55 protein-coding genes, 1 tRNA gene, 1 rRNA gene, 4 pseudogenes and 1 riboswitch (1 of these 62 running past the window's edge) are annotated in these 57,671 nt (G+C 42.4%); of the genes and pseudogenes, 42 read left to right on the top strand and 19 right to left on the bottom strand.

The features are described 5' to 3' along the window. Positions 1-291: the start of a protein-glutamine gamma-glutamyltransferase gene (locus BTA30_RS15085; protein ID WP_076762133.1), read on the bottom strand. The gene continues 447 nt to the left of window position 1, outside the view; the window shows 291 of its 738 coding nt (coding positions 1-291); it begins with the start codon at positions 289-291; its stop codon lies off the left edge, out of view. A gap of 136 nt (positions 292-427) precedes the next feature. Between BTA30_RS15085 and BTA30_RS24480 the strand changes: the two are divergent. The 7 genes and pseudogenes from BTA30_RS24480 to BTA30_RS15065 form a co-directional block, all read left to right on the top strand. Continuing rightward, a pseudogene (locus BTA30_RS24480) lies at positions 428-1,468 on the top strand (cache domain-containing protein); the annotation flags it as partial. Continuing rightward, positions 1,463-2,413 carry a methyl-accepting chemotaxis protein gene (locus BTA30_RS24475; protein ID WP_411813160.1) on the top strand — a complete coding sequence of 317 codons (951 nt, stop codon included), beginning with the start codon at positions 1,463-1,465 and terminating at the stop codon, positions 2,411-2,413. The pseudogene BTA30_RS24480 and the gene BTA30_RS24475, both read left to right, overlap by 6 nt. Before the next feature lie 237 nt (positions 2,414-2,650). Further along, positions 2,651-3,748 (top strand): annotated as a pseudogene (locus tag BTA30_RS24470) (cache domain-containing protein); the annotation flags it as partial. Further along, complete coding sequence (locus BTA30_RS24465; protein ID WP_412677570.1) at positions 3,743-4,693, top strand: methyl-accepting chemotaxis protein; 951 nt, start codon at positions 3,743-3,745, stop codon at positions 4,691-4,693. The pseudogene BTA30_RS24470 and the gene BTA30_RS24465, both read left to right, overlap by 6 nt. A gap of 130 nt (positions 4,694-4,823) precedes the next feature. Then, a pseudogene (locus BTA30_RS24460) lies at positions 4,824-5,861 on the top strand (cache domain-containing protein); the annotation flags it as partial. After that, positions 5,856-6,806 (top strand): methyl-accepting chemotaxis protein, encoded by a 951-nt coding sequence (locus BTA30_RS24455; RefSeq protein WP_411813162.1) that lies wholly within the window; start codon positions 5,856-5,858, stop codon positions 6,804-6,806. The pseudogene BTA30_RS24460 and the gene BTA30_RS24455, both read left to right, overlap by 6 nt. Positions 6,807-6,965: 159 nt before the next feature. After that, positions 6,966-7,490, top strand: coding sequence for a type 1 glutamine amidotransferase domain-containing protein (locus BTA30_RS15065; protein WP_076762180.1), 525 nt, complete (start codon positions 6,966-6,968; stop codon positions 7,488-7,490). Between the two features lie 42 nt (positions 7,491-7,532). On the opposite strand, the gene BTA30_RS15060 is transcribed toward BTA30_RS15065, so the two are convergent. Then, positions 7,533-8,519 carry a Gfo/Idh/MocA family protein gene (locus tag BTA30_RS15060; protein ID WP_076762129.1) on the bottom strand — a complete coding sequence of 329 codons (987 nt, stop codon included), beginning with the start codon at positions 8,517-8,519 and terminating at the stop codon, positions 7,533-7,535. 206 nt (positions 8,520-8,725) lie between these two features. Here BTA30_RS15060 and BTA30_RS15055 point away from each other — a divergent pair, with 206 nt between their 5' ends. The 3 genes from BTA30_RS15055 to BTA30_RS15045 all read left to right on the top strand — a co-directional run bounded on the left by BTA30_RS15055 (position 8,726) and on the right by BTA30_RS15045 (position 11,739). Beyond that, entirely contained in the window at positions 8,726-9,877 is a 1,152-nt protein-coding gene (locus BTA30_RS15055) for an AI-2E family transporter (protein ID WP_076762128.1), read from the top strand. 99 nt (positions 9,878-9,976) lie between these two features. Further along, on the top strand, positions 9,977-10,807 hold the full coding sequence (locus BTA30_RS15050) for an undecaprenyl-diphosphate phosphatase (protein ID WP_076762127.1): 831 nt from the start codon (positions 9,977-9,979) through the stop codon (positions 10,805-10,807). A 116-nt stretch (positions 10,808-10,923) separates the two neighbouring features. Further along, the gene (locus BTA30_RS15045) at positions 10,924-11,739 is read left to right on the top strand and encodes a metallophosphoesterase (RefSeq protein ID WP_076762126.1); all 816 of its coding nucleotides are present in this window, start codon (positions 10,924-10,926) and stop codon (positions 11,737-11,739) included. A gap of 44 nt (positions 11,740-11,783) precedes the next feature. Here BTA30_RS15045 and BTA30_RS15040 read toward each other — a convergent pair whose 3' ends face one another. Further along, positions 11,784-12,332 carry a YkoP family protein gene (locus BTA30_RS15040; protein ID WP_076762125.1) on the bottom strand — a complete coding sequence of 183 codons (549 nt, stop codon included), beginning with the start codon at positions 12,330-12,332 and terminating at the stop codon, positions 11,784-11,786. A 100-nt stretch (positions 12,333-12,432) separates the two neighbouring features. Here BTA30_RS15040 and BTA30_RS15035 point away from each other — a divergent pair, with 100 nt between their 5' ends. Beyond that, entirely contained in the window at positions 12,433-13,566 is a 1,134-nt protein-coding gene (locus tag BTA30_RS15035) for an MGDG synthase family glycosyltransferase (protein WP_076762124.1), read from the top strand. 16 nt (positions 13,567-13,582) lie between these two features. Then, positions 13,583-15,064: an alkaline phosphatase family protein gene (locus tag BTA30_RS15030; RefSeq protein ID WP_076762123.1), complete on the top strand. Its 1,482-nt coding sequence runs from the start codon at positions 13,583-13,585 to the stop codon at positions 15,062-15,064. Positions 15,065-15,090: 26 nt separating this feature from the next. On the opposite strand, the gene BTA30_RS23435 is transcribed toward BTA30_RS15030, so the two are convergent. Together BTA30_RS23435 and BTA30_RS15025 are read right to left on the bottom strand one after the other, a co-directional pair. Next, positions 15,091-15,264, bottom strand: coding sequence for a hypothetical protein (locus tag BTA30_RS23435; protein ID WP_164470251.1), 174 nt, complete (start codon positions 15,262-15,264; stop codon positions 15,091-15,093). Between the two features lie 23 nt (positions 15,265-15,287). Beyond that, on the bottom strand, positions 15,288-15,497 hold the full coding sequence (locus BTA30_RS15025) for a zinc ribbon domain-containing protein (RefSeq protein WP_076762122.1): 210 nt from the start codon (positions 15,495-15,497) through the stop codon (positions 15,288-15,290). Positions 15,498-15,890: 393 nt separating this feature from the next. Between BTA30_RS15025 and BTA30_RS15020 the strand changes: the two genes are divergently transcribed. The 8 genes from BTA30_RS15020 (at position 15,891) to BTA30_RS14985 (ending at position 20,935) form a co-directional block, all read left to right on the top strand. After that, on the top strand, positions 15,891-16,253 hold the full coding sequence (locus BTA30_RS15020) for a hypothetical protein (protein WP_076762121.1): 363 nt from the start codon (positions 15,891-15,893) through the stop codon (positions 16,251-16,253). Between the two features lie 19 nt (positions 16,254-16,272). Beyond that, a complete protein-coding gene (locus BTA30_RS15015; protein ID WP_076762120.1) occupies positions 16,273-16,623 on the top strand; it encodes a WXG100 family type VII secretion target in 351 nt (116 codons plus the stop codon). 17 nt (positions 16,624-16,640) lie between these two features. Further along, positions 16,641-17,348, top strand: coding sequence for a DUF5081 family protein (locus BTA30_RS15010; RefSeq protein ID WP_076762119.1), 708 nt, complete (start codon positions 16,641-16,643; stop codon positions 17,346-17,348). After that, positions 17,345-17,665 carry a hypothetical protein gene (locus BTA30_RS15005; protein ID WP_076762118.1) on the top strand — a complete coding sequence of 107 codons (321 nt, stop codon included), beginning with the start codon at positions 17,345-17,347 and terminating at the stop codon, positions 17,663-17,665. Before BTA30_RS15010 ends, BTA30_RS15005 begins: the two co-directional genes overlap by 4 nt. Before the next feature lie 18 nt (positions 17,666-17,683). Next, complete coding sequence (locus BTA30_RS15000; RefSeq protein WP_158027638.1) at positions 17,684-19,276, top strand: hypothetical protein; 1,593 nt, start codon at positions 17,684-17,686, stop codon at positions 19,274-19,276. Positions 19,277-19,280: 4 nt separating this feature from the next. After that, entirely contained in the window at positions 19,281-19,922 is a 642-nt protein-coding gene (locus tag BTA30_RS14995) for a hypothetical protein (protein ID WP_076762117.1), read from the top strand. 303 nt (positions 19,923-20,225) lie between these two features. Beyond that, positions 20,226-20,666 carry a hypothetical protein gene (locus tag BTA30_RS23925; protein WP_239693685.1) on the top strand — a complete coding sequence of 147 codons (441 nt, stop codon included), beginning with the start codon at positions 20,226-20,228 and terminating at the stop codon, positions 20,664-20,666. Between the two features lie 196 nt (positions 20,667-20,862). Next, positions 20,863-20,935 (top strand) — tRNA-Ala (locus BTA30_RS14985). Positions 20,936-21,100: 165 nt separating this feature from the next. Here the strand turns inward: BTA30_RS14985 and BTA30_RS14980 are convergent. Continuing rightward, complete coding sequence (locus tag BTA30_RS14980; RefSeq protein ID WP_076762116.1) at positions 21,101-21,787, bottom strand: YukJ family protein; 687 nt, start codon at positions 21,785-21,787, stop codon at positions 21,101-21,103. A 535-nt stretch (positions 21,788-22,322) separates the two neighbouring features. Here BTA30_RS14980 and BTA30_RS14975 point away from each other — a divergent pair. Then, positions 22,323-22,508, top strand: a complete 186-nt coding sequence (locus BTA30_RS14975; protein WP_076762115.1) for a hypothetical protein — start codon at positions 22,323-22,325, stop codon at positions 22,506-22,508. Between the two features lie 254 nt (positions 22,509-22,762). Here BTA30_RS14975 and BTA30_RS14970 read toward each other — a convergent pair whose 3' ends face one another. Then, positions 22,763-23,635, bottom strand: coding sequence for a LysR family transcriptional regulator (locus BTA30_RS14970; protein WP_076762114.1), 873 nt, complete (start codon positions 23,633-23,635; stop codon positions 22,763-22,765). Between the two features lie 910 nt (positions 23,636-24,545). Here BTA30_RS14970 and BTA30_RS14960 point away from each other — a divergent pair. From BTA30_RS14960 to BTA30_RS14905, 12 genes are all read left to right on the top strand, one after another. After that, complete coding sequence (locus tag BTA30_RS14960) at positions 24,546-26,012, top strand: alanine/glycine:cation symporter family protein (RefSeq protein ID WP_076762113.1); 1,467 nt, start codon at positions 24,546-24,548, stop codon at positions 26,010-26,012. A gap of 509 nt (positions 26,013-26,521) precedes the next feature. Further along, positions 26,522-27,979, top strand: a complete 1,458-nt coding sequence (locus tag BTA30_RS14955) for a CoA-acylating methylmalonate-semialdehyde dehydrogenase (protein WP_076762112.1) — start codon at positions 26,522-26,524, stop codon at positions 27,977-27,979. 63 nt (positions 27,980-28,042) lie between these two features. Then, complete coding sequence (locus BTA30_RS14950) at positions 28,043-29,389, top strand: aspartate aminotransferase family protein (protein ID WP_076762111.1); 1,347 nt, start codon at positions 28,043-28,045, stop codon at positions 29,387-29,389. A gap of 17 nt (positions 29,390-29,406) precedes the next feature. After that, positions 29,407-30,924, top strand: coding sequence for an aldehyde dehydrogenase family protein (locus BTA30_RS14945; protein WP_076762110.1), 1,518 nt, complete (start codon positions 29,407-29,409; stop codon positions 30,922-30,924). A gap of 39 nt (positions 30,925-30,963) precedes the next feature. Next, a complete protein-coding gene (locus tag BTA30_RS14940; RefSeq protein WP_192855987.1) occupies positions 30,964-32,157 on the top strand; it encodes an NAD(P)/FAD-dependent oxidoreductase in 1,194 nt (397 codons plus the stop codon). A 26-nt stretch (positions 32,158-32,183) separates the two neighbouring features. Further along, complete coding sequence (gene dapA / locus BTA30_RS14935) at positions 32,184-33,083, top strand: 4-hydroxy-tetrahydrodipicolinate synthase (RefSeq protein WP_076762108.1); 900 nt, start codon at positions 32,184-32,186, stop codon at positions 33,081-33,083. A 74-nt stretch (positions 33,084-33,157) separates the two neighbouring features. Then, positions 33,158-33,946: an aspartate/glutamate racemase family protein gene (locus tag BTA30_RS14930; protein ID WP_076762107.1), complete on the top strand. Its 789-nt coding sequence runs from the start codon at positions 33,158-33,160 to the stop codon at positions 33,944-33,946. Positions 33,947-33,963: 17 nt separating this feature from the next. Continuing rightward, entirely contained in the window at positions 33,964-34,248 is a 285-nt protein-coding gene (locus BTA30_RS14925) for a (2Fe-2S)-binding protein (protein ID WP_076762106.1), read from the top strand. Further along, positions 34,232-34,549, top strand: coding sequence for a (2Fe-2S)-binding protein (locus BTA30_RS14920; RefSeq protein WP_076762105.1), 318 nt, complete (start codon positions 34,232-34,234; stop codon positions 34,547-34,549). The genes BTA30_RS14925 and BTA30_RS14920 overlap by 17 nt, the downstream gene beginning before the upstream one ends. Before the next feature lies 1 nt (position 34,550). Continuing rightward, a complete protein-coding gene (locus tag BTA30_RS14915) occupies positions 34,551-35,750 on the top strand; it encodes an NAD(P)/FAD-dependent oxidoreductase (protein WP_076762104.1) in 1,200 nt (399 codons plus the stop codon). A gap of 47 nt (positions 35,751-35,797) precedes the next feature. After that, positions 35,798-36,397, top strand: coding sequence for a short chain dehydrogenase (locus tag BTA30_RS14910; RefSeq protein ID WP_076762103.1), 600 nt, complete (start codon positions 35,798-35,800; stop codon positions 36,395-36,397). A gap of 392 nt (positions 36,398-36,789) precedes the next feature. After that, on the top strand, positions 36,790-38,286 hold the full coding sequence (locus tag BTA30_RS14905) for an alanine/glycine:cation symporter family protein (protein ID WP_404802449.1): 1,497 nt from the start codon (positions 36,790-36,792) through the stop codon (positions 38,284-38,286). 493 nt (positions 38,287-38,779) lie between these two features. Here BTA30_RS14905 and BTA30_RS14900 read toward each other — a convergent pair whose 3' ends face one another. After that, the gene (locus tag BTA30_RS14900; RefSeq protein ID WP_076762102.1) at positions 38,780-39,439 is read right to left on the bottom strand and encodes a DUF1796 family putative cysteine peptidase; all 660 of its coding nucleotides are present in this window, start codon (positions 39,437-39,439) and stop codon (positions 38,780-38,782) included. A 355-nt stretch (positions 39,440-39,794) separates the two neighbouring features. Between BTA30_RS14900 and BTA30_RS14895 the strand changes: the two genes are divergently transcribed. After that, positions 39,795-40,712 carry a class I SAM-dependent methyltransferase gene (locus tag BTA30_RS14895; RefSeq protein WP_076762101.1) on the top strand — a complete coding sequence of 306 codons (918 nt, stop codon included), beginning with the start codon at positions 39,795-39,797 and terminating at the stop codon, positions 40,710-40,712. Positions 40,713-40,798: 86 nt separating this feature from the next. Here the strand turns inward: BTA30_RS14895 and BTA30_RS14890 are convergent, their stop codons facing one another. Both BTA30_RS14890 and cudC read right to left on the bottom strand, forming a co-directional pair. Continuing rightward, entirely contained in the window at positions 40,799-42,427 is a 1,629-nt protein-coding gene (locus BTA30_RS14890) for a high affinity choline transporter 1 (RefSeq protein ID WP_076762100.1), read from the bottom strand. Positions 42,428-42,545: 118 nt separating this feature from the next. Beyond that, the gene (gene cudC / locus BTA30_RS14885; protein WP_076762099.1) at positions 42,546-43,100 is read right to left on the bottom strand and encodes a choline uptake/conversion transcriptional regulator CudC; all 555 of its coding nucleotides are present in this window, start codon (positions 43,098-43,100) and stop codon (positions 42,546-42,548) included. Between the two features lie 320 nt (positions 43,101-43,420). On the opposite strand from cudC, the gene betB reads away from it, so the two are divergent. From betB to BTA30_RS14870, 3 genes are all read left to right on the top strand, one after another. Then, positions 43,421-44,893 carry a betaine-aldehyde dehydrogenase gene (gene betB / locus BTA30_RS14880; protein WP_076762098.1) on the top strand — a complete coding sequence of 491 codons (1,473 nt, stop codon included), beginning with the start codon at positions 43,421-43,423 and terminating at the stop codon, positions 44,891-44,893. A 16-nt stretch (positions 44,894-44,909) separates the two neighbouring features. Further along, positions 44,910-46,118, top strand: a complete 1,209-nt coding sequence (gbsB, locus tag BTA30_RS14875) for a choline dehydrogenase (protein ID WP_076762097.1) — start codon at positions 44,910-44,912, stop codon at positions 46,116-46,118. A 111-nt stretch (positions 46,119-46,229) separates the two neighbouring features. Next, complete coding sequence (locus tag BTA30_RS14870; protein WP_076762096.1) at positions 46,230-46,811, top strand: MOSC domain-containing protein; 582 nt, start codon at positions 46,230-46,232, stop codon at positions 46,809-46,811. A 39-nt stretch (positions 46,812-46,850) separates the two neighbouring features. Here BTA30_RS14870 and BTA30_RS14865 read toward each other — a convergent pair whose 3' ends face one another. After that, positions 46,851-47,333 (bottom strand): DinB family protein, encoded by a 483-nt coding sequence (locus BTA30_RS14865; protein WP_076762095.1) that lies wholly within the window; start codon positions 47,331-47,333, stop codon positions 46,851-46,853. 85 nt (positions 47,334-47,418) lie between these two features. Here BTA30_RS14865 and BTA30_RS24450 point away from each other — a divergent pair. Beyond that, positions 47,419-48,242: pseudogene (locus BTA30_RS24450) on the top strand (DMT family transporter); the annotation flags it as partial. Positions 48,243-48,315: 73 nt separating this feature from the next. Here the strand turns inward: BTA30_RS24450 and BTA30_RS14855 are convergent. From BTA30_RS14855 to BTA30_RS14835, 6 genes are all read right to left on the bottom strand, one after another. After that, positions 48,316-49,629, bottom strand: coding sequence for a TrkH family potassium uptake protein (locus BTA30_RS14855; protein ID WP_076762094.1), 1,314 nt, complete (start codon positions 49,627-49,629; stop codon positions 48,316-48,318). Positions 49,630-49,631: 2 nt separating this feature from the next. Further along, on the bottom strand, positions 49,632-50,288 hold the full coding sequence (locus tag BTA30_RS14850; protein ID WP_076762093.1) for a potassium channel family protein: 657 nt from the start codon (positions 50,286-50,288) through the stop codon (positions 49,632-49,634). A gap of 168 nt (positions 50,289-50,456) precedes the next feature. Next, complete coding sequence (pcp, locus tag BTA30_RS14845) at positions 50,457-51,104, bottom strand: pyroglutamyl-peptidase I (RefSeq protein ID WP_076762092.1); 648 nt, start codon at positions 51,102-51,104, stop codon at positions 50,457-50,459. A gap of 92 nt (positions 51,105-51,196) precedes the next feature. After that, positions 51,197-51,325: a hypothetical protein gene (locus BTA30_RS24145; protein ID WP_275667343.1), complete on the bottom strand. Its 129-nt coding sequence runs from the start codon at positions 51,323-51,325 to the stop codon at positions 51,197-51,199. A gap of 1 nt (position 51,326) precedes the next feature. Further along, on the bottom strand, positions 51,327-52,439 hold the full coding sequence (locus BTA30_RS14840) for a response regulator aspartate phosphatase (protein ID WP_076762091.1): 1,113 nt from the start codon (positions 52,437-52,439) through the stop codon (positions 51,327-51,329). 145 nt (positions 52,440-52,584) lie between these two features. Then, positions 52,585-52,779, bottom strand: coding sequence for a hypothetical protein (locus BTA30_RS14835; protein WP_239693682.1), 195 nt, complete (start codon positions 52,777-52,779; stop codon positions 52,585-52,587). A gap of 173 nt (positions 52,780-52,952) precedes the next feature. Between BTA30_RS14835 and BTA30_RS14830 the strand changes: the two genes are divergently transcribed. Together BTA30_RS14830 and BTA30_RS14825 are read left to right on the top strand one after the other, a co-directional pair. Next, positions 52,953-53,948 (top strand): processed acidic surface protein, encoded by a 996-nt coding sequence (locus BTA30_RS14830; protein ID WP_076762089.1) that lies wholly within the window; start codon positions 52,953-52,955, stop codon positions 53,946-53,948. 105 nt (positions 53,949-54,053) lie between these two features. Next, complete coding sequence (locus tag BTA30_RS14825) at positions 54,054-54,611, top strand: class D sortase, LPxTATN-specific (protein ID WP_076762177.1); 558 nt, start codon at positions 54,054-54,056, stop codon at positions 54,609-54,611. Between the two features lie 40 nt (positions 54,612-54,651). On the opposite strand, the gene thiT is transcribed toward BTA30_RS14825, so the two are convergent. Next, complete coding sequence (thiT, locus tag BTA30_RS14820; RefSeq protein ID WP_076762088.1) at positions 54,652-55,236, bottom strand: energy-coupled thiamine transporter ThiT; 585 nt, start codon at positions 55,234-55,236, stop codon at positions 54,652-54,654. Positions 55,237-55,347: 111 nt separating this feature from the next. Further along, positions 55,348-55,448, bottom strand: a riboswitch (TPP riboswitch). A gap of 161 nt (positions 55,449-55,609) precedes the next feature. Between thiT and BTA30_RS14815 the strand changes: the two genes are divergently transcribed. Continuing rightward, entirely contained in the window at positions 55,610-56,713 is a 1,104-nt protein-coding gene (locus BTA30_RS14815; RefSeq protein WP_076762087.1) for a GntR family transcriptional regulator, read from the top strand. A gap of 126 nt (positions 56,714-56,839) precedes the next feature. On the opposite strand, the gene BTA30_RS14810 is transcribed toward BTA30_RS14815, so the two are convergent. Next, the gene (locus tag BTA30_RS14810; RefSeq protein ID WP_076762086.1) at positions 56,840-57,115 is read right to left on the bottom strand and encodes a hypothetical protein; all 276 of its coding nucleotides are present in this window, start codon (positions 57,113-57,115) and stop codon (positions 56,840-56,842) included. Positions 57,116-57,555: 440 nt separating this feature from the next. Here BTA30_RS14810 and BTA30_RS14805 point away from each other — a divergent pair. Then, positions 57,556-57,671, top strand: a 16S ribosomal RNA gene (locus BTA30_RS14805); the annotation flags it as partial.

Raw genomic sequence — 57,671 nt, 5'->3', positions numbered from 1 at the left:
GGATGCCCTGTATCGCAATTCCAAGGCCCCCTCAGGAGTCACCCTCCAAAACTCTTCATTGCCGTATGTTTTTGAAAAAGTGGCAAACTTCGCTCCGCTGTTGATCAGTTCCCTGGCCGATTCGATGGTATGTTCTCTGAATCTCAATTCAAATAACAGTTCCGACACCGATGCGTAGCTGTACCTGGAAGGCAAGGCGAGCATCTGGCCTGCAATGCCCTTCTGTGTCTGGCTGACATTCAGCTTTTCCACATCCTCAGGACGAAGCCCATAGCCTGCAATACTTATCATAGGAAAACACCCTTTTCCTTTTTTTATTAAGATATGCCAGAGGCTTGGGCAGGAAAACGGTTTAATTTTTCGCTTTTTTTAATTTAAAAAAGATGATCAGTCTCCGATAAAAGTAGAGAAAGGGGAGACATCATCTATGAAAAAACTATTAGATTGGACGAGGCGTCCATCTATTTCAAAAAGATTAATTTTCTCATTTATATTGATTTTAACAATCCCGATTTTAGTGCTTTCGGTGACCTCATATTCCACGGCGAGCAGCACCCTTGAAGAAGAGATCATGAGAAGCGCCAAAGACAATGTCGATGAATTGAATGAAATGATTAATCAAAATATCGACGGCAAGGAGACGTCTATTGCTTATTTCAGCGAATGGGTGAATCAAAAAGCATACAAAGAGAAAGGCCAAGCTTCTATTAAACAACGGTTTGAGCAATTTGCGAAGCAAAATCCGGATGTGGAGCTCGTTTTCACCGGTTCGGAAGAAAGTGTTTACGCCCAATATCCAAATGCATCACTGCCGAGCGGATATGATCCGGTCGAACGGGACTGGTATAAACAGGCCGTTGAGAAAAAAGGCGAAACGGTCGTTACTGAGCCTTACAAGTCGGCATCAACAGGCCATATGGTTATCACCATTGCCAAACAAACGAAAGACGGATCGGGGGTTGTCGCCCTTGACATGAATATAGATAAGCTGATCGAAGCGGCCAACAGTATCAGCATCGGCAAAACCGGATTTGCTTTCATCTTGAGCAAGGATAAAAACTATATCGCCGATCCAAAGAACAAAGCCGGAACTGAGGTGGAGTCCGGTTTGGCCGAAAAAATGTACAGCAAAGACGCAGGCGAATTCGATTTTACTGACAAAGGCAAGGAAAAGAAAACAGTCTATACGACAAACAAATTAACCGGCTGGAAAATCGGCGGAGCGATGTTTAAAGATGAAATAAAAGATGCTGCACAGCCGGTTTTCAATATGGCGCTCATGACGCTGGCCGGGGCGATTGCGGTAGGCGGCATTCTTGTCTACTTCATTGTTCGCGCCATCAGCAAACCTTTAAGTCAGCTCGTTTCATCAGCGAAAAGCATCAGTGAAGGGGATCTGACCCAAAAAATCGATGTCCGCTCAAAGGATGAATTCGGCCAGCTTGGCACAAGCTTCAATGAGATGGCCGACTCACTGCGCTCGTTGATCAGCACCATCCAAGAATCGGTTGATAATGTTGCGTCTTCCTCAGAACAGCTGACGGCAAGCGCTGATCAGACAAGCAAGGCGACCGAGCATATTACATTAGCCATTGAGCGGTTCTCAAGCGGTGCAGAACATCAGAGCGAGAAAGTCGAAACAAGCTCACAGCGTCTCAGCCAAATGAATGACCAGCTGAACGAAATGGCCGGCATATCAGAAACGATAACAGCGTCATCGACTCAATCGACGCAAATTGCCGAGACGGGCGGAGAGCTCGTGAAGCAAACCGTCGGTCAGATGAATTCGATTGATCAATCAGTCAAACAGGCTGAACAGGTTGTCAAAGGGCTTGAATCAAAATCAAAAGATATTACAGCGATCCTGCGCGTGATTAACGGAATCGCCGATCAAACGAATTTGCTTGCACTGAACGCCGCTATCGAAGCAGCGCGGGCGGGCGAGTCTGGCAGAGGATTCTCAGTCGTCGCTGAAGAAGTAAGAAAGCTAGCCGCACAATCAGCGGGATCAGCCAAAGAAATCGAGACGCTGATTCAGGATATCGTCAAAGAAATCGAACATTCTCTCAACATGTTCAAATCCGTTAACCACGAAGTTCAGTCAGGACTTGTGATTACAGAAGAAACGGAATCAAGCTTTAAACAAATTTATGATATGACAAACGAAATCGCAGGAAAGCTCCAGCAGATGAATGGTACAGTTGAACATGTAACAAATGGTTCACAAGAAATATCGGGAGCGGTCGAAGAGATTGCGGACGTTTCAAGAGAAAGCTCCGCAGGAATTCAGGATATTGCCGCTTCAGCGGAAGAGCAGCTGGCTTCCATGGAAGAGATCAGCTCATCAGCTTCAACGCTTGAGCAAATGGCTGAAGAACTTCGCGATTTAACGAAAAAATTTAAGATTGAATAAAGAAGGGGCTGTCGAGAAAATCTCGGCAGCTTTTTGTATTTGTATATAGAATAAATCAAAAATTAAATGCCCGTATCTTGTGTTTTGGAGCTTGCGAAATAGAAAAGGTGAGGGCTTCTCTGCCTCTCGATGTCAGCCCCCGCTTTCTCTTTAAACTGAGAGGCTGTTTTACCAGCCTTCTTTTGCTTATTTTAAGAATGTTTCGAAATGCTTATTAAAGTTTTTTAATATACACAAATGAACGAAGCCTCCGATATTAGGTTCATAATCCAGAAATTAAAGGAGTTTTATAAAATGAACACACTATTGGACTGGCTTAAACGTCCGTCTATTTCAAAAAAGCTGTTTTTAAGTTTTTTATTGGTTTTAACAATACCGATTTTGGTTTTATCCTACAGCGCCTATAATACGGCAGGAAGCTCCCTTGAAAATGAAATCATGAGAAGCGCGCGCGATAATGTCGACCAGTTAAATGAAATTATCGATCAAAACATCGGCAAAAAAGAACATGCGGTATCATATTTCAGCGATTGGGTGGATGAGAAGCTTTATAAAGAAAAAGGAAATGTGTCGCTGAAAGAAAAATTTGAGCAGTACGCCAAGCTGAATGAAGATGTGGAAGCCATCTACACTGGCTCAAAAGACGGTTTGTTCGTCCGCTATCCTGATGAAAAAATGTCAAGCGATTATAATCCGGTTGAAAGGAACTGGTATAAGAAAGCTGTTGAAAATAAAGGGAAGGTGATCGTGACAGATCCTTACCAGACAGCTTCGACAGGCACGATGGTCGTTACAATCGCCAAGCAAACGGCAGACGGATCCGGCGTTGTCGCCGTCAACATGAAAATCGATGAACTGATTAAAGCGACCGAACGCGTGAACATCGGAAAACAAGGGTTTGCGTTTATTTCAAGCAATGACAAAAAATATGTAGCCCACCCGTCAATTAAAGCTGGAACGGAAGGCGAAGGCGACTGGATCACACAAATGTACAGCAAAGAAAAAGGCGCTTTTAAATACACGTTTGAAGGCAAAGAAAAGCAAATGGCTTTCACAACCAATAAACAAACCGGCTGGAAAATCGGCGGAACGATGTTTACAGATGAAATATCAGAAAGTGCCCAGCCAGTTTTCAACATGGCGATGATCATTTTAGCGGCAGCGATTGCGCTTGGGGGCATTCTCGTCTACTTTATTGTCCGCGGAATCAGCAAGCCTTTGAACCAGCTCGTTTCATCGGCGAAAAGCATCAGCAGCGGAGATCTGACACAGAAAATTGAAATACGTTCCAAAGACGAATTCGGCCAGCTCGGAAGTAGCTTTAATGAAATGGCTGAGTCTCTCAGATCGCTGATCAGCGTTATTCAAACATCCGTCGACAATGTGGCCTCTTCATCTGAAGAGCTCCACGCAAGCGCGGCGCAGACAAGCCAAGCGACCGAGCATATTACAATGGCGATCGAACAATTTTCTGACGGAAATGAAAGCCAGAAAGAAAAAGTGGAAGCAAGCTCACATCAGCTGAATGAAATGAACAACGGATTATCCGATATGTCCAAAACGTCAGCAGCCATTACCGATGCCTCATTAAAATCAACGGAAATTGCCGGAAAAGGAGAAGAACTTGTTCAAAAGACCGTCGGACAGATGAATTCAATCGATCGTTCTGTTAAGCAAGCGGAAGCGGTCGTCAAAGAGCTTGAAGGCAAATCAAAAGACATCACAAGTATTTTGCGCGTCATTAACGGGATCGCCGACCAAACGAACTTGCTTGCGCTGAATGCCGCGATCGAAGCGGCCCGCGCCGGAGAATCGGGCAGGGGTTTCTCAGTCGTCGCTGAAGAAGTACGGAAGCTGGCGGCCCAGTCAGCCGATTCGGCGAAAGAGATCGAAAACTTAATTCAAGAAATCGTCAGAGAAATTGCCAACTCTCTGAACATGTTTAAATCGGTCAACCATGAAGTGCAGTCAGGACTTCAAATTACCGATGAAACAGAGTCAAGCTTTAGGACAATATACGAAATGACAAATGATATCGCCGGTAAGCTGCAAACGATGAATGGCGCAGTCGAGCAGCTTTCGCGAGGATCACAAGAAGTATCAGGCGCTGTTGAAGAGATTGCAGACGTTTCCAGAGAAAGCTCCGCAAGCATTCAGGATATCGCCGCTTCAGCAGAGGAACAGCTTGCCTCAATGGAAGAGATCAGTGCCTCCTCGACAACATTGGCTGAACTAGCTGAAGAACTCCGTGATCTGACAAAGAAATTCAAGATTGAATAAAACCAAAACACCCAGATTTGATCTGGGTGTTTTTTAGCTGTTTTGTACGATAAAAAGTTAAAAAATGCATATAAAAACTTTTTAAATGAGCCGATATTAAAGATATAAAAGAAAAGGGGTCAACAAGACAATGCCAAAAATGATCAATTGGATGAAACATCCTTCGATTGCCAAAAAATTAATTCTATCATTCTTATTCATTTTAACTGTTCCTATCATTGTTCTTTCTTACAGCGCATATCAAACGGCCAGCAGCACCCTTGATACGGAAATCATAAGCAGTGCGCGGGAGAATGTTGAGCAGCTGAATGAAATCATCGACCAGAATATCAGCCAGAAAGCGAACGCAGCATCCCATTTCAGCAGCTTAATGAAGGAGAGTACATACAAAGAGAAAGGAAACGCTTCTATCAAAGAAAAATTTGAACAGTATGCCAAGCTTCATCCAGATGTCGAGGGTATTTTTACGGGGTCAAAAGACGGGGTGTTCGTCCGCTATCCATTTCAAGAAATGCCGAGCGACTATAATCCGGTTGAAAGAGATTGGTATAAGAAGGCTGTTGAACATCAAGGTGAAGTGGTCATCACAAATCCTTACAAGACGGCTTCAACCGGCACGATGGTCATTACGATCGCCAAGCAAAATGAGGACGGATCCGGCGTTGTGGCCATCAACATGAAAATTGATGAGCTGATTAAAGCGACCGAACGCGTCAAAATCGGCAAAAGTGGCTATGCTTTTATCACAAGTGCTGATAAAAAGTTCGTAGCCCATCCGAAAAATGAAGCGGGCTCAGATGTTGAAGGCAACTGGTCTGAAGAAGTATATGCCAAGGAAAAAGGCACATTTAAATATCAATTAGACGGCGAAAAGCAAATGGCTTTTGCCACGAACAAACAAACCGGCTGGAAAATCGGCGGAACGATGTATATAGATGAAGTCACGGAAGCTTCACAGCCCGTCCTTCATGCCGCTCTCATCACGCTGATCATAAGCATCGTTTTGGGCCTCATCCTGATGGTCTTTATGATCAGATCAATCACAAGACCGTTAAGCGAGCTTGTTTCTTCAGCGAAAAATATCAGCGGCGGAGATCTGACGCAAAAGATCAATGTCCGCTCCAAAGATGAGCTGGGACAGCTTGGTACAAGCTTTAACGAAATGGCCGAGTCTCTGCGCTCTTTGATCAGCGTCATTCAGACATCTGTTGAAAATGTAGCCTCTTCATCAGAACAGCTGACGGCAAGCGCAGATCAGACAAGCAAGGCGACCGAGCATATTACATCGGCGATTGAGCAATTTTCAAACGGAAACGAAAGCCAAAATGAGAAAGTCGAAACAAGCGCCCAGCAGCTGACTGACATGAACAGCCGTTTGCTGGAAATGTCCAAAGTCTCTGCGGCAATTACAGAATCATCCGCTCAGTCAACGGACATTGCCGAAACAGGCGGAGAGCTGGTGCAAAAAACAGTCGGCCAAATGAACTCAATCGACCAATCAGTCAAACAGGCGGAATCCGTCGTTAAAGGTCTTGAAGGCAAATCAAAAGATATCACGGCCATCCTGCGTGTCATCAATGGAATCGCAGATCAGACGAATTTGCTGGCGCTGAATGCCGCGATTGAAGCCGCAAGGGCCGGTGAAGCGGGGCGGGGATTTTCAGTTGTTGCTGAAGAAGTGCGCAAACTGGCAGAACAATCCGCATCATCTGCAAAAGAAATAGAAGGCCTCATTCAGGAAATCGTCAATGAAATCGGAAAATCGCTTGATATGTTCCAGAACGTCAACCGTGAAGTACAGTCTGGACTCAGCATCACTGATGAAACAGATACAAGCTTTAAACAAATTTATGATATGACAAACGAAATCGCAGGAAAGCTGCAGACGATGAATTCGGCTGTTGAACAGCTGTCGCAAGGGTCACAGGAAGTAGCCGGCGCAGTAGAAGAGATTGCCGATGTATCCAGAGAAAGCTCAGGCAGCATTCAGGATATCGCCGCCTCGGCGGAAGAACAGATGGCTTCCATGGAAGAGATCAGCTCATCCTCAGCAACACTCGAACAAATGGCAGAGGAGCTCCGCGATTTAACGAAAAAATTTAAAATCGACTAAACGAAAGGCTGCCGGCATTGCCCCCGGCAGCCCTTTATGTATGGGACGAAGGTCGGCATGTTTTATGGCTGAAAGGAAAGGGTATAGGTATAAACCGCCTTTTTGCTTTTTAAGCGGCTTCAGTTTATCGTACACTGATGGTATAGGAGGGATCACATGATGAGATTAGAAGGGAAGAAAGTTATTGCTCTCGTCAGCGAAGAATTTGAAGATTTAGAGCTCTGGTATCCGATTTTAAGGCTGAGGGAAGAAGGAGCGATCGTCCATTTAATCGGTGAACAAGCAGACCATGAATACAGGGGGAAATACGGCGTGCCTGCTGTCTCGGATTATGATATGAAAAACATAAACATCGATGAATACGATGCGGTTTTGGTTCCGGGCGGCTGGGCGCCTGACAAACTAAGAAGATATCCTGAAGTGCTTCAGATGATCCGCACGTTCAACGAAAAGCGCAAGCCGATCGGACAAATCTGCCATGCCGGGTGGGTGCTGATTTCTGCCGGTATATTGGAAGGCAGAAAGGTGACGAGCACGCCGGGAATCAAGGATGACATGGAAAATGCCGGTGCCAAATGGGTGAATGAACCTGCAGTGGTTGACGGTCATATCGTCTCAAGCCGCCGCCCGCCCGACCTGCCCATCTATGTTAAAGCATTTGCCGATCTGTTGGCACAATATTAATACGAAAGAGCCGCCCATTGATCGAAAGGTCGGCTCTTTCGTTTACTGCCGGTCGGCGGGAAAAACGAGGCCGATCTGTTGGCGCGCTTCATCCATGACCGCTAATGTGGTGAGAGAGCGTTCAAACGTATTATCAGACGATTCAATCCGGCCTTGTTTGATTAAATTGATAAATTCCTCTATTTCATAAAACATCGCCGGCTTTTCATCAGGAATCGTAATATCTTCGATGCTGCCATCGCGGAAGCGGATCTCGACTTTTTCAGGCCGGTGGATTTTATCGATGACAATTGAGCCGTCTTCTCCTTGAATTTCCGCCGGCATGTATGAGTTGGAAATTTTGGAGTGCATCAAGACGGCTTCATGCTCTTCATATGTTAAGAGCACCGTTCCTTCACCATCTGTTCCTGACTCAAGAATCAGCCCGTTCGCCTTGACTTCAAGCGGTTTCCCGAACAGGACGACCGCCGGATGAACGCAATAGACGCCGATGTCCATCAGAGAGCCGTTTGAAAAAGCGGGATTAAACGCATTTAAAACAGTGCCGTTTTTATAGGCGTCATAGCGTGAGGAATATTGGCAATAGCTGGCCGTCAAGCGGCGGATTTTTCCGATTCTCGGCAAATGGCGGATGATGTTTTTAAAATTCGGGAGAAACGTGGTTTTCATGGCTTCCATAAAAGCAACCCGGTGAGCCTGAGCGGTTTTCACCATTTCCTCAGCCTCTCTTGTATGAGATGCCAGCGGTTTTTCGCATAAAACGTGCTTCCCGTTTTTCATCAATGCAACCGCTTGTTCTTTATGTAAAGAGTTGGGGCTTGCGATGTAAACAGCATCAATACAATCGCTTTTTGCCATGTCTTCAATATGAGTAAAAACAGCTGTGACCCCGTATTTTTGTGCGAATTCCCGGCCGCGCTCCTCCGTCCTTGAATACACGGCGGCTAATTGAAAATCGTCCGTCATTCCGGCTGCTTCAAGAAAGCGGTCTGTAATCCAATTCGTTCCCACTACACCGAACCGTACCATGTTTCATTTCCCCCTTCGCAATGATATATGAATATTATACCGTGTTTTGTTCTGAGGCAGGAAGACAAAAGTCAGAGACCTCGATCGTATCGTATATCATCACCGAATGAAAAAGCGGAAAAAAAGACCAAAAAGCGCGGTTTTTATTTTTCAGTACAGGAGTAATAGTGTACAATTTATAAAAAGACACGTTTTGGAGGAACGCCATGGACTCTTTGCATATGTGGGGCGGCAGATTTAAAAGGTTTTTTTTAGACAATAAATTTGTGTTGTTTTTGCTTGTCCTGCTGCTCATCGGACTAAACATACTCGTATTTACACAAGCATCATTTATCTTCACTCCTGTTATTGTTCTCATTGAGACAGTCGCTTTGCCGATTGTACTGACTGGCGTTGTCTATTATCTGCTAAATCCGATTGTTGATTTTTTAGAACGGAAAAAAGTGAAAAGAATTTATTCAATTCTTCTTCTCTACATTGTGATAATCGGTCTGATTACCATCTCGATCGTCTCGGTTATCCCATTGCTGAGGGAACAGATTATGAGCCTCGTCGACAATTTTCCAAGGTATGTCCACATTGTCGAGGATCAAATCAAACAGATGATCGGAAGCCGGTTTTTCAATCAGGTTCAGCAGACGCTGAACATTAACCTGACAGATTTGGCCGGCAGAATATCTGATCAGGCGACAACCATTTTAAACAGTACGTTTACAGGTGTGGGAACTTTTATAGGGGCCGTTACAGAAGTCGTGATTTCAATTGTGACCGTGCCTTTCGTCCTTTTTTACTTGCTGAAGGACGGCAAAAAGCTGCCATTGTTTATTTTAAAATTTGTCCCTGTCCGTTTAAGAGAACAGACGTATGTCGTCATGTCTGAGATGAATAACCGTTTAAGTTCATACATCAGGGGACAGATCATCGTCAGCTTTTGCATCGGCTGTCTTTTATTTATCGGATATATGATCATCGGTCTTGAATATGCCTCTCTTTTAGCGCTTGTTGCCGCTTGTACGAGCATCGTGCCGTATCTCGGACCGACGATTGCAATCACGCCGGCGATTATTATCGCTTTGGTTACATCTCCATTTATGCTTGTGAAGCTGATCATTGTCTGGACCGTTGTTCAGCTGTTTGAAGGCAAATTTATTTCACCGCAGATCATGGGGAAAAATCTGCATATCCATCCGGTGACGATCATCTTTGTTTTATTAACGGCCGCCAAGCTGTTCGGCGTCATCGGCGTCATTCTCGCCATTCCCGGGTACGCTGTCATCAAAGTCGTTGTCATTCACTTGTTTGAATGGTTTAAACAGCGTTCACACCTTTATGACAGAACAGGAGAAGACAGGTCATAATTCACCTGCATAAACCGATTCTAACTAAATATAAATAGGTGATAAGGGGACAAGTTTTAATTTCGCACCAAGAAGCGTGCCAAGTGAAGGGAATGACATATGAATATTTGGGATATCATGGTGGCCGTCATTTTAGGAATAGTTGAAGGGCTGACTGAATATGCGCCCGTCTCATCAACAGGGCATATGATCATTGTGGATGACCTGCTGCTGAAATCAAAAGAGCTGCTTACACCGGAAGCGGCAAATACTTTTAAAGTTGTCATCCAGCTCGGTTCGATTCTTGCCGTGGCCATCGTTTTCAAAGATCGGATACTCAATTTGCTTGGAATGAAGAAAAACATCACGGAAGCGCAGAAACAAGGAAGCCGTCTATCGCTCGCCCAAATCGCGGTCGGGCTCGTTCCCGCCGCAGTGCTCGGATTTTTATTTGAAGATTACATTGACCAATACCTGTTCTCCGTCCGTACTGTAGCGGTCGGGCTCATCGCCGGAGCGGTCTTGATGCTGGTCGCTGACTGGGTTAACAAGCGAAATGATACGACAGACTCAGTTGACCAGATGACATACAAACAGGCGCTCGGCATGGGGCTGTTTCAATGTTTGGCGCTGTGGCCAGGATTTTCCCGGTCAGGCTCGACGATTTCGGGCGGCGTCATTCTCGGGTTAAATCACAGGGCAGCCGCGGACTTCACATTCATCATGGCCATTCCGATCATGATGGGAGCAAGCCTGCTTTCTTTGATTAAAAACTGGGCATTCCTTAGTGCAGATCTTTTTCCGTTTTTTATTGCGGGATTTATCAGCGCTTTTATCGTAGCTCTTTTTGTCGTTCGTTTCTTTCTCAGATTGATCAATAAAATTAAACTTGTTCCGTTTGCAATCTATCGGATTATTTTAGGAATTCTCCTGTTCATTTTGTTTCTTTAAAACCGATTTTCTTTGGAAATCGGTTTTTGTATGGGTAAATAGATTGATATTCTATTATTTCCCACTATAAAACACCCTCCAAGCTTACTATACTAGTAAGAGGGAGGAGATATGAAATGTTTGTTATTGTACTTGTATTGTTTATATTAGGCTTGGTACCTATTTTATATAAAGCGAATCACAACACGAGAGATGTAAAAGTCAACACGATTTCGATCGATCGGACAAAAGCACAACCTTTCAGGAAGAAGCTGAATATACTTCACCTTTCAGATCTTCATTTAGAAAACATTTCGATTTCACCGAAACAGATTCTTGACCTTGCAGATCAGAAACAAGTGGATCTCATTGCTTTAACAGGAGATTTTCTTGACCGAAAACGAAACATTCCAAAGCTAGTTCACTACTTGAAAGCCTTGCAGCAGCTTAACCCGACATACGGAATGTATGCCGTGTTCGGAAACCATGACTACGTACTGAAAGGCGAACACTTTCAAAAACTTAAAAGTGTTTTAGAGGAAAACAGATGTGTCACTCTGCAGAACAAGCATGTTTCCATTGAAGTGGAAGGCGGGACATTAAACATTATCGGCATTGATGACCACAGTACGAAAAGAAGCAATGTCACAGATTCTTATGAAGGATTGAAAGACGGCTACAATCTCGTCTTGACGCATGATCCGAATGTTGTGCTCGATATGAAGGAATTTCACTTTGACTATCTCCTGTCAGGACATTTTCACGGAGGACAGATTCATTGGCCGAAGCCTTATCATCTTGTGAAGATGGGAAAGCTTGTGCGAATGAATATGATCAAAGGACTTCATTATCATCATGACAAACCGTTTTATATCAGTGAGGGATTGGGTCAGACCGGAGCCAACATCCGCATCGGAAGCCGGCCTGAAGTGACATTCCATCATATTTCATAAAAAAAGAGGCTGCTGCTGTATAACGCGCATCAGTCTCTTTTTTTTTATTTCGGAAGATAGGAATTGAACAATTTTTCTTTCGAGATAAACAAATATTGAGAAGGCGGGATTTTACGAAGAGAAAATTGCTTTGTTGTTAAATATAAAATCGGTATTTGAGTCAGCTTCTTGAATATTCTGTAAAACTGACTTGCTGGCTCAACCGCTTCAAAGCCGAGTCTCTCAACACCTTTATGCAGTGTTGTAATCCCGATAATCCCTTTGATTTGATCTGTCTGCTGATGATTTCTTACATATTCCGCTAAGATCGGCATCGAAACAAAAGCCTTTTGATAAGTGAGAATACCCCTTCTGACAGCGCTCTCAATATTTTGAAGCTCTTTGATCAGTTTAATATTATGCAGATGAATTTTGATGAGAACATCGTTCTTTTTAATAACCGTTCCATCGCTTAATACCACATCGATCCCTTTATACTTCGTCAAACGGACGCGAAAAATGCTTGAGTGCGTTTTATCGATGAGTGTCAGTCTTGAAAAAAAATAATAAAACGGGTCAATCACGCTCCAAATTGACAAAAAACAGCTTCTCAAGTCGTCACCTTCCTTTTATTTCAAAAATTCACTTATATTTTGGCTGGATTATTTAAAAATATAAATGGAAAACATTTTTCTTCTCGAATGGAGGATAGAGATGACAACGATTCTGATATTTCCTTTTCTTAGCATTTCAACCGGTCATCATCATGTTGCCGATTCGCTTCAGGCAGAACTGATCCTGAAATCTCACCGCTGTGAAAAAATTGATATTTTTTCTCATGCCTATCGGCGGCTCGAAAAAGTTTCCTCCGCGGCATATTTAAAGTGGATTCAATATTTTCCGAAAATATACAGCTCCGTCTATCACCTTCTTGCTTGCGGCAGCCATGAAACAAAAAAGCGCTACATCATGTATGAACTGATCTTTTTAAAAAACATGCAGCAGATCATTGAAGAAAAAAAACCGGATATCGTGTTTTGCACGCATGCATTGCCTTCCTATTTATTGAACAAGCTAAAAGCCCAATATCCAGGTATGAAAGTCGTCAATGTCTACACCGATTTCTTCGTAAACCAAATCTGGGGAAGAGAGCATATTGATTATCACTTTGCACCGATCAAAGATATTAAAGAACAGCTGATCGCTGAAGGAGTTGCTGAAGAGAAGATTTTTCTGACCGGGATACCGGTTCACCGCTCTTATAAAACGGCAGAGAAATCCGTCCGGGATGAGCAAAACAAACCATTGTACAACATGGTGATCACCGGCGGCAGCATGGGGGTGGGCGGCATCTTTAAGCTCGTTCGGGCGCTCTCGCCTGGAGGAGATGTCGTATACCAAATATTATGCGGGAAAAACCGAAAGCTCTACCGTTATGTCAAAAGTTTGAACAATCCTTTGATTAAAGCCCTTCCTTACATTGAAAACAAAGCTGAGATGAACCGCCTATACGCACAGGCCTCAGGAATTATCACAAAGCCCGGCGGTGTCACGATCAGCGAATGCATTGAAAAACAGCTGCCTGCCTTCATTTATCATGCACTGCCAGGGCAAGAGGAAATGAATTTAAGCATGCTGAAGAAAAGAAATCTAATCATCGAATTAAAGCATCAAAAAGAACAGCCGATTGAAGAACAGCTGCTAGCCTTTTTGCGCTCCAAAGAAGGTCTTAGCCGCTATCAGACCAATGTCAATCAATATTTGCAAGAAAAGTCAGACTTGGATATCAGTGAAATACTCGACAGGATGATTCATAACCGGTTAGATTTGGGGAATGCTCACGTATAAGAAAGGAGATAGACCCATGACATCTGAGAGTCAGAAGAAATCTGTCATCATGCTGCTGATCGATTCTTTGATGGACGAGCCTTTGAAAGAAGCCGTTAAAAGCGGACAAGCTCCGGCCCTGCAATTTTTGCTTGAAAACGGACGCTATGTACCGGAGGTTGTCAGCCCGTTTCCGACCATGTCGGTCAATGTTGACAGCACATTGCTGACAGGGGTCAACAGTGACAAGCATAAAGTGCCGGGGCTTGTATGGTACAACAAAGAGGAGAACCGGATCATCAATTATGGAAGTCATATTAGAGAACTGCTGAAATTAGGGATCAAACAATCTTCAAAAGACGTCTTTTACAATTTGAATCAGGTCCATTTAAGCAAACAGGTGAAAACACTTCATGAAGAGCTGGCTGAGAAAGGGCATGAAACGTGCTCAATCAATGCGCTCATGCACAGGGGAAGCCAGGACGGCTATTTGCATGTTCCAATGCTTTTCTCATGGATTATGGGGCTGAATCAGAAACTGAAAATCGATGCTCCTCAGCTGTTTTCATACGGCGGTTTTTCTAAATTAAGTTCTGCTAACCTCTCTCTTTTAAAAAAATTCGGTTTTAATGATCGATTTTCGGTCCAGGAATTGAACCATCTGATCAAGTCGAATCTTGTTCCTCCGCTTGCCCTCGTCTATTTTCCCGATCTCGACCAGCATGTTCATAAACACGGAAGGTTCGATGTGAAGGGGGTGGCTAAAGCCGACAGGCATGTGCAAAGGATTTTAAACAGCTTTCAGTCATGGGAAGAGGCATTAAAACATCATATTTGGATCACTTTAGGGGATAATGGACAGGCATGGATCAGCCAACATAAAAAAGAAGCATTGATTGATTTAAGAGGCCTATTGGATTCATATCAAATCGTCAAATTAAAACGAGGGGTTAAGCCCGATGATCAAATCGTTCTCGCCGTCAATGAAAGAATGGCTTTTGTCTACCCTCTCGATAAAGCAAAGATTCCGCTGAATCAGATAGCGGATGTTCTGAATAAAGACGAGAGAATCGATATTATCAGCTGGAAAAATGAAATGAATGCAATTGAGGTCACGTCGGGCGGACGGGAAGGGAAGCTTACATTTAAACCCGGCGGCGCTGCCACAGATGAATATGGGCAATCATGGACACTGGAAGGAGATATCCGGCTTTTGGACTTAACAGTCAATAAGAACAAAATTGCCTGCGGTCAGTTCCCGGATGCCCTGGAAAGGCTCTACACATCATTCTTTTCCCATAAAGGCGATTATTTGATCGTCAATGCGAAGCCAGGATACGAATTTATCGGCGAGGGCTCGCCGACACACGTTGGCGGCGCAAGCCACGGAGCTTTGCACAAACAGGATTCTCTCATACCGATGATCATAACCGGAACCGACTCGGCACCGAAATATAAACGGCTCATCGATGTGAAGGAATGGATCGTCGATCTGGTTGAATCACAAAGCGGGGAATAAGGTTTTCCCCGCTTTTTCATCCCTTTTTATTCCGGCTGCCTGATGCTTTTAATAAATGCTGCAAGAGCTGCCGCAGCCATTATAAATAAAGAAACCATTTTAATGATCGTCTGAAGCAGCGGGCTCTCAACGATGATATTGGAGTGAACACATAATGCCAAAATAAATAGGGCGATGCATAATCCGTATTTCTCCATCATGGCTGGATTCTCCTTTCTGACTGTCATCCTCCAAAGAACAAGTCAAGAATGTTTCCGGCAGTCGAAGCTTTTTTATTGTACAGCTCCGAATACCCGCAGTTTTTGCAATATACGACGAGAAAACGGTTATTCTGCACGTCAAACACTTTGGAGAGACCGGTGCCGGTCGTCGCAATTTCTTTCTGTCCTGCATCCATGCTACCGCACTTGATGCACCCTTTATGATCACGCATGGGGCTTTTCTCCTTTCACTGTGTCAATCGAATATTTCCATTATACTGTAATTTTCTTCGAAAGAAAATATTTCTCAGGAAATGATTTGAAGCGGTGTGTCGGCTGAACTTGAAATCGATTTTCTGCTTTGTGAAAGTGAAAAACATGTCTTTTGCTATCTTGACACGACTAAGAATAAGACCCCATTGGGAGTGATGAGGGAGTATAGGACTAATTCTTTTTCCTTAGAAAATAGACTGATCAGCTCGTATATTTCATGTTTTCACACAAAAAACGATTCATTTAACCTATTCATTCAAATAGGACCTTCCTGTAATATTATTTTATTACAATATAATCCACTAGAGGAAAATAGTTTTTATTGACTAGTAGAATGGAAAGGGGACACTGCCGTGAGTGAAAGTTTTTGGGACTCAGCAGGTAACTTTTTGCACATTTCTTACACTGAAAATGAACGTAAACGGGATGATTATAAAAATTTATACGACTTTTTATCTGATAAAGAAAGTGAAGTTAAAACAAAATTATCAGATGCAAAAGCGACAAAAAAAGCTTATAAAACAAACAATCTCCCGGATATGAAAATCCCTTCTCATGAATTTGAAAATGCGCGCCATGAAAAGGATGCCGACCTAAAGGATTTGATCAAGCATTTTGACGATATGCTCGATGATATTCAAAGCGCAAAGACGAAGGCCAAAAGCAAATGGGAGCATTATAAAGCAAAAGCAGAAGCTGAAGAGAAAAAGGCGTAGAGGAGGGGCAGCTAACACGATGGACGGATACGGATATTACAACTATCATACGGCCGAGTCGAAAGTAAGCGGAGAAGCTGTGAAATTGTCCCATAATGGAACGATTAAGGCGCTTTCCCATGCAAAAGCAATCGAAAAACACGTCAGTGACTCGCTAAACAAGGCAAAAGAATTAAAGTCATATGTCGAAAGCGGAAAATGGAGCGGGAAAACGCGCGATGCTTTCCTCAGTTATCTTGAATTGATCATTGATTTAAATGCAGATATGAAAGATGCATTGGAAGATCATACATCTGCGCTGAATGTGTTAGAGAAAAGCATCGACGATTTCTCTAAGCTCAGCGAAGTGAAAGAAATTCAAAACCTATAACATGGAAGGGGAACGACATGCTGGTGAAAATAGATACGCTCACAGCGGCGGAACTTTATGTTTTAGCCGGAGCGGCCGGGGTATCCTACATATTCGGCCTACCCGAACGCGAACAGCTCGCTTTGACCGAGCCTGACTGTGCGGTGAAAGCTTTGGATGGCCTGATCGAAAAAGGAATCCTTACAAAAGAAGGCAAGCTGACCCGTGCTGCTTTTTTCATGACGGAAATGCTGAAACAATATCAAGAAAGCAAAGAATATGTACGCTTCAATAATGTCATGTGCGCCTTTCTTCCAGACGACGAAGAGCGCGTCATCGTTCTTACGGAAATAGGCCCGGGCAAAGTCTACACATTTGACTATCTGGAAAAACGGGAAGTTTATTTGTCGCTCATTTCAAAAGTTTCCTTTTTAATGAGAGAGCCGCGGGAAAAAGACCGGTCCTTTTTGACAAAACCGATGAATCCCGGCGAAAAAGCGGAAGTAAGGGCGATGGACCTTGACGAAAAAGAGATCCTGGCTGTTGAAACATTCAGGTTTGCTGCAGTTCAAAGTCTGACAGACCCCGGTTTTCAGACAACCAACTTGTATTTCACAAAGGGTGAAGACTTTATCTGCATTGATCCGTTAAATGACCGATACGAATGGATCAGTCTCTACATCATGAACAACCGGATTTATGATGCGCTACATATTAATTTCAGAGCAGGGAGGGCGATGGTATGAATGCCGAAGGCGGAGCAGGAGGCGGCACAAACATACACGTTGAGTTTGAAGAAATGATCACCATTTCAAATAAACTGAAAAACATTTGTGAGATTTACATAGAGGGAGTCCAGCCGGAAATTAAAAAACTCGCAGAGTCTGATTTTTATAAAGCTGGCAAAGCCCTGAAAACGGTTGAAAGCTACCCGGAAATCCTCGGAAAAACGATGGAGCTGTTTGATAATTACTCGATGGCCGCCCAGATTGTCAACTATGCGATGGAAAAAATGTATGAAACAGATAAGGAGCTCCAAAAACTCTACCAGATCCAGAAATAGAAACGAGGCGATCATCTGATGGATGTGAAATTCAGCCCGGAAGAATGGCAAGGCATGAAAGACGGCCTGGATGCGTTAACGGGCGGAAAGTACGGAGGGGGAGCGAAATCAAGCCTTTTAAAGCTCAATGACCTCTTGGAAGATATCGAATCTAAAATAAAAGACAAAGACAGTGACAGAGCGATCGGCTTTAGCCATTCCAGCAAAAAAAGCAAGATCGAAGAGCTGTTCAAGGATTATCAGAAACTGTCTGACTTTTGTCTGAAAGCCGGCAGTTTAGTAGCAGACCACATTGACGATCCTTTCCACAAAAAAATGGACGCTTTTGCGGATAAGATGGAAGCCATGTCCATCCGCAACTACAAGACAAAAAACCGAATCGGCTCCAAAGAGACAACCTATGTCGGCTACGGCATGAACAAGCAGGCCGTCCAAGAGGACAAAAGGGAAATTACCGTGGACGATATTTTCAAAGATTCAAAAGCGTTTGACCATGTGCTGAATGAAGAATATAAAGCATTTAAGGCAGAACACCCGGAAATCGAATTGACCTATGAAGACTACTCCAAAGCAATCGTTTCCGCCCGCGGCTTTGAGTACGAATCGATCACAGACGTCCAAAAGGGTCAGGAATTGTGGCGTGATCTGATCCTTGGCGGCGGCGTTGTCGTGCTTACGATCTTTTGCGCGCCGGCCGGCTTCTATGCCGGAGCAGCAGTCGGCGGGCTTTCCGTCTCCAACTCAGTGACGGGACAAGACTGGGGGACGCGACGAAAACTGTCAACAGATGAACAGGTAATCAGCGGCATAACCGGCACCCTAGAGGTCATTCCAGGGCTGAGCGGAGCCAAAGCCCTCCAAGGCTCGGCAACAATCGGCAAAGTATCAGGCAAAACGGAACATGTGATACAATCATTTAAAGAAAGCAGCTCGATCTGGACAAACCGCATGCGGGCGGGCGGACTGAAAGCGCAAGACAAACTCAATGACGCAGGCTTCGCTATCAAAAAACAGTTCGCCAAAAGCACAGACGCCCTCACCGACATCGCCCGCGGCGCAGAAGCCCAGGGCAGCGTCCTCGCCCGCAAAGGCACCGACTTCCATGGAAGCGTCAACGACGCCCACAAAGCATCGAAATCGAAGATACAGGATTCGATTTCGAGGATTGAGCGGGAGATTGAGGCTGGGAGAGGTGTTGGGAAAGGAACTAGTGAGTCGAGTGTTTCGGGTAATTCCAAAGTATATAACAAAGTTCCTAATGATTTATATGCGTATTTACAATATAAAAAAGAATTATTAAAGGACGATATCATTAGCAATTCAAATAAAATTATTAATGGAGCCGATTTGTGGGATCAAAAAGCAGTTGATATATTGACTAAGGATGGTTCCAATATCAGCGACTGGTGGAAAATGGAATCAAGATACTCATACCAAACAGAATTTGGAGAAGGGAAGATTCATTTCTATCAAAATTTTAAGACTGGTGAAATAAGTTCATTTGATAGTAAACTTAAAGTACCAAAACCAAGAGATCTTAGGAAAGACCAGAAAGATTTATTTTGGATCGTAGATTTAGATGAAAATTTTGTACCTGCTAAAATGAGGTGAAAAAATGAGAGTTAAGTGTATAGAAAAAGACAATAGAGTACCTGATATAACAAAAAACAAAATTTATTCAGTGTATGAAGGTGAATTTAAAAATAAATTTAAAGAAAAAAAGTATATCTCATTTAGAATACAGGATGATTACGGAAGCGTAATTCCATATGAAGCAAAATATTTTGAAATTATTTCGAATAAAAATACTAATTATGTTGAAAAGAAAATAGCAGAAGATACGCATAAGTTTATTCATAAATTCATTTCTTATGATGGATTTTGGTCAATGTTATATGATGAAGAGGGTACTTCCTTAGATGATTTTTGGAGGGCGAAAAAGGATATATATAAATTAGAAATGAGTAAAGATGAAATGCATGAAATATTGCAAGGAGAGAATGAAGATGAGAGAGATTTCATATTAGATTTGTTGATAGAAGTAAAGGATGATCATTTTATAGAGGATGCGATTAAGCTAGGTCGCAAACATTTGCATGAGTGGATAATTAATAATCAAAGTTTAGAAACATTATTTTTCTATATTAGTTGTTTTAAAGATGATAGAATAGATGATTTTTTTATTGAATATCTTTCTGAGAATGAAAAAGGAAATGATAAATTAGATAAAATAGTAAATGACTATTTTAACAATTAATGAAAAACTGACCTGAAAATCAAGCCCTGTTTGACCTTTTAGAGAAATCGTTCAAACAAATGAACCGTGAACGCATGGAAAACTCTATGCGTTTATTCTTTTATATTCGCCATAAAATTTTAAAGAAGTTCTTAGAATTGTACATATAATGCAAGCACCATGGGATGAAATCACAAGCCAAATTATGATATCAATAAAAACCCCATCGTCCTCGCCCACAAAACATCGAAATCGAAGATACAGGATTTCGATTCAGCGGATTGAGCGGGAGATTGAGGCTGAGAAACAGAAGGGAAAAAGGAAATGACTCAATTTTATTATCTCTCTGCAAAGATTCCTTTAGAAGGTGGGTTTTTTGGAGAAACTTCAATCAGATCACGTAAAGGGCACCCAGTTAGATCAGGAGCAAATGCAGCGGGCATTTATATTGAAAATATAGAAGCAGCTTCCATCCATATGAAGCTGCCATATCAAGTACAAGTTCACACACACATAGGTACATTTGCAATGAATAGACCTGTACATTCTGAAGAAGATTTAATGTGTCTAAAAATACTATTTTCATATATTAAAGATGTAATGAAAAATAGTTTTTCTATTGAATGGTATACGGCTTGGGCAGGAGAGGAAGATATGGAGATTTCTAAAAAAAGAGAACTTGTTTTATCTGAATTCACCTCCCCATCGCAGCTAATCTTGGAGGATAGAGAATACCTTAGAATTGTACAAAAAAAGTGGCAGTAGTCTGCAGATTTAAAGATCCTGGTCTTAAGCAGTAAGGAACGTAGACACTAAACGAATCAATATTTGTTCGTTTAGTGTCGCTTATTCAATTTTTACAATCTCGTTTATATCTGTAAATATAAATATAAAAATGAAGCAAAAAACTCCTTGCTTTTATCCCGAATTCCGTCTATAATAAATCATGTCTCAAATAAACGGGGCATTAGCTCAGCTGGGAGAGCGCTACACTGGCAGTGTAGAGGTCAGCGGTTCGAGCCCGCTATGCTCCATATCTGAATCCCTTGATATATCAAGGGGTTTTTTTATTGTGAAAGAAACTCGCCTTGTGCTAAAAAACCCCTTTGAAGCCTGGCCGGCAGAAGCAGAAATTATTTTAGAAGTCCTATAATAGGGTGTGTTTAGTTACAAATGCTTTCAGCCGCAGAGAAAACCACTTATTCATACTCTTTATGAGGCTCTGTAAAACCACAAAACTTGATTGGATCGCCTTTTTTATCGGTGCACCATGATTGTGTTAAAAAAGCTAAGAAAATCGCAACCCAATCATCATGAAATTGGATGAATATACCCCCGTCGTGATAGATCCCGTTGTCCTTTTTCCACCTGCCTGAATTCCCCTGATTCATGTGGATGTTATGCATACCATTGGTTGGTTCGAATCCAAATATTTTATCTTTTTGATTTTCAGGGCCGAATTTTGAGCCGTAAATATAGACAGGTGCACTTTCTTTTTTAGCTTTGGTCATATATTTTTCAATAAAATCGTTCAAATCATTATTTTCGCCGGTCACTTCATGTGGCAGAGGTATCATTTTAGCAGGGTCAAAAAGATGGCCTCTTACATAATCAAGGGCAATCCGATGATTTGCCGCATCTTCATGAAGGGAAGTATAGCCATTTTGCAGATTTTGCAAATGGGTGATTTCACTGGCATTAAAATGATCATCCGCATAATACAGCACTTCTGACTGGGCTGAGCTCGACATCACATTAATGGCACATCTGTAATGTGTGTTATTCTCGCCAATGACATCGACTTGATAATGAGGAGTATCAAAATCTACCTCTCTTTTCGTATCGTGTACAATCCCTTTTAAAACACCGTAATTTTCAACAGTCATTGTTCATCCTCCTCCAATCAGAAAGTCTTAACACTAATAAGTGTATAATAATTCTTCGTTTGATATAAGAAAATTTTGACTATTTTGTTTGTAAATTTACAAACAAATAACAAAGAGGGAATGAAACATCTTATCAATTTCAAATTTACATGGTAAGGAAGAGGTCAGAGCTTCAAGTCTGTTTGGAAGCTAAAGGGAATACGTTGATTTAAAAAAATGATCCGAACTGGGGAGAAAAATCACAAAAAAGCATAAAAAACGTGCGAAATGACCCTTTGATGAAATGTTACCAACCCAGTATACCAAGGATCTGAAAGGATACGATAAACAGCGAAATTGATAGGCGAAATGGGCGGTATGATGTCAGCCTACCCGTGGAAGAGCCGCTTGACTTCTCAAGGGGATTTTCTTTGCGAATTTAGCCAGGGTTTTAACGAAACAAATAATATAGAAAAGAGCCGGCAGAAAGCGGCTCTTATGGGCGTATGCTCATTTTAAACCTGATAATGAAAGGATGTCTGTAGGAGTTCAAGAGATGTACATTACAGTCCCAGCCGCAGCAGTGAAAAAGCCGGAGAAGCTTGGTTCACCGCGTTTATGCTGCTCTTTCGCCGATGCGGTTGGTTCGACGATTTCGGGCAGCTATACCGTGTTTAGCATGGCACCGATTCCTTTTAGTCAATGTGTTTTTCTTCTTCTGTTTTATCGTCTGCGTAAGTGATACCGTTTACATTTTCTATTGTCTTAACAAACGGTATATGATCGTTCAATCAGGGTTTACATTTAGAAAAGACGATTGATGAACTTGCTTGCTAGCATTAAAAATGGAACATCGCAGAACGGATATAGGCTGCCTGGAAACGCTCCTTTTAGGCTTATTTGATTATGGTAAGTATACTGGTGTAATAGCTATGGGAGAGGGATAGAAAACGATATGTTCTATAGACGATAGTCGAAAAAGGATAAAGATATGTGCTATTCATTCATCTTTGGATATAGCTCTTTAACTGTTTCTACGAACACTTTTGTTGCGTGAGATACTTGAGGCATTGTACAGATTCCTATTGTACGATATGTATTTTTCTCCAGTTCAATCGCCTTTATTTTGTTGCGGGCGCCCTTAAGTACCAATTCAGGCCGAATATTAATTCCTAGATTAGCTTCGACCAGTGCCAGAATGGAATGGTCATCCGAAACTTCATATCGAACCTTTTGTTGAATGTTATGTTCTTTAAAAAATGCAGCAACCTCGTTATCCCATCCTTTTTTAGGTTTAATTAAAGGGAATTCTTCTAATTGGCTAGGTTTTATTTTGTTATGTTTGCTTAGCTGGTTCTTAAGAGAAACAATACAATATAATTTGTCTTTTACTAATGGGGTAAAGGAAATGCCTTTTGTACTAACATATGTATTGAAACAACAGTCTAATTCACCTGATAGGACCGCTTTTTCTAAGTTGAAATAATCATCCTCGTAAATTTTAACGGTTATGCCTGGATATTTCTCATTAAAACGTTTAATAATGAAAGGCATCCAGTTTGCTGTTACACTTGCAAAAGATCCTACATTGATAACCCCTGTGCCTAATCCTCTCAAAGCTGAAGCTTCCTGAAATAATGCATCATTTAGCTTTGATATCTTTAAAGAGTAATCGTATATTTTTTCTCCTTCCCTTGTCAAAGATATCCCTGTTCGGTTTCGAACCAAGAGTTTTAAACCTAAATCTTCCTCAAGCGTTTTAATTGCATTGCTTATTCCCGGTTGTGTGAGATGAAGCTCTGATGCCGCTTTGCTGATATTCTGAAGCTGTACAACTTTATTGAAAATTTCATAACGTTGAAGTGACATGGCACATTTCCTTTCATAAAAAAATTGTATGTCAAGCATATTTTATTTTTATTTTACTATTAATAATTTACTGAATAAACTGAACACTAGTCAAACAAATTTTTTTGGGGAGGGATTATATGAATGTGCTAACAAAAAACAATGCTTCAGCCCCTTGAAGAAGGAGGCGATGAATGATGTCTAAGGAAATAGTTGCGTCACAGGTGCTGGTAGCGGGTTGGGAAAATCATTGGCCATAAAATACTCGCAAAAGGGCTACGATGTATGTTTACGCGTGCGAACAAAAGCAACACTTATGGAGACAGCTTCTCAGTGAAGTGATCGATCTTCGATTTATGAACTTGACATCACGAATCAAATCTTGAAGATGTGATGGAAAAACGCTTAAACGAGCATGGTTCGATTGATTACTAGATTAATAACGATTTAGCAGAGAATGATATTCATCAGATGATTGACACAAACTTAAAAGGAACTAAAGGTAATGGTTAAACAGAAAAAAGGGTGTATTATCAATATTATATCGAATTCAGGAAAAGAAGTAAAAAGAATTTGAAAGCGTTTACATTGACAGTAAATTTGAAGTTCGTGGATTTTCTGAAGCATTAGCAATAGAATACAAAAATTCAGGGAGAACAAATTTATAGAAATTGAACCTATCAAAAGAGCAAATGGAGAGTGATATGAATCCAGATAGAGTTGCGGATTTCATTTTCGACAGCGCTAAACATCAAACAAATATAACGGAAGAAGATATAACCATTATGAATCATAATGGGGAAGAGAGTCAAAATTCACGATAAGCCACCTTATTTGTTTAAGAACATGAAGTTAGAGGGGACAGGACCTAAAATAAAAAATGAACTCAATGCATCGAACTGCCTCATTGAGTTGACGACTGGAGGCTATTATGGAAAGTTTTTTAAATTGGGTTAGTGGTTTGGTATGGAACCAATACTTTATTTATTGTTTTCTAGCAACGGGGCTGGGATTCACCATAGCTACTCGATGTGTTCAAGTGACGCACTTAAAAGACATGTTTCATTATATGTTTAATCGAGAAACTTCAAAAAGCGGTGTATCCTCTTTTCAAGCTATATCATTATCATTAGGAAGCAGAATTGGGACAGGAAACATAGCGGGTGTTGCTACTGCAATTGCTCTTGGAGGACCTGGTGCGGTTTTTTGGATGTGGGTGATGGCTTTTTTCGGTGCAGCCACTTCCTTTATTGAAACGACTTTGGCCCAAATTTACAAAAGTAAAATTGATGGCGAATACCGTGGCGGCCCTCCTTTTTATATTGAAAAAGGTTTAGGATTTAAAAAATATGCTTTAGTATACGCTGCTCTTACAATAGTAGCTAATGGTTTTTTTCTAATGAATATTCAGTCGAATACAATAGCTGTTTCAGTGAAAGCGGCATTTAGTATTCATCCAATGTTTATTGGTGCTTTCTTAGTCATTCTCTTTTCATTGGTGATTTTCGGAGGAGTTAAGAGAATTGCTAAGACAGCAGAACTATTGGTACCAATCATGGCTATTGGTTATATGATTGTGTGTTTCATCGTTTTATTTGCAAATGCCTCAGCTATACCCGATGTCTTTTCGTTAATTATTTCCAGCGCATTTGGTGCGGATGCAACCTTTGGCGGCATTATTGGATCTGCTATTGCTTGGGGGGTACAGCGTGGGTTCTTCTCAAATGCTGCAGGTTCCGGAGGAGAAACGTATGAGGGTGCTGCTGCGGAAGTATCACACCCGGCCAAACAGGGACTTGTCCAATCTCTAGCTGTTTATTTTGATACTTGGGTTATATGTTCAGCATCCGCATTTATGATCTTAATGACAGGCATGTTTAATGTAAACAATGAGAACAGCGGTCAGCTAGTCACTAATATTCCAGGAGTAGAAGCCGGTGCCGTATATGTTCAACTATCCATTGATCAAGTCCTGCCTGGTTTTGGTTATACCTTTCTAGTGATTTCTTTATTTTTCTTTTGCTTTACCACAATGATTTCCTATTATTACAAAAGCGAAACAAGTTTGGCCTTTATTACACGTAAGTGGAAACGAGGAACAAGCACCGCGGTAAAAATTCTGAAATTTCTGATTTTGGTTTTTGTCTTCACGGGGACAGCTGTTGCATCGAGCATTGCTTGGACTCTAGGAGATATAGGTCTGGGTGGTATGGCTTATTTAAATATACTGGTATTAATACTTTTATTCAAACCGGCTTTAAAAGTATTAAAAGATTTCAATGAACAGAAAAAGGCAGGAAAAGATCCTGTTTTTGACCCATTAAAATTGGGGATAAAACATGCGGATTTTTGGGAGAAAGAATACATTCAAGAAGAAGAAAAAAGGAAGGCACAATAAAACGCTTTGGGTAAAGGTTGTCTTATTCCAAAATTAAACGAGACAAACGCTAAATGAGTTATGCTGTTCTCCACTTTCTGCTCCTTTAGCAGCAAGGCGAATGGCAGGTTCGTTACTAAAGCTTGAGACATAAGCGCATTTTTTCCCCTTGTTCTTTGTCAGCTCCGGCAAGTTCTTAACGACCATATTCGATGTTTACGTTCCAAGGAAGGCCATGCCTACCATTAAGATCATAAACATTGAACACCTTCTGCTCTGTGAAAGATGATCGCAGGGCCTTTTTCTTGTTGATCTTGGTGAAGAATTGGGATGGATCAAATATTTGTTATCCAATTCTGCTTTGCTGAAGTTATCCAACTTTATTATAAGTTTCATAGCGCCTGAAGTGATATAGCACTTTTGCCCCCATAAAAAAATGATATGTCGAGCATATTTTATTTTTATTTTACTATTAATAATTTACTGAATAAACTGAACCTGAGTCGAACAAAATTTTTCGGAGGGATTATATGAATACACTAACAGATATTAAACATGTAAAAAATTTCATTTCTGGCAAGTGGATAGATCCCGAAAAGCAACAATATGAGGATGTTTATAATCCAGCCAATGGAGAAGTGATTGCCAAAGTTCCAATTTCCGGACAAAGTGATGTTGATTATGCTGTCCAAGAAGCGAATAAGGCATTTGCAGAGTGGAAAAGGGTTGCCGTTCCCAAAAGGGCTAGAATTCTATTTACATATCAACAATTATTAGTGAAACACTGGGATGAGTTAGCAGAATTGATTTCCTTGGAAAATGGAAAAACGTTCTCTGATGCTTATGGCGAAGTGCAGAGAGGAATTGAATGTGTTGAGTTTGCTGCTGGCGCCCCATCCTTAATGATGGGAGAGCAATTGCCTGACATAGCAACCGGGGTTGAATCAGGGATGTACCGGTACCCCTTGGGCGCAGTTGGAGGAATTGCCCCATTTAACTTCCCTATGATGGTGCCTTGCTGGATGTTTCCATTAGCTATTGCATGCGGGAATACATTTGTTTTAAAGCCTTCAGAACGTACGCCAATGCTAGCTAATCGCTTAGCGGAATTATTCAAAGAAGCCGGATTGCCGGATGGCGTATTAAATATTGTCCACGGAGCTCATGATGTTGTGAACGGTCTATTGGAGCACGAATTAATTAAAGCGGTTTCATTTGTCGGTTCACAGCCTGTAGCGGAGTACATTTATAAGACGGCAGCAAAGAACGGAAAACGCGTTCAAGCGTTAGCGGGAGCGAAAAATCACAGTATCGTTTTAGAAGACGCCGACCTTGATGTGGCAGTGAAAAATATTTTAGGTGCAGCATTCGGTTCGGCAGGCCAGCGCTGCATGGCAGCATCCGTTGTTGTTGCTGTAGGAGATGTCGCGGATTCTCTCGTAAACCGTTTGAAAAAAGGTGCAGACGATATTGTGATGGGTGATGGTTTAAATAAAGATGTGTTTTTGGGACCGGTCATTCGCAAAGAGCAAAAAGAGCGCGCACAGTCTTATATATCCGCAGGAGAAGCAGAGGGTGCCAAACTTGTAAGAGACGGAAGACAAGATGTAAAAGATGACAAAGGCTATTTTGTTGGGGCGACAATATTTGATCACGTTGAGACAAACATGAAGATTTGGAAAGAAGAAATCTTTGCTCCTGTTTTATCAATTGTTCGAGTGAATACTCTTGCAGAAGCGATTGAAGTAGCCAATCGTTCTGAATTTGCAAACGGAGCATGTTTATATACAAACAGTGCCAAAGCAATTCGTGAATTTAGAGAAGAAATCGATTCAGGAATGCTTGGCATTAATTTGGGCGTCCCGGCACCAATGGCATTTTTCCCGTTTTCTGGCTATAAACATTCATTTTATGGCGATCTCCATGCCAATGGGAAAGATGGAGTGAACTTTTTTACAAGGAAGAAAATGGTGACTGCGCGTTACTAAAGTTATGGCCTTCTAATCGTTCTTACTGGGAAGAAAATTGATATAAGAAATGAGGTCTTTCAATTGCAGAAAGAAGCAATTCCCAACACAGAGGAGTTAAGGTTAAAAGATTCTAAATATGTGTGGCATGCGATGAAAGGCGCTGTTCCAGACCCTGGTTTATTAATAGCGGAATCCGCCGAGGGCGCCTGGATTACAGATGCGGAAGGAAATCAATATTTAGACGGTATGTCAGGATTATGGTGCGTGAATGTCGGATATGGGCGAAAGGAACTCGCACAGGCAGCTTATGACCAGCTTGAGAAACTGCCTTATTTTCCACTATCCCACAGTCATGGTCCGGCTATCAAATTAGCAGAGAAGCTAAATCAGTATTTGGATGATGATTATGTATTCTTTTTCTCGAACAGCGGCTCAGAAGCAAATGAAACGGCCTTTAAAATCGCAAGGCAGTACCATCAGCAAAAAGGAGAAGCAAACCGTTTCAAGTTTGTTTCCCGCTACAGAGCTTACCACGGCAATACGATGGGGGCATTGGCAGCTACAGGCCAAGCGCAAAGAAAATATAAATATGAACCGCTGGGCCAAGGTTTTTTACATGTATCCCCGCCAGACTTATATCGAAAGCCTGAAGATTCCAATACGTTGGAAAGTGCAGAAGCGATCGATCAGCTCATGACTTGGGAGTTGAGTGAAACGATCGCAGGCGCCATCATGGAGCCAATTATTACGGGAGGCGGAGTATTAATGCCGCCGGAGAATTATTTGAAGAGAGTGAAGGGAATTTGCGAGCATCATGGTGCGCTGCTGATTGTGGATGAAGTGATTTGCGGCTTTGGAAGAACAGGAAAGCCTTTTGGTTTTATGAACTATGGTGTAAAACCGGACATCATTACAATGGCAAAAGGAATCACAAGCGGGTATATGCCATTATCAGCGACAGCTGTGCGCAGAGAAGTCTTTGAAGTCTTTAGCGGCGAGAAAACAAACAATCGTTTTAGACATGTGAATACTTACGGCGGAAGTCCTGCTTCTTGTGCGGTTGCGCTAAAGAATATTGAAATTATGGAGCAAGAAGGATTGTTTGAGCGGTCCAAAGTTTTAGGAGAAAGGATGCTTCAAGACTTCCAGGTTCTCTTACAACATGACCATGTTGGTGATGTGCGGGGAAAAGGCCTGTTATTGGGAATTGAATTGGTCAAAAATAAGGAAACGAAGGAACCGATTGAATTGGAGAAAATCAATGCGGTTATGAAGGCTTGCAAGGAGAAAGGTTTGCTCATTGGGAAGAATGGCGATACCGTCGCAGGTTATAACAATATCTTGCAGCTTGCTCCGCCTCTCAATCTCACAGAAGATGATTATCAATTTATTGTGAAAACAGTGAAGGAAAGTCTTCAAGTCATTTAAATCCCGGAGGTGGAACAATGATTCGTACTTCAGAAACATTTGAAGCGGTCCTTAAAAACAAAAAGGAAACGCAAAAGATGTACATTAACGGCGAGTGGATCGAAAGTTCAACAGGACGAACGAGAGAAATTTTGAATCCTGCCAATAACAGGGTGATTGCAACGGTTACAGAGGGCGGCGCAGATGAAGCCAATCAAGCTGTTCAAGCTGCAAAAGACGCCTTTTACAAAAACGGTTGGAAACAGACTTATGCTCGTACAAGAGCAGACCTGCTGCTGAAGGTTTCTAGAAAACTAGAAGAACAGAAAGAAGAGATTGCTAAGCTTGAAACATTGAACAATGGAAAGCTCTACAGTGATTCATTAGTAGATGTTGAGGATGCGATTCACCAATTTCAATATTATGCCGGGCTTGCGATGCAGCCCCATGGTCAGACATATGAAGTGCCTGACGACATTCAAGCTATGGTTATTCGTGAACCGATAGGTGTTGTTGCGCAAATTGTACCATGGAATTTTCCGCTTGTTATGGCGGCGCAAAAAATGTCTGCTGCCCTGGCTGCCGGCTGTACAGTGGTTGTGAAACCAGCCACTCAAACACCGCTCACTTTAATCCGGTTATTTGAAATCATTGATGAAGTAGGTTTTCCAAAGGGTGTAGCCAATTTAGTACTCGGTTCTGGATCTATTATAGGCAACACATTAGTTACACACCCGGATGTTGATAAAATTTCTTTTACCGGTGGTACATCTACAGGAAAGCAAATTATGAAAGATGCTGCAGATACAATAAAAAAAGTCGGCTTAGAGCTGGGAGGAAAATCACCAAACATTGTGTTTGCCGATGCAGATTTTGAAACAGCGGTTGACTATGCACTGTTAGCTATATTTGCTGGGCAAGGGCAAGTATGTTCAGCTGGCTCGCGTCTTATCATTGAGAAGTCGATTTACGATACATTTGTCCCGGAACTTGTTGCACGCGCGAAAAACATTCAGGTTGGCCCTGGTTGGGAAGAGACGTCTGAAATGGGACCGTTAGTATCCAAAGATCATATGGATACTGTGCTCAATTACATCCAAATTGGAAAAGAAGAAGGCGCAACGCTTTTGTGCGGCGGCAACCGGCTTACCAGCGGCGAACTGGCCAGCGGAAATTATGTAGCGCCAACCATTTTCACAGATACGACGCCGAATATGAGAATTGTACAGGAGGAGATATTTGGTCCTGTTCTCGTCATACAAGTATTTGAAACAGAAGAGGAAGCCATTGAATTAGCCAATGGAACTGATTTCGGTTTGGCAGCAGCGGTCTTTACAAACGATGGGGCAAAAGCACAACGCGTGATTCGCGAACTTCAAGCGGGAATTACATGGGTTAATACGTATCATCCTACGTTTAATGAAGCCCCATGGAGCGGCTATAAGCAAAGTGGTATTGGCGGCGATCTTGGTACGTACGGATTTGAAGAATATCTATATAAGAAACAAGTAAATATTGCTTTGAATGTTCAACCATCTGGAGCATACAAAGAATAGCTTAAAGATACAAAGCAGCTATTCTGGGGAGGTACCATCTTGAACAGTTTTGATATTGTCGTCATTGGCGCTGGCATCATTGGCTCAAGTGTTGCTTATTATCTCTCGAAAGAAGGATACAGTGTAGCGCTGGTTGAGAAAGGTGATATCGCGAATGGAACTTCAAGCCGTTGTGATGCGGTTGCTCTCATTTGCGATAAAAAGCCTGGAATTGATACGGCTATTGGTTTTAAAAGTATTCAGCTTTATAAAGAGCTGGCTAAAGAATTTTCTTTTGATTTTGAATTCTTCTCAAGAGGCAGCCTTTATGTATGTGAAACAGATCAAGAGCTTGAAATTGCACGGGGTTATGTAGCCCAGCAGGTCGCGGCCGGCTACGACATGCGTATGGTTGACCAGCAAGAGCTCCCGGATATTGAACCTCATTTAGCTCGTGACTTAAAGGGCGGTATATGGACTGAAGTGGATTCAACCATGAATCCTTATCTTGTCTGTTATGCGTTTATTGAAGAGGCTAAAAAACACGGATTAACGCTTTTTACAAACCATGAAGTAAGGGAGATTATTCAAGCGCCAGACGGTCGAGTGGAGTCGGTCAAAACAGATAGAACGACGATCCATACGAAAAGAATTGTGAATTGTGCAGGCGTATGGGCCAGCAAGATCGGGGACATGGTCGGAATTGATATCCCCATTCGTCCTCGCAAAGGGCTGATTTTAATAACGGAAAAGACAAAAAAAGTAGTCAGTCAGAAAGTTCATGAGTTCGGCTACATGTTGTCAAAGTTCGAAGACATTCATTATAAACGTAACGTCAGTCAATTGGTAGAAGACCACAATATTGCATTTACCATTGAACCAACGGAAGCAAATAATTTTTTGGTTGGCGGGCATCGAGCCTTTAAAGGGTATGATATCCGTTCAGAACATGATGTGATGAGGGGCATTGCTGAACGTGCTACACGCTTTTTGCCAATATTAAAAGATATTAATTGTATCAGAGCCTACGCTGGAATACGTCCTTGGGTGGTGGATCATCTTCCGATCGTTTCTGAAGTGGAAGAAGTCCCGGGCTTCTATATTGCAAGCGGTCATGAGGGAGACGGCATCAGTATGGCTCCTATCACAGGAAAAATGGTTACGCAGTTAATCTCAAACCAAGAAACAGATTTTAATATCGATCGATTGAATTTTTCTAGGTACAAAAACGCCTCATTAGAACAAACTGTTTAAACAAAAACAAAATTGGAGGAATGAAAATGTATAATCCAGTCGGTATGATTCCAGCAATGCCTACCCCTTTTAACAAGGAAGGAAATGTTGATTTTGAAGCATATAAAAATCTAATTGATCATTTAATTGCTGGCGGAATGCACTGTTTGCTGGCGGGAGGAAGCACGGGAGAATACTCTCTTATGTTTATGGAAGAAAGAAAAAGCGTACTAAAAGCGGCCGTGGAATATGCCAATGGACGTGCTCCAATTATGGCCGGAACAAGTGCGCATCGAACAGAGGATACACTTGAACTGACAAAATATGCAGCGGAAATTGGAGCTGATTGTGCGCTGGTCGTTACACCGTATTATATGAAGACGAGTGAAGAAGGTATCAAAAACTATTATAAAACACTGGCTGCCGAGTCTGGAATCGGCATTGTCATCTATCACTACCCAGCGGCTACAAATGTGGAGCTTTCACCTGAATTGATTGCTGAATTGAGCCAAGTGGAAGGTATTGTCGGCGTGAAAAACACAACAGATCAAGAACATACATGTAAAGTCATCGGACTGACGAAAGACCAGAAAAATTTCTCTGTCCTTACAGGTTTTGAACATTTAATCCTGCCGACGTTGGCTGTAGGCGGACACGGTGCGACAGGTATTATTCATAACTTGGTGCCAAAGGAAATTGTAAAAATGTATAACCTCTTTAAAGAAGAAGGAGATATAAATAGCGCAATTGCCTTGAACCAAAGACTTCTTCCTCTCTATGACTATGTGGAAGCTGAGCCTGTGCCGGGTCCTGTCAAAGCAGGTTTGGATTTAATAGGGCTCAATGGGGGAGAAGTTCGAGCACCATTAGTGCCAGCCTCTGAGGAGCTGACCTCTAAAATGAAAGAAACACTTTTACAATTGGGCTATGAAGTAAATCCCGTTTAAACATATTTAGGGAAGAATATCCATAAGGGTATTCTTCCTTGTTCCAACAACAAATCCCAGGCGGAGGAATGTTAATGACGCTGAACACGTACAACAATTCACATTATGGATTTATTCAATCAAACTCGGATGCCACCATTGAAATGAAAAAAGGGCAGTATGTATCAGGGTATTCCGTTGGAATCTTATTTTTAGATGAATGCTGGTATCCTACCTTGCCTGGAAATGTGGCAAATCTATCAACATACGACTTTCCGGTGGTTTTAAAAGTTGTCCCACATTGTACACAGGAGCGTATCCACGTGGGAGATCCTACTCTTGCAGATGATGTGGTAGCTGCTGCTAAACAATTAGAGGCAGAGGGAGCAAAAGCGATTTGCGGTGCATGCGGATTTTTTGGGAACTTTCAAAAAGAAGTGGCGGATGCCGTGAACATTCCTGTTTTCATGTCTAGCGTCATTCAATTGCCATGGATTAAAACTGGTCTAAAAGATGGGCAGCAAGTCGGTATGCTGACAGCTGACAGCAATGGCATTACTTCCTCATTGTATAGAAGCTGCGGTATTGATAATGAAGATGATGTAGTCGTTAAAAATTTGGGGGATTTGCCAGAGTTCTCAGCAATTACGGAAAGCAGAGGAAGATTTAATAATGGGCTTGTTCGTCAGGAAGTTGTCCAAGCGGCAAAAGAGTTAGTCAATGAAAATCCTAACATTGGAGCCATTTTGCTAGAGTGCAGCGATCTTCCTCCTTATGCATCAGAGATTCAACAGGCAGTTGGATTGCCAGTGTTTGATTTTATTACAATGATTCGATGGGTCCACATGGCAACTGCTCAAAAACCATATATGGGATTCATTTAAACAGGAGGATTCGTGACATGGATGAAATGAATACCATTGTATGCAGGTGTGAAGAAGTTTCCTTAAAGTTGATTAAAGATACAATAGAGCGATACAAATGTTCATCTCGAGAAGTGAAATTACGCACTAGAGCAGGCATGGGGTTTTGTGGAGGAAGAACCTGCCGGTGCACAATTGACCAAATAGCAAAAGAATTGAATCAGGAGATGATAAAGAATGACATTCAGCTTAGTTATCGGCCTCCAGTTCGTCCAGTCACATTTGGAGTACTAGGGGGGAACGTTCATGACAATGAGAGTTGAACATCATCCTGTTCTTGGGTCTTTGGAAAAACAACAGCCCTTTACGTTTTATTTTAATGGAGAAGCATACGAAGCCTATGAAGGAGATACGATTGCTTCAGCGATGTTAGCGGCTGGAGTACGGACACTCCGTCAACATGAGGTAAGTGGAACAGGCAGGGGCATTTATTGCAATATTGGTCATTGCTTTGAGTGCAGAGTGCAGCTGGAAAACAGCAAGGTTGTTCGAGCTTGTTTGACTCCAGTAAAACAAGGAATGGTCATTCATTCTGTAGCTGGCTGCAAAAAAGGGGGTGAGTAGCATGAGGGATCTGTTGATCGTGGGGGCGGGTCCGGCTGGCTTGAGCGCCGCCATTGAAGCTGCTGAGCAGGGCTTAAATGTTCGTGTCATTGATGAATTTCCCCGCGTTGGCGGGAGGCTGCTCGGACAGCTGCATCAAGAGCCTAATGGAGAATGGTGGAACGGAATTTCAGAATCAGAAAAGCTGCATATTCGCGCTTTAACAGCGGGTGTTGATATACAGTGTGAAACATCTGTTTACGATATTGAAAAACGCGAAGCTGGCTGGCGTGTTCATACATCAAATGGAGTCCTGAAGTCGAAGGCGCTGCTGCTTGCCACTGGTGCCAGTGAGACGCCCATTCCGATTGCTGGATGGACGCTGCCTGGAGTTATTTCGATTGGCGCGGCACAAGTCATGGGGAATGTTTACCGAGTGAAACCTGGTCAATCGTGTGTGATTATTGGCGCAAATGTCTTGTCGATGGCTATTGCAAACGAGCTGAGGCTTTGCGGAGTAGATGTGAAAGAAATCATGATCCCTAAGTCAAGCCTCGTTTCAAATGAAGCGGGAGAGCCAACAAGTGTGTTGAAATCGCTTACAAAATTAACTCACCTTGCCCCAAACGCGTTATTAAGACAGTTAGGAAAGGCGGGAAAACTTCTTCCGCCATCCCTTGTTGCGAAATGTTACCCGGCTTCAGGTATCAAAATGTTTGGTATTCCTATTAAAGTGAAAACGGCCGCTTTAGAAATACTAGGAGATAAGCAAGTAACCGGAGTGCGAACAACCAAAGTAACTGCGTCTGGTGCGCCGATTCCCGGGACTGAAAAAATAGTTGAAGCAGACGTTGTTTGTATTTCAGGCGGGCTGACGCCAATGGCTGAATTAGCATCTATTATAGGCTGCTCCTTTCAATATGTACCTGAATTGGGCGGACACATACCGGTGCACAGTGAGAACATGCAAACGAACATTCCTCATCTTTATGTCGCAGGAAACATTACCGGTGTTGAGAGCGCTAAAGTAGCAATGGCTCAAGGGAAAGTCGCAGGCTTAACCATTGCGGCTGAAATAAGCAATCGTACTGGTGAGCTGGATGAACTCATTCATCAGGCCATACACTTCGTAAGGAAGACAAGAGCTGAGGCGCTTATCCAATTTCAGCCGAATATCCCTAAGGCCCGTGAACAATTATACAAATCATATGAAGGAAGTTAAACTTAAAGAAAAATTGATGAACAGAGAGGATTTAGGAGGGAAAACAATTGAAGTTGTTACTTGTAGGAGCAAATGGAACGATTGGTTCAGCAGTATATAAAGAACTGAGCCATGATGTCGAGATCATTACAGCAAGCCGATCGAATTCAGATGTAGAGGTAGACATCACCTCTCCAGCAAGTATTTCTAGAATGTTTGAGCAAGTAGGACAAGTGGATGCCGTCGCGAGCGCAGCAGGCGCTGCACACTTCGGTTTTGTCGATGAGATGACACCAGAACAAAATCTCATTGCGGTAAACAGCAAGCTGCTTGGGCAGATTCATTTGATTCTGCTTGGATTGAAGTACATACGTGATAAGGGCAGTATCACTTTGACAACAGGTATTTTAATGGATGATCCCATTGAAAAAGCAGCTTCTGCAGCTATGGCAAACGGCGGGATTCGTGCTTTTGTTCAATCTGCGGCAATTGAATTGCCGAGAGGTATTCGCATTAACCATGTGAGTCCAAGTATGCTGGAAGACTCTATTGAGAAATATGGTCCATTGTTTCAAGGATTTGAACCTGTTTCTTCGAAGCGTGTGGGTTTAGCGTTTAGAAAAAGTATTTTAGGAGCTCAAACGGGACAAAGCTATTACGTTTACTAAACGAAGCCATTCTGGATATTCACTAGTAAAAATAAAGTTTTATTTAGAGAAGTTCCATCAAAAATCAGCATCAGCTATTCGTCCGTATTAATGGACGACGACGTTGAATGGTGCTCAGGGATAAAGCGAATATTTTGTCCCTGAGATGATCATTCGATCGATGAATCTTCGAATGGCCGGGAAGACAAACTTGAAATTTTTGCGAATTTTCCAAATATGAATTGTTGGATAGGTCGAATGAAATAATGGGGTACCCATTCTCATAGTAGGAAGGCATAATAGGTTGAACTATTGTGATGAGTGGATATTCAATCTAAACACCAAACAAGCAAAGGGAAAAATGGGAGACGGAAAATAAGCATCTGTTAAGATGGACAAAGGGGCTAACACAGATGATACAAAATGTTGTGGATTCTTTAAATAGCTATATATGGAGTCCGGCTTTAGTATTTTTTTTTCTGATCATCGGGATATTTTACACAGTAGCGACACGCTTTCTGCAAATCAGGCACCTAAAAGATATGGTGGTTCTAACGTTTAAAGGAAAAGATTCAGAAGCGGGATTATCTCCATTTAAAGCGTTATCAATGTCTTTGGGAAGTCGTGTTGGAACCGGAACCATTGCTGGTGTAGCAACAGCTATTGCCTTCGGAGGACCCGGCGCTGTTTTTTGGATATGGATGATGGGACTGCTTGGCGCTGTTTCCTCGTTTATTGAAATTACACTGACACAGGTGTATAAAAGTAAAATTAGAGGAGAGTATCGCGGAGGAGTCCCCTTTTATATTGAAAAAGGGCTGAAGATGAGAAAAACCGCAAATTTATTCGCTTTTGTAACAATCATTGTTATGGCAGTCTTATGGCCAACCCTGCAGGCCAACACAATTGCAGTTTCAGTTCATCAAGCATTTGGCATCTCTACAGCCTTCACAGGAGGGATATTGGCTATCATTCTTGCCATTATTATTTTTGGCGGAGTCAAAAGATTGGGAAGGGTTGCCGAAACAGTGGTTCCTACGATGGCTATAATTTATGTCCTAATATGTCTTGTCATAGTAGGTTTTAATCTAGTACATTTACCCGGTGTCATCATGCTCATCTTAAAAAGTGCGTTTGGCGCTGATTCGGTGTTTGGAGGCGTTGTGGGGTCAGCGATTACCTGGGGAGTACAGCGTGGTGCTTTTTCACATGCGGCCGGAATTGGCAGCGAGACCTTTGAAGCTGGAGCGGCTGAAGTGTCACATCCGGCAAAACAAGGATTAGTACAAGCCTTTTCCGTCTATCTCACGACTTTAGTTATTTGTTCAGCGACGGCTTTTACCATACTTATAACAGGGATGTATAATGTTTCGCCAGATGGCGGCGCCTTCATTACTTCAAATGCTGCCGCTGGAGAGGATCCTTCTGTGTATACCCAACTCGCTGTAGAATCAGTCATTCCTGGTTTTGGCACTGCTTTTTTAGCTATTGCGTTATTCTTCTTTGGTTTTACAACTCTAATGTCATATTACTATAAAGCTGAAACTTGTTTAGCTTTTATTAATCGCAATCGAGAGAAATCCTTTGAATGGATTTTGCATATGTTGAAACTGATATTGCTCGTGACGGTTTTTTATGGCAGTGTGCAATCAGGGAAAATCGTTTGGGCTCTCGGAGATCTCGGGATGGGAAGCATGGCATGGTTAAATTTAATAGCCATTTTATTCATGACGAAAACAGCTCTAAAAGTGCTAAGAGATTATGAGGATCAAAAAAAAGAAGGGAAAGACCCTGTCTTTGACCCAAAAAAACTGGGGATAAAAGATGCTGATTTTTGGGAGAAAGATTATCAATCAATGGTGAAAGAGGATGAAACAAATACTGTGAAGCAAGTACATGTCCGTATGTAACCGCGGCTGAGCACCCTCCCAAGAGGTAGGAAGTTGCCCATTTAAGCATATCTGAAAGCGCTTTTCTGACGAAGGCAGCGGTTGAGCTTGTTCTGATGATCACAAGTAAATCACGAAAAGCATAAAAAAAGTGAAATCACGCGAAATAATCCCTTGATGGGGTTTTGCGCAAATCCGCTTATACCAAGTTTTTCTTAAGAATGCGATAAACAGCGGAATGGGCGGCGCGATGTCAGCCCATCTTTGGATGAACCCCTTGATTTCTCAAGGGGGTTTTCTCTTTGTGTTCGATAAAATAAATAGAAAATTGTTGGCGCCAACAATCATCATTTTCGTTCAGAAGGCTTCATCTACAACCGGCAGTGTAGAGGAAGCGGTTCAAGGCCACTATGCTCAACCCTTGATAAGGAAGGGGTTTCTCTTTAAGTAAATTGGCCATATGCGGCCAAACCATATTTCAAAATTTGAGCCTGAATCCTCATTCATATAGAATTTATCCCATTTTCGTTAGATACGGAACATAATTCACGCCAGTAAGCATTTCCCGCCACAATCGGTCATTAGATTCCCATATTTCTTTTTCCGGAAGCTCGACCGCGCATACTCTTTTTAATGGCCAATTTTGTTCAACGATTCCGTTTACATTGGAATGATTGATAAGCAAAACACTGAAATCGTTTTGGACCAAACCTGACAATACAGATTCAAGCTCCTGAGCTTCTTTAAACGTTCCGCTGGTTCTGACAAAAAGGATTCGGTTGGCTGTCGCCATTTTATCTAAAAATCTGTTAATTCTTCTATTGAATTTCTCTTTTACTTCTGGATAAGTTACAATTTCATCCATTGTATTTTTGTCTGCTTTAAAATCATGGGCAGAGTCGATGGAATAATAATCATCTGTTAATGAGATGTAGCGTTCTTTATTATAGACTCCAGTCGAGTAGCCTGTTACTCTGAGGTTTATGGGTTCCATAAAATGAGAAAAACGATTTTTTAAAAGGCGGTTAAGGTCTGTCAGATAACGGGTTCCGACCCAATCTAAAGGTCCGGCATAAGGCCTTAAATTATTTTTTGTAAGTTGAAGAGCTGTTAAACAAAGGTGCCCTAATCCGAATATAGCATCATAGTCTCCTTTGATTTGGTGTAAATTCATATATCAACACTCCTCTTTGGTGTGAAATATTCCTTTCAGTCTGCTCATTTATCATATGTTGCTAGGTGAGCTTGAGAAACGACTGCTGTCTGTCCCGGTTGATGAAATAGGAAAAATAATGAAAAGACCCGTAATGAAGTCTGCTTATTAAGGGCTAATAGACATTCTCATTTTTGGAATTCGGGGCGCTCAGAGCGGCTTTCTCGATCAGATCTTTTATGTTACAGTTTCATGCTTTAAACTTGACAAAAAAAATTATTTATGCTAAAATTTACTAATTATATATTTTGTTATAGAATAAGATTCTCCTGGCCGGGGGAATCTTATTTTTTTGCTCTATGAGGAGTGTTTTACATTGAAAAAAGATGAGTCCAGTTTAACTTCATTAATATCGTCTTTTGGCAGAGCTTATCATAGCCAATTCGATGAACCTAAAATCTTTGATGACCATATAGCCAAAGATTTCATTTCACAGCATGAGTTTCATGACATCAAAGAGAATATGATTCAAGGCATACAGTTCTTCAACAAAGATATCGCGGAAAAATTCAAGGGGGATAAAGAAGAAATATTAAAATGGATTACACAGATTCAACTTTCTCCAACCCCTTTGGCGCGTGCTGCTTACCTGGAAAAAGTATTGCATCATGAAATTCAATTGGGGGTTAAACAATATGTTATTCTTGGAGCCGGTCTGGATACATTTTGTTTTCGGCATCCGGAATTGAAGAACATCTTGGATATATTTGAAATTGACCATCCTGCGACACAGGAATTTAAAAAGAAAAGGCTGGCTGAAGCTCATTTTGAAATCCCGAGTCATCTTCATTTGATTTCCAAGGATTTCACCAACCATTTTTCTTATCAAGATTTAATAGATAAAGGGTTTCATTGCAGCAAAAAAACATTCTTTAGTCTTTTAGGCGTTTCTTATTATTTAACGAAAGAAGAAAATGCAAGATTGATGCAGCATGTAATGGATGACGTTCCTTCAGGAAGCGCGATCGTTTTTGATTATGCAGACGAAAACCTGTTTAAAGAAAAAGGGATCTCCAATAGGGTAGAAAACATGGTGAAAATGGCAGCAGCAAGCGGAGAACCAATGAAATCGTGCTATTCTTATCATGAAATGGAGAAAATGCTGGAAAAATCCGGTTTGCTGATTGTCGAACATTTATCACCGGCTGAAATTCATGAACTTTATTTTAAAGATCGAAATGATTATCTAGCAGCCTTTGAAACCATTCACTACATTCATGCCATTAAAAAATAATGCCTTAAAGAGGAAGGGCGGCCTTTCTCTTTGCATATCATTTTAAAAAGGAAAAACGCCCGGAACCGGGCGTTTTTCCTTTTTACTTAAGCTGCTTGATCTTCTTTCTTTTTCTCTTGGGGGAGTACTAGCTGTTTAGGAGGGCATTTGCGCTGTGTCAGTTCAGACACAACGAAGATCGTCATAAATGCTGTGACTGCAGCCAGTGTCCGGAATGGAAAGAGGACGACACCGTCTTCCATCATCGGATACGGCAGAAATGGAGGAATGCCGAAAGCAGGTTCCCCGCCGCCGAGCCTCAGAATGACTGCAACTGCAAATCCAGCAATTGACCCGTATAAGTTTGCTCTTTTATAAAAGAGGGCCATTGTTAACTGGGGAAATAAAATACAATAGACTAAATCTGAAGCCAAATACCACAATGTATAAACGCTTTTTACATTTAGCGCAATGATGGCTGCTCCTGCCCCGAACAAAATGATTGATCGTTTGACGACTTTTTGCAGCTGTTTTTGGGTGGCTTTTGGCTTGATCAGCGGACGGTAAATATTCCATGCGGCCATTGAAGATGCCGACAAAATGGACGAGTCCATGCTTGACATGACGGCTGCCGCGATTGCACCCAAACCGATCCCTGCAATGATTCCCGGTGTTAAATAAGCAAGCGCCTGCGGCAAAATCATCGCCGGGTTTTCTGGAGCGGTCGTCCCGAATAGGCTCCAATCTGCACTGTTTGCGGCAGCTCCGATGATCACGCACGGAATGGCTGCGATGATGCAGATGCCGCCGGCAATAACCGACTGCCACATGGCAGCGTTTTCTGATTTTGCTGAAAGGACACGCTGAAAGTAAACCTGCCATGCAATACCTCCGAAAATTAAGAGGAGCGCATTATCCCACCAGTTCCAAAAGAGGTTTCCCCATTCCGGGTTTTTCCAGCCGTCCAAAGGCGGAAACAGATTGGCGCTGCTGCCGAAATCGTGCCTGTAATTGGCCCATACAACATCCAATGAACCGACATTTGATAAGACGAATGGAACCACTAAAATGAGTCCGAGTAAAATGATGATCATTTGAAATACATCTGTGAAGGCGACTGCCCACATTCCTCCGGCAACCGTATAGGCGATGGCGATCATTGCCGAGAGAATAATCGAAGTCTGGAAATCGATATTCAGAATCATTCCGAATGTCGTGCCTAACGCTGTTAAAATCGCGGCACTCCAAAACAATTCTCCTAACAGCGCCGGTATATATAAAACCCCTGCCATCCGCTTACCGAAGCGCTGTTCGAGAGGATCGATAATGGTCATAAATTCATAGCGGCGCATCTTTCTCGCGAAGAAAATACCGCCGATGATCAGGCTTAAAGCGTAGCCCCATGGTGCTTGAGCCCAGACAATGCCATTGCTGTAGGCTGATTCAGCGGTTCCGTTTATATAGCCGCCGCCGACCCATGTTGCCGCCATTGTCACCATTCCGATGAAAAATGGCATGCTTCTTTTGGCAACGACCATATCGGAAAACGAATTTGATTTCTTTGCTGCGTAAAAAGCGCCCAAATAATAAGTGAAAGCAAAGAAAATCATCATTGAAATAAAGCCGCCCCAATGAATATCGGCATTGGAAAAGCCGATATATGCCAGGATGCCTCCCACAAACAGTGCGAATATCCCTAATTTAACCAAGTTTTTTTTCTTATCAGTATAATTCATGTATGCACATCGCCTCCGAAATTTTTTGAATTTTCTTTAAATTAAAATTTGAAAAAGGTTTTGCGCCACTCTGGGAAGTATAGAAAAATGAGCACACTTCAGAGCGGATAAAACCTTTTTATTTCTTATTTTCAATTGGAATAAACTCAAAAATCTCTCCGGATTGGACAGACTTGGCGAGTCTCAGCAACCAGTCATAGTATGGCTTTGAATGTTCGAGCTGGTCATAAAGAGTTCTCGCTTCTTCTTTTAAGCTTTGATCTACAGCATCGTTTTCGATGATGTCCTCCAGCGCTATTTGAGCGTCTTGAATGGCTATGAGATTGACTTTTACTTCTCTTTCCCATTTTTGCGGGAAAAAGCTTGTGAAAAACTTGAAGAAATCTTTCTCAGCAACAAAGCTGTGTTTTCTTCTTCCTCTATGAAATGTCTTTTTGACGACATTTAAGTCCTGAAGCTTTTTCACGCTCGTGCTCATGCTGGGCTTGCTCATCTGCAGCTCTTCCCGCATTTCGTCCAGCGTCATTTCATCTGAAAGGTACATTGTTCCGTACAGAATACCCGCACTTCGGGTGATCCCATACAGATCCATTGTTTCTGCAATCGAATCAATGACTAAATCTTTTGCTTGAGCGATCGCTTCTTTTGCAGAAAGATTACGGGTCTCGTCCATAACTTGCCTCCTTTCAAAGGAGCGGAACATCAGCAATATCGATCAATTCCCCAGTTTTCAGGATTTGATCTGAAATCCGCGTTAAGTTTGTTAAGTTATTTCTGTATGTTCTTTATGTTAACGAAAGAAATTTAAATGTCAAAATCAAATTTTTTTAAAAAACAGGCTCAGCCCATGTGAGCAGTGCGTTCACATAAAATTCAAAAAAAATAATCAGCCGGATTTCCTTTGACATGGAAAAATGCGCATGATAAATTCAAAGTGTTCAAAACGTTAAATTTTTATTTAACAAACTTTGCGTAATGAGGAGGCTGCTTTTTATGAGTCAAACATTTTTCATTGACGGAAAATGGGTGAGCGCCGAAAAAGGCGAGACTCGCAAGATTATCAATCCTTATAATCAAGAACACATTGAAACCGTCAGTGAAGGAGACAGAGAAGACGCTGTTAAGGCGATTGCTGCTGCACGCCGCGCATTTGACGACGGCGAGTGGGCGAATACACCAGGACTTGAACGCGGCAACATTGTATTAAAGATCGCAGAGCTGATCAGACGCGATCATGAAGAACTGGCAGAACTGGAATCGCTTGATACTGGCAAAACGGTTGAAGAAAGCAGAGCCGATATGGATGATATCGCAAACGTGTTTCAGTATTATGCAGGGCTTGCTGATAAAGATGGCGGTGAAGTGATTTCTTCACCGATTCCGGATTCAAAAAGCGAAATCGTCAGAGAGCCTGTCGGAGTCTGCGGGCAAATCACACCTTGGAACTATCCGCTCCTGCAAGCAAGCTGGAAAATAGCTCCCGCTTTAGCAGCAGGTAATACAATCGTTGTAAAGCCAAGTGAAATTACACCGCTTACAACGATTAAAATCTTCAAACTGATGGAAGAAGCGGGCGTGCCAAAAGGTGTTGCCAACCTTGTGCTCGGATCTGGAGCTACAGTAGGTGATGAGCTTGCCAGAAATACAGATGTCGATTTGATTTCTTTCACCGGCGGAATTGAAACCGGAAAGAAAATCATGCAGGCGGCAAGTACGAATGTCAAAAAAATCGCCCTTGAGCTTGGCGGCAAAAATCCGAATATTGTGTTTAAAGACGCCGATTTTGATGTAGCGGTTGATCAGGCGCTGAACGCGGTGTTCTTCCACGCCGGTCAAGTTTGTTCTGCGGGGGCCCGCCTGCTTGTTGAAGAATCCATCCATGATGAATTCTTGGCAGAGCTTGTGAAACGGGCGAAAAATATCAAGCTTGGCAATGGGTTCCACGAAGATACGCAGAGCGGTCCGCTCATTTCCGCTGAACACCGAAGCAAAGTCGAAAAATATGTGGAAATCGGTCTGGAAGAGGGCGCAAAACTTGAAACAGGCGGAAAGCGTCCGGAAGATCCGGAGCTGGCAAACGGTTTCTTCTACCTGCCGACAATCTTCTCAGGATGTACATCTGATATGAGAATCGTGCAAGAAGAAGTATTTGGGCCTGTCCTAACTGTAGAAACATTCAGCACAGAAGAAGAGGCTGCCGCGCTTGCGAACGACACGATCTATGGCCTTGCCGGCGCTGTTTGGTCAAAAGACATCGAAAAAGCGGAACGCGTCGCTGCCAAACTGCGGATGGGAACAGTTTGGATCAATGACTTCCACCCTTATTTCGCTCAGGCGCCATGGGGCGGATATAAGCAATCCGGCATCGGCCGCGAGCTTGGCCGCATGGGTCTTGAAGAATACTCGGAAGTAAAGCATGTCTACCGCAATACAAAACCAGCAGCCGTCAATTGGTTTAAAGCATAAGAAGGAGGAGAAATTGATGACTTTAAATATGAAAGTAGAAGCAATGAACAAATTCCACACGTTTGAAATCCCAACTGTCATTAAGCACGGCATCGGAGCCGTTAAACATGTGGGAGATGAAGTGAAAAATCTTGGCGTCACAAAAGCGCTGCTTGTCACAGACCCTGGCATCTACAAAGCGGGTGTGACAAATCCTGTCGTTGAATCTTTACAGGAAGCTGGCGTTGAAGTTGTCGTCTTTAATAAAGTAGAACCGAACCCGCCTGTACGTCTTGTAGCTGAAGGCTCAAAGCTTTTTGCAGAAGAAAACTGCAACGGACTTGTAGCAGTCGGCGGCGGAAGCTCAATGGATACGGCGAAAGCGATCGGAGTTGAAGCGACTCACGAAGGCTCAGTCCTTGATTATGAAGCGGCAGAAGGAAAAAAACAGCTTGAAAACCGGATTCCTCCGCTTACAACCATTCCGACGACTGCCGGAACTGGTTCAGAAGTGACCCAATGGGCGGTTATCACAGATGAAGAGCGCGAATTTAAATTCAATACAGGCGGCCCGCTGATCGCTGCTCACCTGACAGTCATCGATCCTGAATTGCATGTATCAATGCCTCCGCATGTAACAGCGATGACAGGTGTGGACGCATTGGCTCACGCAATCGAATGCTACACAATGAAATTTGCTCAGCCGATCACTGACGCTGTAGCGTTGCTTGCGATTGAATACGGTGCACATTATATCCGCAGAGCGTTTGCTGACGGAGAAGATCTTGAAGCAAGATATGGAATGGCTCAAGCTGCCATGCTTGCAGGTCTTTCTTACGGAAGTGAATCAGCAGGTGCGGCTCATGCGATGAGTCAGACACTCGGCGGAATCATCCCTGTTGCACACGGCCAATGTGTTGCGGCAATGATGGGCCCTGTTATGGAATACAACTGGAAAGGCTACCCTGAAAAATTCGCGCGGATTGCAAAAGCATTCGGCATCGACACAAGCGGCATGTCAACAGTAGAAGCGGCTAAAGCTTCAGTAAACTGGATGTATCAGCTTGTGGAAGATTTAGAGATTCCTAGCCTTGAAGAACAAGGTGTATCGTCTGACATGGTTGAGCGCCTCTCAAAAGAAGCGATGAAAGATCCGCAAACAGTCGGAAATCCAAGAGACCTGAACGAAAAAGCGTACAATTGGATTTACAACCGCTGCTTTGGCTTGACGCCGAAAACTGTATAAGAAAAAATGATTTGGCCCGCTGTGTTCCTCGCACAGCGGGTTTTCTTAATTTGAGAAAAAAAGGGAAGCGTTGTAAAATAAATCACATATTTCATAAAGGGGATGGACTGAATGTGGAAAAAATGGACTGCTGCAGCGGAGAATGTATACATAGCGGAAACACAATCATTTGTGACCGACAAGAAGGAGAAAATTTCAATCGATTACGGAGGAATTCCGGGCGATCTGCATTTTGGCCTGACAAAGAAAGCGGGAGCCCGGGAACCGATGTATAAAAGGGGAACGGAAATTTTCAACAGGAGGCAGATTTCGATTGTCTCAGTCGAAGAATGCCTGGCGGTTGCCGAAAAGCTCAATGTTCCCGCCGTTCTTCCCGAATGGCTCGGAGCCAATATCGCATTGAGCGGCCTGCCTCATCTGTCATCGCTGAGGGAAGGAAGCCGATTGATTTTTCCGAGCGGTGCCGCTCTTTTATGCGAAGGCGAGAATGAACCGTGCATCCAGCCCGGTGAGGTCATTCAGGAACAATTTCCGGACAAGCCGAAGCTTGCGTCCCGCTTTGTCCGTCATGCCATGGGGAGAAGAGGCATCGTCTGTGTCGTCGAACGGCCGGGTCTCATTAATCAAGGCGATCAAGCCGAAGTTTGGTCATACTCACCTAACGCCGTGAGAGATGCCAGATCGTTTGCATAATCGGATGGGAGACCCGGGAAACGGGTCTCCGGCATTCCATTATGATATTTTCTGTTTAATGTCTTGAATCTGTTGGATATGTCTTTTTTCATGATGGCCGATAAAATCGATCCACTGTCTGACCGTCAACTCTTTAAAGATTGGATGAGGCAGGACTCTCTGAAAATCCTCCTCTTGAAATGCGGCGATGACCGAGGTCAGCTGTTGTCTGACATTGTCCAGTTCAGCCTTAATGGTTAATACATCCGTACTTTTCCTTTCCGGCTCTATAAAAGGGGGCGCTTTTCGTTTTGTACTCCTGTCTTCCGAGGCTTTGACCGGTTTTTCTTCTATTGTTTTAATCGGTGCGTGCTGGATTTGTTCTTTAAACATCTGAGCCGCCATCAAATCGATTTTTTTCAAATGGTCAAGCACTTCTTGAATGCTCCATTCGTTTTCTGCCGGCCTTTTATTGATATCGTTATCCGGCAGGCCTTGAATCTCGTTCCAAAGTTCTTTTCTCGCCTCATTAAAAATGCTCATGAATATCCCCTCCTGTTTTAACTTTACCATAATGAATCCTGGAAAAATAACCAAAAAGCGTTCGGTTTTTATATCATATTCAGATATGCTTAAGAAAAAATCAATAAGAGAAGGGTCTTTTTTGAATTCGAGACTGCATCCATATGCGGCTCTGGTGATCGGCGTTTTCGCTGTGTCTTCCTCTGCCATATTTGTCAGGCTGTCAACAGCTGAAGCTGGAATTCTTGCTTTTTTATCGGCTGTTTTTTCAGCTTTGCTGATTTTCCCTTTCTTTTGGGGGAAACGAGAAGAGGTTTTGCAGTTTTCCGAAAAGGACTGGCTGTTTTCTTCGCAACAGGATTCTTTTTAGCATTTCATTTCATTTTATTTTATGGGTTTCAATCACTTGAATACACATCGGTAGCGAGTTCAGTTGTTCTCGTCACACTGCAGCCGATCTTTCCGTTTATCGGCACTTATTTTTTGTTTAAAGAAAAAGTATCATTAGCTGGTGTGTTCAGTGCGCTCGGGGACTTTAAAGTCAGCGGGCAGGCGCTCTACGGTGATATTCTCGCTTTAGTAAAAGTTTATTTGTTTGGCCAGCACGTCAGAAAACGCCACAGTCTGTCTGTTTATACGTTCATCGTATATGGAATCAGCGCCGCTGTTTTTGGTGTACTGCCTGTTTGGGCGAGCCGGCTTTTTTTCGCACCCGCCTGCTGCTTGGGGTTCTTGCCGTCATCCCGATTTTGCTCGGCCATTCTCTGTTTAACTGGGTGTTAAAGTGGCTGAACACAAATATGGTCTCGGTGGCGATTTTATTTGAACAGGCCGGTGCGATTGTCCTGGCGTACTGGATTTTAAATGAAACTGAATGATGACGCAAATCATCGGAGGACCGTCATTTTTGCGGGCATTATATGTTTCATGATTCGCAAAGCATGCCCCGAAAAATCGCGGTCCCGCATAACGGCGGGACGAAAAGAACGATCTGAAGGCCGTTTTATCCGGTCAGAATATCTTCGCTTGAATACCGGATGTTCTCCTGCTCGGGCCTGGCCAGTGAAAACGCCAATGTCAAAGGCCCGAGCTTCCCTAAAAACATAATAAAGATCATGATCACCTTTCCAAGAGGCGACAAGTCAGCCGTTATGCCCATCGACAGCCCCGCCGTGCCAAAGGCGGAAACGACCTCAAACAATATATCCAAAAAGGGTTTGGGTTCTGTCATATTTAAAATGAAAACGGCTGTTAAAATCAATAGCACGCTGATGGTCGAAATCGCGAGGGAACGAATGATCAATTTGTCTTTCAGCGTTTTTCTCGCGATTGATATATGTTTTTTTCCTTTTAAAAAAGTGATCACTGAGAGGAGAATGACCAGAAATGTCGTCAGCTTGATCCCTCCTCCGGTTGAAGCGCTTCCCGCTCCGACAAACATAAGCAGCAGCATCAGCGTGATCGTGCTTTCACGCAAACTCCCAATGTCTAACGTGTTAAATCCGGCAGTTCTTGGCGTAACGGCCTGAAAATAGGCTCCCCAAAGTTTTTCATTTAACGGCAGCGGCCCCAGCGTATTTTGGTATTCAAGCAGAAAGATCATGATCATGGCTGATATATTGATGATAAAAGTTCCGTATATCATTAATTTTGAATGAAGGCTTAAATTTTTCAAACTTCGTTTATGCCATAAATCAGATAATACGGTAAAGCCTATTCCTCCGATGATAAATAAAGATGTGATGACAATATTGACAAGCGGATCGCCTTCATACCGCATCAAACTGTCCGGCCAAACGGAAAATCCGGCGTTGTTAAAAGCGGATACCGAGTGAAAAAGGCTGTAGTATACGCCATGTTTCCATCCGTATTCAGGAACCCATCTAAACGCTAACACCACCATCGCCATCATTTCGATAATAAATGAGTAAATAAATAAATTTCGGATTAATTGAATGATTCCGCCGAGTGAAGTCTGATTGAGGGACTGCTGAATCAGCAGCCGTTCCTTAAGACCGATTTTTTTCCCCAGCATGATAAAAATGAGCACTGCAAACGACATAATCCCCAGGCCGCCGATCTGGATCAGAATGAGAATGATGGCCTGGCCGAACACCGTATAATCCGCGGCGGTATCAACGACGACTAAACCGGTTACGGTCATGGCTGATGTCGCGGTAAAAAGCGTGTCAATCCAATTCACGCTCTCAGGTGTTGCGAAAGGCAGCTTCAATAAAAGGGTTCCTAACAATATAAAAAATAAGAAAACCAATACAAGCAATTGAGAAGGGCTCAGTTGAATCTGTTTGAATTTCATGTTTAATCACCCTTTTTTTCAAAGGCTTCAATATCTTTATTTTGCCCAATCACAATTAAAACGTCTTTTTCATAAATGATGTCATCTGCACTGGGGGCAATGATAAAATGGCCCTGCCGTTTGATTGCCACGATATTGCACCCGAAATTTGCACGCACATCAACATCTCCTAAACTTCTGCCATCCAGTTTTTTCGTGGCAATAATTTCGACGATGCTGTAGTTTGGCGAAAGCTCAACGAAATCGATCATCTTTTCAGAAGTAATATGGCTTGCAATTCGCCTTGCCATATCTTTTTCAGGATGAATGATCCGATTGACGCCAATTTTATGAAGGACTTTTTGGTGGTAATCATTCTGTGCTTTTGACCATACTTGTGGAACGCCCATTTCAATCAGCAAAAGCGAAGTTAAAATACTAGCCTCGATGTCGTCTCCAAATGAAACGAACGCGTGGTCAATGTTTCGAATGCCGATTTGCTTTAATGTGTTTTCATCAACTGCATTGGCGCAAACGGTATAGGTGGCATAGGCCGAATATTCATTTACTTTCTCTTCAGATTTATCGATGCCGATGACTTCTGTTCCTTTTTCATGGAATGCTTTGACAAGGCTGCCGCCGAACTGGCCGAGTCCGAAAACGGCATAAGATTTCTGCATGCTGCTCACCCTTTAGGCTGTTTTTCTTTTAGTGTTTACGTTTTTTTGCGAAAAACACGCCGCAGGGTGCTTCGGTTTTGGGGCAGGGTAAAAAGAAGATCTTGATCGATGAGGGGAGGATCTTTCTAAAGCAGTAACGGAGGCTGGGACCGCTGCTGTTTTTGGGTGTCAGCTAAGCGAGCCTCCTGTTTCGCGGATGTCTGTTTCATGATTGGCAGCCGTTAATGCGGCAATGCGCAATCCTTTTACGATTGTTTCCAAACTGAGGCTTGGCTCTTTTTTATCGACCGTTTGCTCAGGCAGAAAAGGAATGTGGATGAATCCTCCCCGCATGCTTGATGAAGAACGGTCTATGTAGTGCATTAACCGATAAAATAAATGATTGCACACGAAGGTTCCGGCTGAGTTGGAGACAGATGCCGGAATGCCGCTCTCCTTCATGTTTTTAACGATACGCTTTATCGGAAGAGCTGACCAGTAAGCGGCTGGCCCGTCTGCCGCAATTTGTTCATCAATCGGCTCTTGGCCGTCATTATCGGGAATGCGGGCATCATCGATATTAATTGCTATGCGTTCCGGTGTCATATGGGGCCGCCCGCCTGCTTGTCCCACGCAAATGACAATATCAGGACAATGTTTATCGATCGCTTTTTCCAAAATGTCTGCTGATTGATGAAAAACGGTCGGAATCTGCTCGGCGGCGATTAAAATGTCTTCAACTCTCTCTCCGTTAAGCCGTTTAACAGCTTCCCAAGACGGATTGACGGATTCTCCGCCAAAAGGATCAAAGCCTGTGAGGAGCACTTTCTTTTTCATATCACTCACTCCTGAAAATACGTTTTTTATGACATGGATGAAAATACCCATCCAGCCATCTGCTGAATGGGTATTTTGATTGGTGACATGTATCAGGCGCCAGATCCGCGGGATGCCAGCTGCACCTGCTCACTGTTAGAAGCCGCTTCTGCTCCATGATCTGCTAAAGAATAGGTGAATACTGCTCCTAAAACAAAAGCTGCCAATAAAAGCTTTTTCATTCTATTCTCCTCCTCTTCCGGCGAGTTTGCTCGCCTTATCTGTTTTAATGTAAAAATAGATGGCTTCATCATATAACTTCTTCTCCCGGTAATAATTCGCCACGTCCATCAGCAATTCCTCCAGGTCTACCCAAGCTTTTTTATTTTCTAACTGGTGAACAAAGTCCTTAATTATTTCCATTTTATTCTGAAGGTTTGAATGTAATGTATATAAAATATTGAATTTCAAAACGAAAATTTCACTGTTCATTTCTTGAGCTTTTTTAAAGCCCACATCGATCCATTTAAAAGCTTGATCGTATGCATTGGTTTTCAGGAGAGATCTGACGTTTTCATAAACGCACAGAAGGTAAGCATACTTGGTTTTCGTTTCAAAATCTTTGATGGCAAAAGCTTTTCTGTAATACTTTAGCGCTTCTTCGTGCTTGTCTTCTTTGCTTTTCAAAAAGCCCATATTGTAATAAGTGCAAGGCAAAAGAAACTGGTCGCCGATTTTTTCGGTTTTTTCGATCGCTTCCATTAATAAAGCTTCACTTTCTGAAAACTTAAATTGGTCAATATAATTAAGTCCTATCAACATTTTGCAGTTGATGACTCTTTTGGCATACCCGCCATACCCTTGGAAGATGCCGGACGCAATATGAATGTGATGAATCGACAGCCATGTCGCTTTTAAATTATAGTACAGCACCCCGATTTTATAATGAAATTCAGCTTTCTCAATTTCATTTTGAATCGCTCCAAGCCTTTTTTCTGCTATTCTGAAAAAATTAAGCGCTTCTGTGTGGTTTTGCTTATAGTCTTCATAGATTCCTTTGAACAGATAAAAATAATAATTCAGCTTGTCATCTGTGCTTTTCGGGTCTTTGTCATGAAAACTGATCGCTTCCAATTTCTCGGTGGAAGTTTGGGAGATATCCTCAAGAAGGAGCCTTAAGCGAAAATCCAGCATTTGATAGTAGAGAAGGACGTCCTGATCTTCTTCCATTTCCTCAATGGCTTTATCTATGTCATCTTTCATTTCAATCGAACCTGAAATGTCTCGTTTTTTCATCCGTATGTACCAGTCGTTCAGCATGTTGGCGACTTCCTGCGAAGCCACTGCTTTGGCCATTCTCTTCCCTCCAATCTTTTGTGAATTTTTTGTAAATTGAAGTTCTATTAATCATAGCATAAACTGACGCCGTCTGTGAATAACGCTGAAATCCAAGTTTGTTCATCTTCTTGTGCCAAAAATTTATTTTTGAATAGGCCCGATTTTAAATTGTCATTTTCCAAAAAAAGTGCGCGAAAAAAGCAAAAACCACGCCGAGCGGAATACAGGAGATCATTGCGGTTCCGTTGACTAGTCCGTCAGCTCCGCTTATTTTCAGGGCTTCCCGATAGCCTATTAAAAAATGAATGATGGATAGGATATAACATAAGAGCATCATATAATAAGGATTCACTTTCATACCTCCCAACTCGCTTTACTATATTACATTCAATAGAAGCAAACATTATGCCTCTTTTTAAAGTGCCAAAAGGACAGAATATTATAGATGAAAAAAACTTCTATTACAATACATGTTTTTTTAAAAAATTCCATTATAATCAAAAGGAAAGATAAATTTAGGGGGGATATCCAATGAAAAAGAGGCTGGTGTCGCTGCTGGTCTGCGTCCTGTTTTTAGCACCTGCAGCAGAAGCTTTTGCCGCGCCGAAACAGGCTGAGCTTAATGAGTATCTTGAAGAAATAGGAATAACAGAAAAAGAAATGGAAGCCTATTTACAAGATACATATGATGAAAGTTTGAGAGATTTTGATTCAGTAGAAGAGTTAAGAGACTTTTTGGGAGAAAGGCTGACCGAAAAGCTTTTGGCATCATATTTAAAAGAATACGGATTAAGTGAAAAAGAAGCGGTTGATCTTTTCGTTGAAAATGGCTATATGGAAAGCGGCCAAAACATTCTCGACGTATTTGTGTTTGAGTATGAATTGGACGATGCTCTATTTATGGTGACATATGAAGAAGATGATCTGGAGATCGGAAATTTATTTCAAGAACTGGGGGTAGATGACCAAGAGTGGGAGAAGCTCGTCGATCACCTCCGCAATGTGCGGGACAAAAATCCAAACCTTGAAAATGATCTGATGGCGCTTGGAGAGCGGCTTGAAGCGGTCGCTGCTTTCGAGTCGGTGTCAGAGCTGTCGGCTCAAGACATCGCTGAAATGCTTTCAGTTTTGAATGACGTTCAGAAGACGCTTGAAGTGAAGACAAAATATTACCTCGTCAAAGACGGAAAGAAAAAAGCGGTGACTTTGACGACGCTGGTCAGTGCGGACGATCTGAAGGGAGCAAGCCTCCTTGTGGAAGTTTATGACTTGCAAGGCCATTTCATTTTGGATGTTTTGCTGACACCTGAAATGATTGGATCGGATTTAATACATGATACAGGGGCAAAAGTGAAGCAAACTAAAACTGCTGTCAAACATGAAACAAAAACATCTCACGTGAAAAAGACGGTTAAAGGTGCAAAGCTGCCAAAAACGGCCGGACACTATGCGGAATGGTCACTTCTTGGTGTTGTTCTGATGCTAGGCGGATTTTTCTTGATCAGAAGGCTTCGCAAAGCGGCTTAAATGTAACTTCCCATTCTCATCTTGTTTAGAATGGGCGTTTTTTGTAAGGAGTGAAACGACATTAAGACATTGCGAAAAAAGGTCATTTGGCTTTTCGCCATTGTTATGGTAGCTGCTGGATTATATTTTATAACAACGAATGTGTTTAAGCTTTTACATGGCTACGTCCTTTTTTCATTTCAGCAGGTGAAAGAAGAGAAAACAACTGAAAAACCGCCTGCTCAAACGGCGAAAAAAGAAAAGATCGCAATAGATCAAACTTTTGAAACCGGTGAAAAAATCGGCGATCTCGTGATTCCGAAAATCAATGCAAGGCTTCCGATTTATCATGGGACAGATGAAGATGAATTGCAAAAAGGTGTGGGCCATTTCGCCGGCTCCGTTTTACCTGGGGAAGAGGACAATTCGGTTTTATCAGGCCACCGCGATACGGTTTTTAGAAAGCTCGGAGAAGTGGGCAAAGGGGATCGGTTAATTGTTGAAGCTGTCTATGGAACTTTTACATACAAAGTGAAAAAGGTTCGAATCGTAGATGCGGATGACCGGACGGTTATTGTCCCGAAGCCGAGAGCGACGTTGACCGTATCGACCTGCTATCCCTTTGATTTCATTGGGGCTGCACCGGAGCGGTATGTATTGGTGGCAGATTTAATAAAAGGATAAAAAACAGCGGAAGCCCATGTCAATCCGCTGTTTTTTATATTTATCTCATTTCCATCTGCCTGCCCAAGAGCCTTGGAGCCGTGAGCAGCAGCAGGCACAGTACGATTGTGCAAATGATGAAAGATGGAAGCATGTATGTTCCATTGTATACTAATGAATAAATCCAGACAGGTGTGCCTTGAGGCGCATAGTGTCCGAAGAAGACGGCGCCGCTGATCAGATGGGAGAGAAACTTCAGCCCGCTTCCAATAAAAACGGCAAGTGTGACATATGAAGCAAGTTTGCCCTTTTTTTTCTCGCTGGACGCTTTACGGATCGGAACGGCAAATGCCCCGCCGATTCCAGCGGCCGTGGGCGCGATAAAATAATCAAGGAGAAACTGCAGGGGATGAGCAATGTAAAGCCCCCCGCTTACAAACTGGAGCAATCCGGCTAAAAATCCGGTTGTCAGCCCCGCCTTCAACCCCCATCTAAAGGAGATCAAAAAGATCGGAATCATCATGACGGCAATTGAACCGCCTTGGGGCATTTTTAAGAACATTCCGGACACCATATCCAATATGATGGCAATTCCGGTCATGATCGCAATTTCAATAAGACGTACAAGTTGTTTTGATTGATTCATGATTACCCTCACTTTTGATGAACAAAGGGATACTGGACTTCTTTCCCAATAAAAAAAGCAATGCGGGGAAGGAGTAGGAAAGTTTTCCACGCACTGCTTTGGATGCAAGTTAGAATGACTTTGCCACATCCCTACGCCAGCGTTAACTAACAGGTTCAAAGGGTCAGAACGGTTCGTTCACTCTCAGCCTGAAGGCTCCCCTTGTGGTCATCAGTTATTTAGTTATATTCTACTATACTAAAAAACGAAACGGACGACAAGCTTCATTTTCAAAAAAAATTGCTTAATTTCTCCAATATGTAGCAATGCTATCGGCTTTTCCTTTATAATAGAACTTATTCGTACGTACAAGATGCAGTAAAGGGTTGATCTGATGAGTGAGCATACAAAATACAGCATGGTCAAAAATCAAATTAAGTCATGGATATACGAGGGAAAGGTTAAGCCTGGAGAAAAAATTCATTCTGAAAATGAATTGATGAAAATATTCGATGTCAGCAGGCATACAATTCGGCAGGCCATCGGCGACCTGGTCCATGAAGGCCTTCTTTACAGAGAGCAGGGGTCAGGGACGTATTGTTCGCACCGTCTTCAGCTTTCGGAAAAAGGAAGGGAAAGAAATAAAATGATCGGAGTCATCACGACATATCTGTCCGACTACATCTTTCCTTCTATTATAAGGGGAATTGAATCTTCGCTGTCGAGCGAAGGATATACGCTGATCGTGGCAAGTACAAATAATGATATTGAAAAAGAAAAACAGTGCCTCGTGAATATGCTTGATAAAAAAATTGACGGACTGATTGTAGAGCCGACGAAAACCGGAAGCTTTAATCCGAACTTAAACTATTATTTGACGCTCGAACAGCATCATATTCCATATTTGATGATTAATCAGTTTTATCAGGAATTAAATCCGCCGCATTTCATTTTGGATGATGAGCATGGCGGCTTTATCGCCACTGAGCATTTAATCAAGCTCGGCCATGAAAGAGTTTTTGGGTTTTTTAAACAGGATGACATGCAGGGTGTCAACAGAATGAAAGGTTTTATCCGCGCCTTTAGAGAAAACGGCTTGTCATTTTATCCGGAGATGGTCGTTACATATACGACAGAAAACAAAAAAGAAAAGACGGTATCCGAAGTAAGGAAGCGGCTGTCTTCTTCCGAACGGCCGACAGCGATTTTCTGCTACAATGACGAAGTTGCTCTTATGGTGCTTGATGTGGTGAGGGAATTTGGCTTGAAAGTACCTGAAGACATATCGATTGTCGGGTACGATGATTCACATTTAAGCCAGGCCTCTGAAGTGAAGCTGACATCAGTCACCCATCCGAAAATGCAATTGGGAATCGAAGCGGCCAAATGGATGATCGCCAAAGTAGAGGGCCGGAATGCAGACCAGCTTGAGCATTCCACTGTTTACAAACCTGAACTGATTGTCAGACAATCGACAGCCAAGTTAAAAAATAGTTGAACGATATGTGATTTTTTGGGGACAACACGTTTAAGGGTACAGGTGTGTAAAAGGAAAACGGGATCACTGTCATTGACATTCACCATGGTCATGATGGTGATCTTTTTCATTACACACCTAAAGATTTTAAAAAATGGACGATGTGCTGATCGCATACAGTGCTGCATTCATTAGAGCTTCACCCCCAGAATCAACCGAAAACATCATGCGCGGAGCAGCTGTTTTCTCTATTGTTTTATACGAAGACGGCGTTCCCTGAACAATGTGCCATTTGGTCATACCCTTTAAAAGAGGCGATGAGAGGAGACTCATGATCAATATCGTCAGCGCTTTGCTGTTTTGATTCCTCAAAGCGGAGCTTGCAGGAAGACTGCTGTTCCATTCAGCTCTCTGATGTTGCACTCTGCAAAACAGAAGTCCGAAAAGCCTATCCAATAGAAGGAAGCGGAAAAGTGGATTGAGACTCTGTTGATAAAACTTTCCCACCAGGCTGCATAAACGGCATTCGGCCAGAGTGGTGGAAAGTTAAAAGTTTGATACCAGGACGGGTGAAGTCAGATTTTGCGATTTCGTTTATCTGGATTATTATTTTTTCGAAAAAACTATTGTGCAAAATAAAAATACATGTTATATTAATATCCGTCCCTGAAAAGACGGCTTTATAAAACAGCATTTAAAATAAGATTGAAAAAAGTTGTTGACATTCACTTTACTAGAATGTTATATTAGTAAAGTCGCTTCTTTGAGAGGCGGAAATGATCTTTGAAAACTAAACAAGACAAACGTACCTGTTAATTCATTAAATAAATCGCACATGCGAATGTGCGTAGTCATTATCAAACTTCATGGAGAGTTTGATCCTGGCTCAGGACGAACGCTGGCGGCGTGCCTAATACATGCAAGTCGAGCGAACCGACGGGAGCTTGCTCCCTTAGGTTAGCGGCGGACGGGTGAGTAA

Source organism: Bacillus swezeyi (assembly GCF_001969815.1).
In the GTDB taxonomy this organism is placed as follows: Bacteria; Bacillota; Bacilli; order Bacillales; family Bacillaceae; genus Bacillus; species Bacillus swezeyi.
The sequence above is the reverse complement of the archived record's forward strand: the minus strand, read 5'-3'. Positions and strand labels throughout refer to the sequence as shown.

What these genes read in the sequence shown, in the direction of transcription:
- BTA30_RS24475 (WP_411813160.1), top strand. Translation starts at nt 1,463, where the DNA reads ATGGCCGACTCACTGCGCTCGTTGATCAGCACCATCCAAGAATCGGTT.
- BTA30_RS24465 (WP_412677570.1), top strand. Translation starts at nt 3,743, where the DNA reads ATGGCTGAGTCTCTCAGATCGCTGATCAGCGTTATTCAAACATCCGTC.
- BTA30_RS24455 (WP_411813162.1), top strand. Translation starts at nt 5,856, where the DNA reads ATGGCCGAGTCTCTGCGCTCTTTGATCAGCGTCATTCAGACATCTGTT.
- BTA30_RS15065 (WP_076762180.1), top strand. Translation starts at nt 6,966, where the DNA reads ATGAGATTAGAAGGGAAGAAAGTTATTGCTCTCGTCAGCGAAGAATTT.
- BTA30_RS15060 (WP_076762129.1), bottom strand. Translation starts at nt 8,519, where the DNA reads ATGGTACGGTTCGGTGTAGTGGGAACGAATTGGATTACAGACCGCTTT.
- BTA30_RS15055 (WP_076762128.1), top strand. Translation starts at nt 8,726, where the DNA reads ATGGACTCTTTGCATATGTGGGGCGGCAGATTTAAAAGGTTTTTTTTA.
- BTA30_RS15050 (WP_076762127.1), top strand. Translation starts at nt 9,977, where the DNA reads ATGAATATTTGGGATATCATGGTGGCCGTCATTTTAGGAATAGTTGAA.
- BTA30_RS15045 (WP_076762126.1), top strand. Translation starts at nt 10,924, where the DNA reads ATGTTTGTTATTGTACTTGTATTGTTTATATTAGGCTTGGTACCTATT.
- BTA30_RS15035 (WP_076762124.1), top strand. Translation starts at nt 12,433, where the DNA reads ATGACAACGATTCTGATATTTCCTTTTCTTAGCATTTCAACCGGTCAT.
- BTA30_RS15030 (WP_076762123.1), top strand. Translation starts at nt 13,583, where the DNA reads ATGACATCTGAGAGTCAGAAGAAATCTGTCATCATGCTGCTGATCGAT.
- BTA30_RS23435 (WP_164470251.1), bottom strand. Translation starts at nt 15,264, where the DNA reads ATGATGGAGAAATACGGATTATGCATCGCCCTATTTATTTTGGCATTA.
- BTA30_RS15025 (WP_076762122.1), bottom strand. Translation starts at nt 15,497, where the DNA reads ATGCGTGATCATAAAGGGTGCATCAAGTGCGGTAGCATGGATGCAGGA.
- BTA30_RS15015 (WP_076762120.1), top strand. Translation starts at nt 16,273, where the DNA reads ATGGACGGATACGGATATTACAACTATCATACGGCCGAGTCGAAAGTA.
- BTA30_RS15010 (WP_076762119.1), top strand. Translation starts at nt 16,641, where the DNA reads ATGCTGGTGAAAATAGATACGCTCACAGCGGCGGAACTTTATGTTTTA.
- BTA30_RS15005 (WP_076762118.1), top strand. Translation starts at nt 17,345, where the DNA reads ATGAATGCCGAAGGCGGAGCAGGAGGCGGCACAAACATACACGTTGAG.
- BTA30_RS15000 (WP_158027638.1), top strand. Translation starts at nt 17,684, where the DNA reads ATGGATGTGAAATTCAGCCCGGAAGAATGGCAAGGCATGAAAGACGGC.
- BTA30_RS14995 (WP_076762117.1), top strand. Translation starts at nt 19,281, where the DNA reads ATGAGAGTTAAGTGTATAGAAAAAGACAATAGAGTACCTGATATAACA.
- BTA30_RS23925 (WP_239693685.1), top strand. Translation starts at nt 20,226, where the DNA reads ATGACTCAATTTTATTATCTCTCTGCAAAGATTCCTTTAGAAGGTGGG.
- BTA30_RS14980 (WP_076762116.1), bottom strand. Translation starts at nt 21,787, where the DNA reads ATGACTGTTGAAAATTACGGTGTTTTAAAAGGGATTGTACACGATACG.
- BTA30_RS14975 (WP_076762115.1), top strand. Translation starts at nt 22,323, where the DNA reads ATGTACATTACAGTCCCAGCCGCAGCAGTGAAAAAGCCGGAGAAGCTT.
- BTA30_RS14970 (WP_076762114.1), bottom strand. Translation starts at nt 23,635, where the DNA reads ATGTCACTTCAACGTTATGAAATTTTCAATAAAGTTGTACAGCTTCAG.
- BTA30_RS14960 (WP_076762113.1), top strand. Translation starts at nt 24,546, where the DNA reads ATGGAAAGTTTTTTAAATTGGGTTAGTGGTTTGGTATGGAACCAATAC.
- BTA30_RS14955 (WP_076762112.1), top strand. Translation starts at nt 26,522, where the DNA reads ATGAATACACTAACAGATATTAAACATGTAAAAAATTTCATTTCTGGC.
- BTA30_RS14945 (WP_076762110.1), top strand. Translation starts at nt 29,407, where the DNA reads ATGATTCGTACTTCAGAAACATTTGAAGCGGTCCTTAAAAACAAAAAG.
- dapA (WP_076762108.1), top strand. Translation starts at nt 32,184, where the DNA reads ATGTATAATCCAGTCGGTATGATTCCAGCAATGCCTACCCCTTTTAAC.
- BTA30_RS14930 (WP_076762107.1), top strand. Translation starts at nt 33,158, where the DNA reads ATGACGCTGAACACGTACAACAATTCACATTATGGATTTATTCAATCA.
- BTA30_RS14925 (WP_076762106.1), top strand. Translation starts at nt 33,964, where the DNA reads ATGGATGAAATGAATACCATTGTATGCAGGTGTGAAGAAGTTTCCTTA.
- BTA30_RS14920 (WP_076762105.1), top strand. Translation starts at nt 34,232, where the DNA reads ATGACAATGAGAGTTGAACATCATCCTGTTCTTGGGTCTTTGGAAAAA.
- BTA30_RS14915 (WP_076762104.1), top strand. Translation starts at nt 34,551, where the DNA reads ATGAGGGATCTGTTGATCGTGGGGGCGGGTCCGGCTGGCTTGAGCGCC.
- BTA30_RS14905 (WP_404802449.1), top strand. Translation starts at nt 36,790, where the DNA reads ATGATACAAAATGTTGTGGATTCTTTAAATAGCTATATATGGAGTCCG.
- BTA30_RS14900 (WP_076762102.1), bottom strand. Translation starts at nt 39,439, where the DNA reads ATGAATTTACACCAAATCAAAGGAGACTATGATGCTATATTCGGATTA.
- BTA30_RS14890 (WP_076762100.1), bottom strand. Translation starts at nt 42,427, where the DNA reads ATGAATTATACTGATAAGAAAAAAAACTTGGTTAAATTAGGGATATTC.
- cudC (WP_076762099.1), bottom strand. Translation starts at nt 43,100, where the DNA reads ATGGACGAGACCCGTAATCTTTCTGCAAAAGAAGCGATCGCTCAAGCA.
- betB (WP_076762098.1), top strand. Translation starts at nt 43,421, where the DNA reads ATGAGTCAAACATTTTTCATTGACGGAAAATGGGTGAGCGCCGAAAAA.
- gbsB (WP_076762097.1), top strand. Translation starts at nt 44,910, where the DNA reads ATGACTTTAAATATGAAAGTAGAAGCAATGAACAAATTCCACACGTTT.
- BTA30_RS14870 (WP_076762096.1), top strand. Translation starts at nt 46,230, where the DNA reads ATGTGGAAAAAATGGACTGCTGCAGCGGAGAATGTATACATAGCGGAA.
- BTA30_RS14865 (WP_076762095.1), bottom strand. Translation starts at nt 47,333, where the DNA reads ATGAGCATTTTTAATGAGGCGAGAAAAGAACTTTGGAACGAGATTCAA.
- BTA30_RS14855 (WP_076762094.1), bottom strand. Translation starts at nt 49,629, where the DNA reads ATGAAATTCAAACAGATTCAACTGAGCCCTTCTCAATTGCTTGTATTG.
- BTA30_RS14850 (WP_076762093.1), bottom strand. Translation starts at nt 50,288, where the DNA reads ATGCAGAAATCTTATGCCGTTTTCGGACTCGGCCAGTTCGGCGGCAGC.
- pcp (WP_076762092.1), bottom strand. Translation starts at nt 51,104, where the DNA reads ATGAAAAAGAAAGTGCTCCTCACAGGCTTTGATCCTTTTGGCGGAGAA.
- BTA30_RS24145 (WP_275667343.1), bottom strand. Translation starts at nt 51,325, where the DNA reads ATGAAAAAGCTTTTATTGGCAGCTTTTGTTTTAGGAGCAGTATTCACC.
- BTA30_RS14840 (WP_076762091.1), bottom strand. Translation starts at nt 52,439, where the DNA reads ATGGCCAAAGCAGTGGCTTCGCAGGAAGTCGCCAACATGCTGAACGAC.
- BTA30_RS14835 (WP_239693682.1), bottom strand. Translation starts at nt 52,779, where the DNA reads ATGAAAGTGAATCCTTATTATATGATGCTCTTATGTTATATCCTATCC.
- BTA30_RS14830 (WP_076762089.1), top strand. Translation starts at nt 52,953, where the DNA reads ATGAAAAAGAGGCTGGTGTCGCTGCTGGTCTGCGTCCTGTTTTTAGCA.
- BTA30_RS14825 (WP_076762177.1), top strand. Translation starts at nt 54,054, where the DNA reads ATGGTAGCTGCTGGATTATATTTTATAACAACGAATGTGTTTAAGCTT.
- thiT (WP_076762088.1), bottom strand. Translation starts at nt 55,236, where the DNA reads ATGAATCAATCAAAACAACTTGTACGTCTTATTGAAATTGCGATCATG.
- BTA30_RS14815 (WP_076762087.1), top strand. Translation starts at nt 55,610, where the DNA reads ATGAGTGAGCATACAAAATACAGCATGGTCAAAAATCAAATTAAGTCA.